At 68.7% G+C, this 57,671-nt stretch carries 51 protein-coding genes and 1 tRNA gene (1 of these 52 running past the window's edge); 41 read left to right on the top strand and 11 right to left on the bottom strand.

Annotation, left to right across the window (positions count from 1 at the left end; genetic code table 11):
• The 9 genes from hisB to ABZ717_RS16515 form a co-directional block, all read left to right on the top strand.
• On the top strand, positions 1–437 hold the 3' portion of the coding sequence (hisB, locus tag ABZ717_RS16555) for an imidazoleglycerol-phosphate dehydratase HisB (RefSeq protein ID WP_358510799.1). Its footprint begins 157 nt before the window's first position; 437 of the gene's 594 nt are visible here — the last part of the coding sequence; the start codon falls outside the window, past its left edge; it ends in the stop codon at positions 435–437.
• Positions 438–599 carry a hypothetical protein gene (locus ABZ717_RS16550; RefSeq protein WP_358510796.1) on the top strand — a complete coding sequence of 54 codons (162 nt, stop codon included), beginning with the start codon at positions 438–440 and terminating at the stop codon, positions 597–599. It abuts the gene before it with no gap.
• A gap of 16 nt (positions 600–615) precedes the next feature.
• Complete coding sequence (hisH, locus tag ABZ717_RS16545) at positions 616–1,269, top strand: imidazole glycerol phosphate synthase subunit HisH (RefSeq protein WP_358510793.1); 654 nt, start codon at positions 616–618, stop codon at positions 1,267–1,269.
• A gap of 43 nt (positions 1,270–1,312) precedes the next feature.
• Positions 1,313–2,071 (top strand): bifunctional 1-(5-phosphoribosyl)-5-((5-phosphoribosylamino)methylideneamino)imidazole-4-carboxamide isomerase/phosphoribosylanthranilate isomerase PriA, encoded by a 759-nt coding sequence (gene priA, locus ABZ717_RS16540; protein ID WP_358510832.1) that lies wholly within the window; start codon positions 1,313–1,315, stop codon positions 2,069–2,071.
• Positions 2,068–2,841, top strand: a complete 774-nt coding sequence (gene hisF / locus ABZ717_RS16535) for an imidazole glycerol phosphate synthase subunit HisF (RefSeq protein ID WP_358510790.1) — start codon at positions 2,068–2,070, stop codon at positions 2,839–2,841. Before priA ends, hisF begins: the two co-directional genes overlap by 4 nt.
• A 152-nt stretch (positions 2,842–2,993) precedes the next feature.
• Positions 2,994–3,728, top strand: a complete 735-nt coding sequence (locus ABZ717_RS16530) for a peptidoglycan-binding protein (protein ID WP_358510787.1) — start codon at positions 2,994–2,996, stop codon at positions 3,726–3,728.
• 203 nt (positions 3,729–3,931) lie between these two features.
• Positions 3,932–4,669, top strand: coding sequence for a peptidoglycan-binding protein (locus tag ABZ717_RS16525; RefSeq protein WP_358510784.1), 738 nt, complete (start codon positions 3,932–3,934; stop codon positions 4,667–4,669).
• A gap of 269 nt (positions 4,670–4,938) precedes the next feature.
• Positions 4,939–6,954, top strand: coding sequence for an ABC transporter ATP-binding protein (locus tag ABZ717_RS16520; protein WP_358510781.1), 2,016 nt, complete (start codon positions 4,939–4,941; stop codon positions 6,952–6,954).
• Positions 6,951–8,801: an ABC transporter ATP-binding protein gene (locus ABZ717_RS16515; RefSeq protein WP_358510778.1), complete on the top strand. Its 1,851-nt coding sequence runs from the start codon at positions 6,951–6,953 to the stop codon at positions 8,799–8,801. Before ABZ717_RS16520 ends, ABZ717_RS16515 begins: the two co-directional genes overlap by 4 nt.
• A 26-nt stretch (positions 8,802–8,827) precedes the next feature.
• Here the strand turns inward: ABZ717_RS16515 and ABZ717_RS16510 are convergent, their stop codons facing one another.
• Positions 8,828–9,832: a sugar isomerase gene (locus ABZ717_RS16510; RefSeq protein ID WP_358510776.1), complete on the bottom strand. Its 1,005-nt coding sequence runs from the start codon at positions 9,830–9,832 to the stop codon at positions 8,828–8,830.
• 130 nt (positions 9,833–9,962) lie between these two features.
• On the opposite strand from ABZ717_RS16510, the gene hisI reads away from it, so the two are divergent.
• The 13 genes from hisI to ABZ717_RS16445 all read left to right on the top strand — a co-directional run bounded on the left by hisI (position 9,963) and on the right by ABZ717_RS16445 (position 21,386).
• Positions 9,963–10,307, top strand: coding sequence for a phosphoribosyl-AMP cyclohydrolase (gene hisI / locus ABZ717_RS16505; protein WP_067602948.1), 345 nt, complete (start codon positions 9,963–9,965; stop codon positions 10,305–10,307).
• The gene (locus tag ABZ717_RS16500; protein WP_358510772.1) at positions 10,304–11,032 is read left to right on the top strand and encodes a Trp biosynthesis-associated membrane protein; all 729 of its coding nucleotides are present in this window, start codon (positions 10,304–10,306) and stop codon (positions 11,030–11,032) included. Before hisI ends, ABZ717_RS16500 begins: the two co-directional genes overlap by 4 nt.
• A complete protein-coding gene (locus tag ABZ717_RS16495) occupies positions 11,032–11,319 on the top strand; it encodes an HGxxPAAW family protein (protein ID WP_358510769.1) in 288 nt (95 codons plus the stop codon). The genes ABZ717_RS16500 and ABZ717_RS16495 overlap by 1 nt, the downstream gene beginning before the upstream one ends.
• A 276-nt stretch (positions 11,320–11,595) precedes the next feature.
• Entirely contained in the window at positions 11,596–12,000 is a 405-nt protein-coding gene (locus ABZ717_RS16490) for a CD225/dispanin family protein (protein ID WP_358510766.1), read from the top strand.
• A 91-nt stretch (positions 12,001–12,091) separates the two neighbouring features.
• Positions 12,092–12,592 carry a DUF2752 domain-containing protein gene (locus ABZ717_RS16485; RefSeq protein WP_358510764.1) on the top strand — a complete coding sequence of 167 codons (501 nt, stop codon included), beginning with the start codon at positions 12,092–12,094 and terminating at the stop codon, positions 12,590–12,592.
• Between the two features lie 172 nt (positions 12,593–12,764).
• Positions 12,765–13,571 carry an indole-3-glycerol phosphate synthase TrpC gene (trpC, locus tag ABZ717_RS16480; protein WP_358510761.1) on the top strand — a complete coding sequence of 269 codons (807 nt, stop codon included), beginning with the start codon at positions 12,765–12,767 and terminating at the stop codon, positions 13,569–13,571.
• Between the two features lie 248 nt (positions 13,572–13,819).
• Complete coding sequence (gene trpB, locus ABZ717_RS16475) at positions 13,820–15,037, top strand: tryptophan synthase subunit beta (RefSeq protein ID WP_358510758.1); 1,218 nt, start codon at positions 13,820–13,822, stop codon at positions 15,035–15,037.
• Entirely contained in the window at positions 15,037–15,849 is an 813-nt protein-coding gene (gene trpA, locus ABZ717_RS16470; RefSeq protein WP_358510755.1) for a tryptophan synthase subunit alpha, read from the top strand. The genes trpB and trpA overlap by 1 nt, the downstream gene beginning before the upstream one ends.
• A 347-nt stretch (positions 15,850–16,196) precedes the next feature.
• Positions 16,197–16,700 (top strand): MauE/DoxX family redox-associated membrane protein, encoded by a 504-nt coding sequence (locus tag ABZ717_RS16465; protein WP_358510752.1) that lies wholly within the window; start codon positions 16,197–16,199, stop codon positions 16,698–16,700.
• 57 nt (positions 16,701–16,757) lie between these two features.
• A complete protein-coding gene (locus ABZ717_RS16460; protein WP_358510749.1) occupies positions 16,758–17,735 on the top strand; it encodes a thioredoxin domain-containing protein in 978 nt (325 codons plus the stop codon).
• A 55-nt stretch (positions 17,736–17,790) separates the two neighbouring features.
• Entirely contained in the window at positions 17,791–18,900 is a 1,110-nt protein-coding gene (gene lgt, locus ABZ717_RS16455) for a prolipoprotein diacylglyceryl transferase (protein ID WP_358510747.1), read from the top strand.
• A gap of 102 nt (positions 18,901–19,002) precedes the next feature.
• Positions 19,003–20,175, top strand: coding sequence for a hypothetical protein (locus tag ABZ717_RS16450; protein WP_358510744.1), 1,173 nt, complete (start codon positions 19,003–19,005; stop codon positions 20,173–20,175).
• 176 nt (positions 20,176–20,351) lie between these two features.
• Entirely contained in the window at positions 20,352–21,386 is a 1,035-nt protein-coding gene (locus ABZ717_RS16445; RefSeq protein ID WP_358510741.1) for a hypothetical protein, read from the top strand.
• A 103-nt stretch (positions 21,387–21,489) separates the two neighbouring features.
• Here the strand turns inward: ABZ717_RS16445 and ABZ717_RS16440 are convergent, their stop codons facing one another.
• Positions 21,490–23,259, bottom strand: a complete 1,770-nt coding sequence (locus tag ABZ717_RS16440; RefSeq protein ID WP_358510738.1) for a bis-aminopropyl spermidine synthase family protein — start codon at positions 23,257–23,259, stop codon at positions 21,490–21,492.
• Between the two features lie 530 nt (positions 23,260–23,789).
• Between ABZ717_RS16440 and gltB the strand changes: the two genes are divergently transcribed.
• The 5 genes from gltB (at position 23,790) to pyk (ending at position 33,285) form a co-directional block, all read left to right on the top strand.
• Entirely contained in the window at positions 23,790–28,346 is a 4,557-nt protein-coding gene (gene gltB, locus ABZ717_RS16435; RefSeq protein ID WP_358510735.1) for a glutamate synthase large subunit, read from the top strand.
• Positions 28,347–28,375: 29 nt separating this feature from the next.
• Positions 28,376–29,830, top strand: a complete 1,455-nt coding sequence (locus ABZ717_RS16430) for a glutamate synthase subunit beta (RefSeq protein ID WP_358510732.1) — start codon at positions 28,376–28,378, stop codon at positions 29,828–29,830.
• 72 nt (positions 29,831–29,902) lie between these two features.
• On the top strand, positions 29,903–30,286 hold the full coding sequence (locus ABZ717_RS16425; RefSeq protein ID WP_358510729.1) for a DUF2784 domain-containing protein: 384 nt from the start codon (positions 29,903–29,905) through the stop codon (positions 30,284–30,286).
• A gap of 72 nt (positions 30,287–30,358) precedes the next feature.
• A complete protein-coding gene (locus ABZ717_RS16420) occupies positions 30,359–31,252 on the top strand; it encodes a prenyltransferase (protein ID WP_358510830.1) in 894 nt (297 codons plus the stop codon).
• Positions 31,253–31,851: 599 nt separating this feature from the next.
• Positions 31,852–33,285, top strand: coding sequence for a pyruvate kinase (pyk, locus tag ABZ717_RS16415; RefSeq protein WP_358510726.1), 1,434 nt, complete (start codon positions 31,852–31,854; stop codon positions 33,283–33,285).
• 128 nt (positions 33,286–33,413) lie between these two features.
• Here pyk and ABZ717_RS16410 read toward each other — a convergent pair whose 3' ends face one another.
• A complete protein-coding gene (locus tag ABZ717_RS16410; protein ID WP_358510723.1) occupies positions 33,414–34,361 on the bottom strand; it encodes a DUF1266 domain-containing protein in 948 nt (315 codons plus the stop codon).
• Positions 34,362–34,620: 259 nt separating this feature from the next.
• Positions 34,621–35,553, bottom strand: a complete 933-nt coding sequence (bla, locus tag ABZ717_RS16405) for a class A beta-lactamase (protein WP_358510720.1) — start codon at positions 35,551–35,553, stop codon at positions 34,621–34,623.
• Positions 35,554–35,692: 139 nt separating this feature from the next.
• Here bla and ABZ717_RS16400 point away from each other — a divergent pair, with 139 nt between their 5' ends.
• Both ABZ717_RS16400 and ABZ717_RS16395 read left to right on the top strand, forming a co-directional pair.
• A complete protein-coding gene (locus ABZ717_RS16400; RefSeq protein ID WP_358510717.1) occupies positions 35,693–36,559 on the top strand; it encodes a LysR family transcriptional regulator in 867 nt (288 codons plus the stop codon).
• On the top strand, positions 36,556–37,458 hold the full coding sequence (locus ABZ717_RS16395; protein WP_358510714.1) for a serine hydrolase: 903 nt from the start codon (positions 36,556–36,558) through the stop codon (positions 37,456–37,458). The genes ABZ717_RS16400 and ABZ717_RS16395 overlap by 4 nt, the downstream gene beginning before the upstream one ends.
• Positions 37,459–38,002: 544 nt before the next feature.
• On the opposite strand, the gene ABZ717_RS16390 is transcribed toward ABZ717_RS16395, so the two are convergent.
• Together ABZ717_RS16390 and ABZ717_RS16385 are read right to left on the bottom strand one after the other, a co-directional pair.
• Entirely contained in the window at positions 38,003–38,812 is an 810-nt protein-coding gene (locus tag ABZ717_RS16390; RefSeq protein ID WP_358510712.1) for a transcriptional regulator, read from the bottom strand.
• A gap of 84 nt (positions 38,813–38,896) precedes the next feature.
• Positions 38,897–38,972: transfer RNA gene (locus tag ABZ717_RS16385), tRNA-Leu, on the bottom strand.
• Positions 38,973–39,131: 159 nt separating this feature from the next.
• On the opposite strand from ABZ717_RS16385, the gene ABZ717_RS16380 reads away from it, so the two are divergent.
• The 5 genes from ABZ717_RS16380 to ABZ717_RS16360 all read left to right on the top strand — a co-directional run bounded on the left by ABZ717_RS16380 (position 39,132) and on the right by ABZ717_RS16360 (position 44,352).
• The gene (locus tag ABZ717_RS16380; RefSeq protein ID WP_358510827.1) at positions 39,132–39,701 is read left to right on the top strand and encodes a response regulator; all 570 of its coding nucleotides are present in this window, start codon (positions 39,132–39,134) and stop codon (positions 39,699–39,701) included.
• Between the two features lie 363 nt (positions 39,702–40,064).
• Entirely contained in the window at positions 40,065–41,633 is a 1,569-nt protein-coding gene (locus ABZ717_RS16375) for a branched-chain amino acid ABC transporter permease (RefSeq protein WP_358510709.1), read from the top strand.
• 11 nt (positions 41,634–41,644) lie between these two features.
• A complete protein-coding gene (locus ABZ717_RS16370; RefSeq protein ID WP_358510706.1) occupies positions 41,645–42,634 on the top strand; it encodes a branched-chain amino acid ABC transporter permease in 990 nt (329 codons plus the stop codon).
• Positions 42,624–43,502, top strand: coding sequence for an ABC transporter ATP-binding protein (locus ABZ717_RS16365; protein WP_358510703.1), 879 nt, complete (start codon positions 42,624–42,626; stop codon positions 43,500–43,502). The genes ABZ717_RS16370 and ABZ717_RS16365 overlap by 11 nt, the downstream gene beginning before the upstream one ends.
• Positions 43,495–44,352, top strand: a complete 858-nt coding sequence (locus ABZ717_RS16360) for an ABC transporter ATP-binding protein (protein WP_358510700.1) — start codon at positions 43,495–43,497, stop codon at positions 44,350–44,352. Before ABZ717_RS16365 ends, ABZ717_RS16360 begins: the two co-directional genes overlap by 8 nt.
• Before the next feature lie 81 nt (positions 44,353–44,433).
• Here ABZ717_RS16360 and ABZ717_RS16355 read toward each other — a convergent pair whose 3' ends face one another.
• The 3 genes from ABZ717_RS16355 to ABZ717_RS16345 form a co-directional block, all read right to left on the bottom strand.
• The gene (locus ABZ717_RS16355; protein ID WP_358510697.1) at positions 44,434–45,666 is read right to left on the bottom strand and encodes an ABC transporter substrate-binding protein; all 1,233 of its coding nucleotides are present in this window, start codon (positions 45,664–45,666) and stop codon (positions 44,434–44,436) included.
• A gap of 327 nt (positions 45,667–45,993) precedes the next feature.
• Positions 45,994–47,241 (bottom strand): ABC transporter substrate-binding protein, encoded by a 1,248-nt coding sequence (locus tag ABZ717_RS16350; protein WP_358510694.1) that lies wholly within the window; start codon positions 47,239–47,241, stop codon positions 45,994–45,996.
• Between the two features lie 383 nt (positions 47,242–47,624).
• The gene (locus tag ABZ717_RS16345) at positions 47,625–48,053 is read right to left on the bottom strand and encodes a hotdog fold thioesterase (RefSeq protein ID WP_358510691.1); all 429 of its coding nucleotides are present in this window, start codon (positions 48,051–48,053) and stop codon (positions 47,625–47,627) included.
• A 74-nt stretch (positions 48,054–48,127) separates the two neighbouring features.
• On the opposite strand from ABZ717_RS16345, the gene polA reads away from it, so the two are divergent.
• From polA to coaE, 5 genes are all read left to right on the top strand, one after another.
• A complete protein-coding gene (gene polA, locus ABZ717_RS16340; RefSeq protein ID WP_358510688.1) occupies positions 48,128–50,890 on the top strand; it encodes a DNA polymerase I in 2,763 nt (920 codons plus the stop codon).
• A 26-nt stretch (positions 50,891–50,916) separates the two neighbouring features.
• The gene (gene arfB / locus ABZ717_RS16335; RefSeq protein ID WP_358510685.1) at positions 50,917–51,360 is read left to right on the top strand and encodes an alternative ribosome rescue aminoacyl-tRNA hydrolase ArfB; all 444 of its coding nucleotides are present in this window, start codon (positions 50,917–50,919) and stop codon (positions 51,358–51,360) included.
• A 415-nt stretch (positions 51,361–51,775) separates the two neighbouring features.
• On the top strand, positions 51,776–53,272 hold the full coding sequence (gene rpsA, locus ABZ717_RS16330; protein WP_067603027.1) for a 30S ribosomal protein S1: 1,497 nt from the start codon (positions 51,776–51,778) through the stop codon (positions 53,270–53,272).
• 106 nt (positions 53,273–53,378) lie between these two features.
• Positions 53,379–53,876: a GNAT family N-acetyltransferase gene (locus ABZ717_RS16325; protein WP_358510681.1), complete on the top strand. Its 498-nt coding sequence runs from the start codon at positions 53,379–53,381 to the stop codon at positions 53,874–53,876.
• 33 nt (positions 53,877–53,909) lie between these two features.
• Positions 53,910–54,512 carry a dephospho-CoA kinase gene (gene coaE, locus ABZ717_RS16320; protein WP_358510678.1) on the top strand — a complete coding sequence of 201 codons (603 nt, stop codon included), beginning with the start codon at positions 53,910–53,912 and terminating at the stop codon, positions 54,510–54,512.
• A gap of 92 nt (positions 54,513–54,604) precedes the next feature.
• Here coaE and ABZ717_RS16315 read toward each other — a convergent pair whose 3' ends face one another.
• On the bottom strand, positions 54,605–54,961 hold the full coding sequence (locus tag ABZ717_RS16315; protein WP_358510675.1) for a hypothetical protein: 357 nt from the start codon (positions 54,959–54,961) through the stop codon (positions 54,605–54,607).
• Between the two features lie 143 nt (positions 54,962–55,104).
• Here ABZ717_RS16315 and ABZ717_RS16310 point away from each other — a divergent pair, with 143 nt between their 5' ends.
• Positions 55,105–55,542, top strand: coding sequence for a MarR family winged helix-turn-helix transcriptional regulator (locus ABZ717_RS16310; RefSeq protein WP_358510672.1), 438 nt, complete (start codon positions 55,105–55,107; stop codon positions 55,540–55,542).
• Positions 55,543–55,545: 3 nt separating this feature from the next.
• Here the strand turns inward: ABZ717_RS16310 and ABZ717_RS16305 are convergent, their stop codons facing one another.
• Positions 55,546–56,637 (bottom strand): hypothetical protein, encoded by a 1,092-nt coding sequence (locus ABZ717_RS16305; protein WP_358510669.1) that lies wholly within the window; start codon positions 56,635–56,637, stop codon positions 55,546–55,548.
• Positions 56,638–56,770: 133 nt separating this feature from the next.
• Between ABZ717_RS16305 and ABZ717_RS16300 the strand changes: the two genes are divergently transcribed.
• A partial coding sequence (locus ABZ717_RS16300; RefSeq protein ID WP_358510666.1) for a DEAD/DEAH box helicase family protein occupies positions 56,771–57,671 on the top strand: 901 nt, incomplete at its 3' end.

Here is a 57,671-nt window from a genome sequence, read left to right as displayed (position 1 = left end):
CCGTGCGCACCGAGGGCGACCTGCACATCGACTCGCACCACACCATGGAGGACACCGCCCTGGCCCTGGGCGCCGCCTTCCGCGAGGCCCTCGGCGATCGTGCCGGCATCCGCCGCTTCGCCGACGCCAAGGTGCCCCTCGACGAGGCGCTGGCCGAGGTCACCGTCGACGTGTCCGGCCGCCCCTACCTGGTGCACAGCGAACCCGAGGGCATGGCCCCGACCATCGGCCGCGACTACGACACCACCATGACCCGGCACATCTTCGAGTCCTTCGTCGCCCAGGCCCGCGTGGCCCTGCACATCCACGTGCCCTACGGCCGCAACGCCCACCACATCGTCGAGGCCCAGTTCAAGGCGTTCGCCCGGGCGCTGCGCTTCGCCACCGAGGACGACCCGCGCGTGAACTGGGTGCCCTCCACCAAGGGCGTCCTGTAGATGGACACCGACCTTTGGGGGCTGCTCCTGATCATCCTGGGCGGGTTCCTCGCGGGTGGCGTCTACGCGATGTGGCACAGGAGCCGCTCGGTCGCCATCGGCCTGGCCGTCTGCGTCGTGCTCGCGATCGCCTTCGGCGCGTTGCGGCTCGGCTACCTCTAAGAAAGGCACACACCCGATGTCCTCACGTGTGGTCGTCCTCGACTACGGGTCGGGCAACCTGCGCTCGGCCCAACGCGCCATGGAACGAACCGGAGCCGACGTCACCGTCACCTCCGACCCCCATGTCGCGCTGGAGGCCGACGGGCTGGTCGTGCCCGGAGTCGGGGCCTTCAGCGCCTGCATGGCCAGCCTGAGGGCCGCCGGTGGGGACCGCGTCATCGACCGCCGTGTCGCCGGTGGGCGCCCGGTCCTGGGCATCTGCGTGGGCATGCAGGTCCTCTTCGACCGAGGGATCGAACAGGCCGACGTCAACGCCGCGGACAGCGCCACCGAGGGCTGCGGGGAGTGGCCCGGCACCGTCGAACGCATCAAGGCGCCCGTGGTGCCCCACATGGGGTGGAACACGGTCACCCCACCGGAGGGCACGCGCCTGTTCGCCGGGATCGACCCCGAGGAACGCTTCTACTTCGTGCACTCCTACGGGGTGCGCAACTGGGAGTTCGTCGCGGCCAGTGACCGCATCCCGGCGCCACTGGTGACCTGGTCCGAACACGGGGAGCCGTTCGTGGCCGCCGTGGAGAACGGGCCGCTGAGCGCCACCCAGTTCCACCCGGAGAAGTCCGGTGACGCCGGCGCCCGGGTCCTGGCCAACTGGGTCGAAGGACTCTGAGCAGACATATTTCGTGAACAGAACCGAGAACGAGAAGGCGAGTATGACCGGCGAGCAGATCACGTCCACCCCCGCACTCGAACTGCTGCCGGCGGTGGACGTCTCCGGCGGGCAGGCCGTCCAGCTCGTCCAGGGCAAGGCCGACACCGGCGGTAAGTACGGCGACCCCTACGAGGCCGCCATGGCCTGGCAGAACGCCGGCGCCGAGTGGATCCACCTGGTGGACCTGGACGCGGCCTTCGGGCGTGGGCACAACCGCGACCTGTTGGGCGACATCGTCGGCCGCCTCGACGTCAAGGTCGAGATGTCCGGCGGCATCCGTGACGACGAGTCGTTGGCCGCCGCCCTGGCCACCGGCTGCACCCGGGTGAACATCGGCACCGCCGCCCTGGAACACCCCGAGTGGTGCGCCAGGATCATCGCCGAGCACGGGGACAAGATCGCCATCGGCCTGGACGTGCGCGGCACCACCCTGGCCGCCCGCGGCTGGACCCGCGACGGCGGTGACCTCTTCGCGACCCTGGAGCGGCTGGAGACCGAGGGCTGCGCCCGCTACGTCGTCACCGACGTCAACAAGGACGGCATGCTCAAGGGCCCCAACCTGGACCTGCTGCGCACCGTGTGCGAGCGCACCGAGAAGCCGGTGGTGGCCAGCGGGGGCGTGTCCAGTCTCGCCGACCTGGAGGCCATCGCCGGTCTGGTTCCCGAGGGTGTCGAGGGCGCCATCATGGGCACCGCCCTGTACGAGGGCGCCTTCACCTTGGAGGACGCCCTGGCCCTGGTCGGGGGTGGGCGCCGATGAGCCTCGCGGTACGGGTCATCCCCTGCCTGGACGTGGACGCCGGGCGGGTGGTCAAGGGCGTCAACTTCGAGAACCTGCGCGACGCCGGCGACCCCGTGGAACTGGCGGGGACCTATGACGCGGGCGGTGCCGACGAGCTCACGTTCCTGGACGTGACCGCCTCCAGCGGCAACCGGGAGACCACCTACGACATGGTGCGCCGCACCGCCGACCAGGTGTTCATCCCGCTCACCGTCGGGGGAGGGGTGCGCGCCACCGAGGACGTGGACCGTCTGCTGCGCGCCGGCGCGGACAAGGTGGGGGTCAACACCGCCGCCATCACGCGCCCGGAACTGATCGGGGAGATCGCCGAACGCTTCGGCCGTCAGGTGCTGGTGCTCTCCGCCGACGTGCGCCGCGTCCGGGCCGGTGACGCCCCCACGACCAGCGGGTTCGAGGTCACCACGCACGGTGGGCGCAAGGGCACCGGGATCGATGCCCTGGAGTGGTGCGAGCGCGCCGCCGACCTGGGGGCGGGGGAGATCCTGCTCAACTCGATGGACGCCGACGGCACCAAGGCCGGGTTCGACCTGGAACTGATTCGGGCGGTGCGCGCCCGTGTGGGCGTCCCGCTGATCGCCTCGGGCGGTGCCGGAGCGGTGGAACACTTCGTGCCCGCCGTCGCCGCGGGCGCGGACGCGGTGTTGGCCGCGACGGTGTTCCATTTCGGAGAGTTCACCATCGCGGACGTGAAGAAGAGCCTGCGGGAGGCCGGTTACCCGGTCCGCTAGCACGTGGGTCCCGGGCCGGTCGGTGGATCGTCCCGGGACCCGACAAGAAAAAATTACCAATCGTGGTCAAGGCGTGGCGCTAAGTTAACTCAGTTGTGATTCGTGTGAGCATGAGGCCGTCCCAAGCACACGACACGGGAGTTCGCACCATCATGTCCGATCACTTCAGCGGCGGAGTCATCCGTCGAATCGCGACCCTGGCGACCGCCGGGTTCGTCGCCCTGAGCGGGGCGGCCCTCTTCGCCCCCTCCGCGTCCGCCGACGACCTGGAGCGCACCCCCCGCGAGGTCATCGAGCAGATCGAGGCCCAGAGCTGGCCCAACTACTCGATCGAGAACCCCGGCCCCAGCGTCGACATCCGGTTCGCCCTCTCCTTCCTGAACGACCTCGGGTTCATCACCCCCGACCCCGGTGACGAGTTCACCGAGGACGTCGAGGCGACGATCTCCGAGTTCGACGGTCACTACGACCTCAACGACGACGCCACCCTGGAGTCGCAGACCTGGATCAAGATCCGCAACCTGCACTTCCCGAGTGAGGCCGACGCCTACGAGGTCGGTGACCGCGGCTGGGCCGTCATCGGCATCAAGGCGATCCTCAACGAGAAGTTCGGCGCGGACCTGGACGAGACCAGCGGTCTGTACGACGAGGACACCGCCGCCGCGGTCGAGGCCGCCCAGGAGGAGCTCGGCATCGGCGTCGACGGTGCCTTCGGGTGGCTGAGTTACAAGGGTGTGGTCACCTACGAGGGTGAGGCGGCGGCCGACGCCTCCAGCGATGACGTCGCCGCTGAGGAGGCCCCGGCCGAGGATGCCGAGGGCGCGGAGGGCGCCGAGGCCGGTGTCCTGACCGAGGGTGTCGAGGAGGCCGAGCGCGACCACCACTAGTTCGGCGACTGTTCCTCGCCGTTGCCGCGCCACGCGGGCCCGGACACCCCAGGAGGGGCGTCCGGGCCCCTTTGCTTTCCCGGACACTGCTTGAAACCGGAAAATCTTAATCGTTATTGAAGCGTGGCGCTGCATTGCCTTTTCCGTTATGAGTGTGAGCATGTCCACGTCTCAACCGCACGACAGGGGAGATCACACCCATCATGTCCGAGTACCTCAACAGCGACTTCGCTCGTCGCGTCGTCTCGTTGGCCACCGCCGGCTTCATCGCCTTCGGTGGTGTCGTCATGGTCGCTCCGACCGCTTCCGCCGACGACTACGAGCGCACCCCCGACGAGGTGATCGAGCAGATCGAGGCCCGCTCCTGGCCCGTCTACTCGGTGGACCAGCCCGGCCCGAGCGAGGACATCCGAGCCGTCCAGTACTTCCTGGCCGCCCTCGGGCACAACATCCCGGAAGAGCCGGGGGACGAGTTCGACGAGGAAGTGGAAGCGCTGATCCTCGCGTTCGAGGAGGAAGCGGGGACCATCGAGGAGAACGGGGTCCTGGAGTCCCAGACCTGGGTCAAGCTCAGGAACACGCTCTTCCCCTCTGAGGCCGACGCCTACCAGGTCGGGGACCAGGGCCCGGCCGTCGTCGCCATCAAGATCCTGCTCAACGCCAAGTTCGGCGCCGACCTCGACGAGACCGACGACGTCTACAACGAGGACACCGCGGCGGCCGTTGAGGCGGCCCAGGAGGAATCCGGAATCGGCGTGGACGGCGCCTACGGTCGTATGACCTTCAAGTGCTCCATCACCAAGCCCGAGGCGGGGGCGCCCGGGGAGAAGTGCGTCGACGAAGGGGCCTCGGCCGACGAGGAGTCGGTCGTCGACGAGGAGCTGGAGCCCGTCGAGGAGTCCGACGACGAGAAGACGCCGGCCGGCCACGGCTACCACTAGTACGTCACCGGCGGTTCCCTGACACCGACTCGCCACACGGGCCCGGACACCCTCGAAGGGGATGTCCGGGCCTTCCTCGTGGCAGGCGAACAGAAGTTCGTTTGGACGGAATAGCCCGGATGCGTCCGGCGCTGAAACAATCCGGTGGAGGCTTGTCGGTGCCGCTGGATAGGTTGTGCGGACACCCCACGACCGCACCCGGACACAACCGGGCTCGTCGGGGTGCGAACACACCGGTTCACCGGTCCGGGAACAGAAAGCGGGGGCGCATGGCGCAGGGCACGACTACGGTGGGGCCGGAGGAACGGGAGGACACCCCCGGATCCGATTCCGGGTCCACGTCCACCGGTGACACCTCCGGGCGGGCCCAGTACAAACGGGTCTTCACCCGCGGTCTGCGGGTCCTGTGGGTCGCGGCCCGCACCGAACCCTGGATCTTCCTCCTCGCCGTCGGCGGCGCCATGACGCACGCCGCGGTCACGGTCGCCTCCGCCTCGGTCCTGGGCCACATCACCGACCACACCATCCTGCCCGCCTTCGCCGCGGGCGAGGCCACCCTGGCCGTGCTCACCGGGGCCGCCGGCCTTCTCCTGGCCGTAGGACTCGGCAAGGCCATCGGCCTGGCCATCCGACGCCTGCTCGCCGGCTTCATGCAGTTCCGCATGCAGGCCCGTTACCGACGCTCCGTGGCCCGCAAGTACCTCGAACTACCGCTCTCCTGGCACCACCGTCACCCCACCGGACAGCTGCTCTCCAACGCCAACGCCGACGTCGAGGCCACCTGGCAGCCGCTCGCACCCCTACCGATGGCCGTGGGCAGCGTGTTCATGCTGATCATCGCCGCCGTCGCCATGGTCGTCACCGACCCGGTCCTCGCCCTGGTCGCCTTCGTCGTCTTCCCGGCCCTGGCCATCGCCAACGTCATCTTCCAACGCCGTGTCTCCCCGATGGCCTCCCGCGCCCAGTCGCTGCGTGCCGAGGTCAGCGGGGTCGCCCACGAGTCCTTCGACGGGGCCCTGGTCGTCAAGACCCTCGGCCGTGAGGACACCGAGACCGAACGCTTCGCCGACGCCGCCCACCGCCTGCGCGACGCCCTCATCCAGGTCGGCCGGCTGCGCTCCATGTTCGATCCGTTCATGGAGTCCCTGCCCAACCTCGGCGTCCTCGCCGTCCTGCTCCTGGGCATGTGGCGCCTGTCCACCGGCGCCATCGACCCCGGCGAACTCGTCCAGATCGCCTTCCTGTTCACCCTGCTGGCCCAACCCATCCGCTCCTTCGGTTGGCTCCTGGGCGACCTGCCCCGCAGCGTCGTGGGCTGGGACCGTGTCCAGTCCGTCCTGCGAGCCGGCGGATCCATGGTCTACGGCGACCGGACCCTGGAATCCTCGCCCCGCGGCCTGGCCCTGAGCGCACGCGACGTCACCTTCTCCTACGCCGACTCCTACGACGCCGACGGCGGCGGACGCGACCTCATGGACGACCCCGACGTCCACGAACGCCGCACCATGGTCCTCAACGGTGTCGACCTCGACATCGCCCCCGGGCGCACCGTCGCCATCGTCGGCCCCACCGGATCGGGTAAATCCACCCTCACCACGGTCCTGATGCGCCTGGTCGACCCCGACACCGGAACCGTCGCCTACGACGGCGTCGACCTGCGCGAACTGGCCCGCGACCAGGTACCCCACACCGCCGCGCTCGTCCCACAGAGCACCTTCGTGTTCGAGGACACCGTCCGCGACAACATCACCCTGGGCATCGACGCCGACGACGAACAGGTCTGGGCCGCCCTGCGCCTGGCCCGCGCCGACGGATTCATCGGCGCGCTCGACGGTGGACTCGACGCCGAACTCGGCGAGAAGGGCACCACCCTGTCCGGCGGCCAACGCCAACGCCTGGCCCTGGCCCGCGCCATCGTGCGCCGGCCGCGCCTGCTCATCATGGACGACGCCACCTCGGCGGTCGACCCGCAGATCGAGGCGCAGATCCTCGCCGGCCTGCGCGAACGCGACGACGCCGCCACCGTCGTCCTGGTCGCCTACCGACGCGCCACCATCGAACTCGCCGACGAGGTCCTCTACATGGAGGGCGGTCGCATCCTGGCACGCGGTACCCACGACGAACTCCTCACCACGTCGTCCGGATACAACCGTCTGGTCACCGCCTACGAGCGCGCCTCCGCCGAGAACGAGGCGGAACGCACCCCGATCCCCGAGGAACCGGGACCGGCCGAACCCCACCTTCGAGGACCAGGCACCGACTCCAAGGAGGAGAGCACCCGATGAGCGCACCCACACGGGCCCGTACCGACGACAGGTCGGCCCGGGACACCGAGGGGCCGCGCCCCACGGGTGACCAGGCCCCCGCACTGCACCGCAGCGACGACGGCGCGTTCGGCACGATCAAGCGCGGCCTGCGACTCTCCCCGGAGTTCGCCAAGGGACTGTGGCTCACCCTCGTCTTCGCCGTGGTCGCCACCGCCGGCAAGGTCATCGTGCCCATCGCCGTGCAGCAGATCATCGACAACGGTCTCACCGCCGAGGGCGGCCCCGACCTGGCCTTCGTCACCCGCATGGTCACCGGCTGCGCAGCGCTGCTGGTCGTCACCATGTTCTGCTCCTACCTGATGAACCTGCGCCTGTACCGGGCCACCGAGTCCGGGCTGGCCACCCTGCGCCGCAAGGCCTTCAGACACGTCCACGACCTGTCCGTCCTGACCCAGAACAGCGAGCGCAAGGGCGCTCTGGTCTCCCGAGTCACCGGCGACGTCGACCAGATCAGCCACTTCATGCAGTGGGGCGGGCTCCTCCTGCTGGTCAGCACCGGCCAACTCCTGGTCGCCACCACCCTCATGGCGATCTACTCCTGGCAGCTCACCATCGTGGTGTGGCTCTGCTTCCTGCCGCTGCTGTTCGGGGTCCGTTGGCTCCAAAAGCTCCTGTCCAAGGCCTACCTGAAGGTCCGGGAACGCACCGGTGACATGCTCGGCGCCATCGGCGAGACCGTCATGGGCGCCGCCGTCATCCGCGCCCACGGCACCGAGGAGCGCACCGCCGGCCGCATCGACACCACCGTCCTGGCGACCCGCAAGGCCCAGGTCAGGGCCCAACAGCTCTCCATGGCGGTGTCGCCCTTCGCCGAGATCGTCTCCGCGATCGCCAACGCCGCCGTCGTCATGGTCGGTGTGTGGCTGGGCGTGGGCGGCGACCTCACCGCCGGGCAGCTCATCGCCTTCCTGTTCCTGATGACGCTGTTCGTGCAGCCCATGATGATGGCCACCGAGATCTTCAACGAGGCACAGAACGCCATCGCCGGCTGGCGGCGCGTCCTGGGCGTCCTGGACACCGTCCCCGACATCGCCGACCCCGGCGAGGCCGGCCGCGTCCTTCCCCGCGGCGCCGTCCAGGTCGACTTCGACCACGTCACCTACGCCTACCCCGAGGGTCCCGTCGTCCTGGACGACATCGGCGTGCGCATCACACCGGGCAGCCGGGTGGCGGTCGTCGGCGAGACCGGCTCCGGCAAGACCACCTTCGTCAAGCTGCTCACCCGGCTCATGGACCCCGACGACGGCACCGTCCTCGTGGACGGGGTGGACCTGCGCGAGGTCGCCTTCTCCTCGCTGCGCAGCCGCGTGGTGATGGTGCCGCAGGAGGGCTTCCTGTTCGACAGCTCCCTGGGCGACAACATCCGCTTCGCCCGACCCGAGAGCACCGACGTCGAACTGGAGGCCGCCGTCACCGAACTCGGTCTCGCCGACTGGCTGGGCAGCCTCGCCCACGGCCTGGACACACCGGTCGGCCAGCGAGGCGAGTCCCTGTCGGCGGGGGAGCGCCAACTCGTCGCCCTCGTGCGCGCCTACGTCGCCGACCCCGACCTCCTCGTGCTCGACGAGGCCACCTCGGCCGTGGACCCGCACACCGAGACGCGCATCCAGCGCGCCCTGGACCGGCTCACCCGAGGCCGCACCTCCGTGGCCATCGCCCACCGACTGTCCACAGCCGAGGCCGCCGACCGGGTTCTGGTCTTCGACGACGGCCGCATCGTCCAGAGCGGATCCCACGACGAACTCGTGACCCGCCCGGGCGTGTACGCGGACCTGCACGCCTCCTGGGTCAGCTCTTCGGCCTAGATCGTGTGTGAGCGGGCACCACCCGGTCACCCGCTCGAAGAAGCACGTCCCCACCAGTGGGCGGCCAGCAGTTCGGCCACCACCGGTTCGGTCAACAGGCGCACGTCCGGGTCGCCGTCACCCGGATAGCGCAGGGTCAGCGCCGCCCCCGGCACGCGTTCGCGGTCGGGGGTGGCGCCCACCGCCACGAACGCGCCCCGCAACTGCACCAGGTGCTCGGCGAACCTCTGGTCGTACAGGGAGCCGGCGAACAACAGCGCCCGGTAGTCCGTCACCGCCGCGAGGTGCCGATCGGTGTGCGACCACTCCCCGGTCTCCGCCTCGTACGCGGGACGGACCGGACCACGGCGCAACACCTGGACCCCCTGCCCGGCCGAAGCGATCCGCTCCGCCGGCGCCACCAGGTGCACACCCGTGGGGGAGTCCAGCACCTCCGCGACCCCGGGCACCCAGTCGGGGGCCTTGTCCAGCAACGTCCCCACCGCGTTGGCCACCCGGAGCAACAGGCCGGGGAAGTTACCGCTGCCGCCCACGGGCGCGCCCAACCGATGCCCCAACAACAGCAACAAGGCCAGGGCGTGCTGGTAGGTGCGACATCCCAGCCCCGACGCCTCCGTTCCGGTGTGCAACGGCACCAGAAGGTCCGCGTAGCGCGCCACCACCGTGTCGGAGTCCGGCGCCAGCACCACCACGGGAGAGCGCCCCACGTAGCGGTCCAGGACCGTGCTCAGCTCCCGCTGACCATCGCCCAGGGTCACCGCCACCACGAGGGTCTCCGCGCCCGCGGGCGGTTCCTCCGCCGAGGTCGACGGGTCGGCGCTCGCCCCGATCCCCGCCCGGCGCAACCGCGCCGCGGCCACCTCGCACGCCCGCCGCGCCGGACCCAACGCCAGGAACCGCACCGAGGCGGGTTCGTCGTCCAACAGGGCCGGCAGCGCGGAGTAGGGGTCCCAGCGGGGGAACCTGCGGGCCAGCGCGGCCAGCGCGTCGGGCTTGCCCGCCAGATCGGCGGCCAGGGACTCGGCGGTCAAAGTGGGAACCCTCCAGGTCGTCGAGGCGAGGGGCGCCGTCGCGCACGCTCGCACTCTAGAACGTGTGAGTCCGCACCCGTTGGCCGGTACCCGGTGAACATCGCCGGCCGAGCGCCCATAACCTGGTGGCATGAGCGTCACCAACCTCGACCCGGACATCGCCGCGCGACTGAAGCGGAACCCGGACGGACTCGTCCCCGCCATCGTGCAGCAGCACGACACCGGGGAGGTCCTCATGCTCGCCTGGATGGACGACGAGGCCCTGCACCGCACCCTCACCACCCGCGAGGGCACCTACTGGTCCCGCAGCCGGGGCGAGTACTGGGTCAAGGGCGCGACCTCCGGCCACACCCAGCGTGTGGTGTCGGTCGCACTCGACTGCGACGGCGACACCCTCCTGGTCCGAGTCGACCAGACCGGTGCGGCCTGCCACACCGGAGACCACACCTGCTTCGACGCGGGACGGCTGCTGTGACCTCCACCTCCACATCCACCCGGTCCACGGGCAGCGGACGCGAGTACGGGATCGTCACACTCGCCATGGCCGCCGGCGCCGCCCTCATGCTCGCCGCGTCCGGCCGCGTGTGGGTGACCGGCATGCTCGGTTCACCCGGCCCCGTCGCCCCGGTTCCCGTCGAGGTCATCGGCGGCGACCTCACCGGGGCCCTCAGCGGCCTGGGCTGGGCCGGACTCGCCGGCATCGCCGGACTCTACGCGGCCCGCTCCTGGTCCCGACGCGTGGTGGGCGCCCTCATCGCCGCCTGCGGCGCGTTCGCGCTCACCGCCCTGTGGTCGGCGACCCGGCCCGGCACGCTCACCTCGGCCATCGTCGAGTTCGCCACCGACACCGCGGGCACCGGCGAGGTCGTGGGCGCCCCCGAGATCCACGCCCTGGGCCCCGTGATGGGAGCGGCCGGCGCGGTCCTGCTGATTCTCAGCGGCCTCGTCGCCGTTGTGCGCGCCCCCTCCTGGCCCGGTATGGGAAACCGGTACGATCGGGACGCCGCACCGCGCCCGCAGAAGGCGGAGACGCCCGCCGACCTGTGGAAATCCTTGGACGCCGGTGACGACCCCACACTCGACTCCCCGGGCGACGGCACGCCCGCCCAAGAGCCACGGGCGGACCGAGCCGAACCCGGTGACGACACAGAACCCGTAAAGCCGTCCGACCGGCCGGCCGAACCGAAGGAGAACCACTGATGGCCGACGCGCACCTCGAAGAACACGACGACCACGGCAACACCGTCTCCGCCTGGTTCCTCACCCTCTCCTGGATCGTGGCCTGGACCGTGGCCGCGGTCATCATCATCATGGGCGGCTCCCTGGTCACCTGGACCGTCATCGCCCTGGTCGCCAGCGTCGTGTTCGCCGTGATCGCCGGTGTGATGAAGAAGGCCGGCCTGGGCCGCAAGACACCGCGTCCGGTGCCGCCCACGCGCGAGGAGTGGGAAACGGGTCGTGAGTCCGCGGCCACGAGCGGCAACTAGCGACAGTGCGGGACGGGTCCGGGAAAGCGCAGCTCACAACGGATGAGTAACGTAAAATGGACGTAGGTCCCACCGGGAAGGTACATTTTCAGCACCGGCCCTTCCCGCCGTTTTCGAAGACGGTCGGCGCTGTCTCGCCGATCTGTCATGATTCGAATTCGCCGGCCTGCCGAGTCTGGTGATTTCCAACCTTGTCCCTAGTTGGGAACCACGTGTGCCCAGGCCGCATCACACCAGACAGAACCCCTTGTCCTCTTCCGGAAAGACACTCCACTCATGAGCTATGGTCCCCCGCCTCCCGGCAACCCCGGCCCGCCTCCCGGTGGCTACGGCACCGGTGGGTACGGTCCGCCTCCCGGCGGCTACGGTCCGCCCAGTGGGGGCCAGCCCGGTTTCGGGGGTCAGCCCCCCGTCGGTGCCGAGCCGCCCAAGACGTACCTGTGGATGAACATCGTCGGCATCTTCACCTGCACCGTGGCCGGCATCATCGGCCTCATCTTCGCCCTCCAGGTGAACAGCAAGTGGCAGATGGGCGACTACGCGGGCGCCGAGTCCTCGTCCAACACCGCCAAGATCACCGGCATCATCAGCCTGGTCGGCCTTGGTCTGTGGATCGCCTACTTCATCTTCTGGATCATCATGGTGGTCATCGCCATGAGCACCACGCCGTCGTACTACTAGTCGACCACGCGGCATCCTCCACTCCGCCCCCGGCATCGCCGGGGGCGCAGTCGTTCCACCGGTCCCTCGGGGCCTCGATAGGCTGGATCCCGTGCAGCACGACGACACCCCCACGACGCCCGCCCGCTCCTCCCTGGCCGACCGGGTCGGGGCCCTCGGCGCGCGCGTCCACCCCGGCACCTGGCCGATCGCCCTGGGCGTCCTCGGCCTGATCGGAGCGGCGATCCTGCACACCCTCGACCCCAACGACCCCGGCAACGGCTATCCCGGTTGCCCCTGGCTTGCGCTCACCGGCACCTTCTGCCCGGGCTGTGGCACCACCCGGGCCCTGGCCGCCCTCACCCACCTGGACGTGGTCGGCGCCGCGAGCATGAACCTTCTGCTCATGCTGTGCCTGCCCTACATCGCCTACGCCTACGTGACCTGGCTGACCCGTTCCCTGCGCTCCGCCCCCGGGCCCAGACGCGTCGTCGTGGTCAGACCCTGGCTCGCCTGGGCCATCCTGGGCGCCTTCGTCGCCTTCTGGGTGCTGCGCAACCTGCCCTGGTTCTCCTTCCTCGCGCCGGGCACCCCGCTCCTACCCACCTGGTGACCACGAATCCTCCGACCTGCAGGGGGGCGGCGACCCCCACGCGGACCGGGATGGATACCATGACCACCACACGGTGTGACGGCGACGCGTCCCAAAGCCCGCCGAGCCGACCCGCGCCCCAGGAGCCGGATCGGTCACCGTGAACCGATACTTCACGAGGGAGCAAGAACTGGTGAGCGTGCTCGACGAGATCCTCGAGGGAGTACGCGCGGACCTGGCGCAGCGGCAGGAGGCCCTTCCGCTGGACCGCCTCAAGGCCAAGGCCGAGACGGTGCCCGTCCCCGCGGACGCCGAAGCCGCCCTGCGCCGCCCCGGCGTCCACGTGATCGCCGAGGTCAAGCGTGCCAGCCCCTCCAAGGGGCCGCTCGCGACCATCGACGACCCCGCCGACCTGGCCCGCGACTACGAGGCCGGTGGAGCCACGTGGATCAGCGTGCTCACCGAGAAGCGTCGCTTCAACGGCAGCCTTGAGGACCTCCAGAACGTCCGCGCCGCGGTCGACACCCCCTTGCTGCGCAAGGACTTCGTGGTCAGCTCCTACCAGCTGTGGGAGGCCCGCGTCTTCGGCGCCTCGGCCATCCTGCTCATCGTCGCCGCCCTACCCCAGGAAGCCCTGGTCTCCCTGGTCGAACGGGCCCGCTCCCTGGGCCTGACCCCCCTCGTCGAAGTCCACGACGAGGCGGAGGTCGCCCGCGCCCTCGACGCCGGCGCCACCGTCATCGGCGTCAACGCGCGCAACCTCAAGACCCTGGAGGTCGACCGGGACACCTTCGCCCGGTTGGCCCCGCTCATCCCCGCGGACCGCGTCAGAATCGCCGAGTCCGGGGTTCGAGGCCCGCATGACCTGCTGGCCTACGCCGGAGCCGGAGCCGGAGCGGTCCTGGTCGGAGAGAGCCTGGTGCGCGGACGCAATCCGCGCGAGGCCGTCGCCGACCTGGTCACCGCGGGAGCCCACCCCGCTCTGCGCGACCGGAACTGACAGGGAACCACGACCGATGGGAACGACGACCACGCACGCGGAGCGGCACACGCACACGCTCCCGCGCAGATGGCGATGGCTCTAGGGAGCCCGTGGACACACCTGTCCGCGGGTTCCCGCCGCCGCGTTGACCCCTGACCATCCCGCCGCCGGAGCCGGCGGCGCACACCGGTCGACGCGCGGCACCTCCGCGGCGCGGACGCCGGCGGGGGAACGCCGCGGTCGGCCTCCTTCCAGGAGAACTTCCCATGAGCCACGCTCTACCGGTGCCCGACGACGGCGGACACTACGGCCGTTTCGGTGGCCGTTTCGCGCCCGAGTCCCTCATCGCGGCCCTCGACGAGGTCGAGGCCCAGTGGGCCAAGGTCAAGGACGACGCCGACTTCCAGGCCGAACTCGACCACCTGCTCAAGTCCTACGCCGGACGACCCAGCCTGCTCACCGAGGCGCACAACTTCTCCGAGCACGCCGGCGGCGCCCGCGTCCTGCTCAAGCGCGAGGACCTCAACCACACCGGCTCGCACAAGATCAACAACGTGCTCGGCCAGGCCCTGCTCGCCAAGCGCATGGGCAAGACCCGCATCATCGCCGAGACCGGGGCCGGACAGCACGGCGTGGCCACCGCCACCGCCTGCGCCCTGCTGGGTCTGGACTGCCGCATCTACATGGGCGAGCAGGACACCGAACGCCAGGCGCTCAACGTCGCCCGCATGAACATGCTCGGTGCCGAGGTCGTCCCCGTCACCATCGGCAGTCGCACCCTCAAGGACGCCATCAACGAGACGTTCCGCGACTGGGTCGCCAACGTCGACCACACGCACTACCTGTTCGGCACGGCCGCCGGCCCGCACCCCTTCCCGAAACTGGTGCGGGACCTGCACTTCGTCGTGGGCGCCGAGGCCCGTGAACAGGTCCTCGAACTCGTCGGGAGGCTGCCCGACGCCGTCGCCGCCTGCGTGGGCGGCGGATCCAACGCCATCGCGATCTTCGCCGCGTTCATCCCCGACGAGGGCGTCGCGCTGTACGGCTTCGAGGCCGGGGGAGAGGGCGCCGACACCGACCGGACCGCCGCCTCCATCACAGCGGGCAGCCCCGGCGTCTTCCACGGCGCCCGAACCTTCGTCCTGCAGGACGAGTACGGCCAGACCCTGCCCAGCCACTCCATCTCCGCCGGACTCGACTACCCGGCCGTGGGCCCCGAACACGCCCACCTGGCCGCGACCGGTCGCGCCAAGTACGAGCCGGTCACCGACGCCGAGGCCATGGAGGCCTTCCGGCTTCTGTGCCGCACCGAGGGCATCATCCCCGCCATCGAGAGCGCCCACGCCCTGGCCGGCGCGCTGCGCCTGGGCAAGGAACTGGGCCCCGACTCCGTCATCCTGGTGAACCTCTCCGGGCGCGGGGACAAGGACGTCAACACCGCCGCCGACTACTTCGGCCTCGTCGACTCGGAGGGACAGGCGTGATGCCGACCACCACACTGCAGAGCAAGCTGGCCCAGGCCCGAGAGGCCGACCGCGCCGCGCTCATCGGCTACCTGCCCGCCGGGTTCCCCGACGTGGAGTCCTCCATCCGGGTGGTCCAGGCCATGGTCGAGGGCGGCTGCGACGTCGTCGAGGTCGGTCTGCCCTACTCCGACCCCATGATGGACGGCCCCACCATCCAGCGCGCCGCCGGCCGGGCCCTGGACGCCGGCACCACCACCGACGACGTGTTCCGGGTCGTGGAGGCCACCGCGGCCACCGGCGCCGCCGCCCTGGTCATGTCCTACTGGAACCCGATCGAACGCTACGGCGTGGAGCGCTTCGCCACCGAACTGGCCAAGGTCGGGGGAGCCGGGGTCATCACCCCCGACCTCATCCCCGAGGAGGCCGACGAGTGGGTCGCCGCCTCCGACAAGGCCGGGATCGACCGCGTCTTCCTGGTCGCGCCCTCCTCCTCGGACCGTCGTCTGGCGCTGACCACCGAGGCCTGCGGCGGCTTCGTGTACGCGGCGTCCCTCATGGGCGTCACCGGCACCCGCACCCAGGTCTCCGACACCGCCGAGGTCCTGGTCCGCCGCACCCGCGAGGTCACCCGTGATTCGGGACTGCCGATCTGTGTGGGACTGGGCATCTCCAACGGGGCCCAGGCCGCGGAGGTCGCCGCCTACGCGGACGGGGTCATCGTGGGTGCCGGGTTCTGCCAGCGGATCCTGGACGCACCCGACCTGGAGACCGGTCTGGTCGCCGTCCGCTCCTTCGCCGAGGAACTGGCCGAGGGCGTTCGGTCCCGTTAGGAAGGCCCTTCCGAGGTCATCCAGGGACCCGGGTCCCTTGTGATGGGCCGCACCGTCATGGTGCGGCCCATCTTTTCTCTCGCCCGGTCAAGGCCCGGGTTAAGAGGGTGAGAATCGGGTGAGAAGAGGCCCCGAAAGAACGTGAACCCGCCCCATGGCGGCGGATTCGATGGTGGGATGACGGGAGCCCCGAGTATCCGGAGCGCCCTTCTGGCACCCGGATGCCACAGCCCTGTGTCACGCGTGAACTACAGACAGTAGGATCTGTTTCGACGTGAAGAGCGGCCGGACGCGGAACCCGCGCCAGGCTCGCGGTAGACCGACCCCCTCCCTTCCGAAGGCGCCAGATGACGGACACACTCGACGACACCCCGAAGGCACCCACGCGGTGGGAGAACATCCAACCCTGGGTCAGCCTCGCCTGCCGCCTCGGCCTGGCCGCCGTCCTCATCACCGCCGCCGTCACCAAGTACCCACCGGCCCTGTCGATCCAGGCCGTGGAGGCCTACGACCTCTTCCCGACCGAGGTAGCCCGACTCATCGGCTACACCCTCCCGCTCTTCGAACTCGCGCTGGCGCTGCTGCTCCTGCTCGGCCTGGCCACCCGCTACGCCGGGGCGATCGGCGCGATCCTCATGGTCGCCTTCATCGCCGGGATCGTCTCCGCCATGGCCAGGGGCCTGTCCATCGACTGCGGCTGCTTCGGCGGTGGCGGCCAGGTCGACCCGGGGGAGACCACCTACGGGCTCTCCATCGCCCGCGACATCGCCTTCGGCGCCATGGGGGCCTTCATCGCGATCTGGCCCCGTTCACCCTTCGCCCTCGACCGCGTCCTCGGCCTGTACCGGTGACCCCGACGAGCACCGAGACGACGATCGACCACCCGAAAGTCAGAAACAGAGGAAAGCATGGGGAGTGAAGCGCGCAAGCGCTCCCGCGAGAAGCTCAAGGAACAGCGGGAGAAGGAGAAGCGGGCCGCCCGACGCAAGAAGAACCTCCTCGTCGTCGGTATCGCCGCCGCCGTGGTCCTGCTCATCGTGGGGATCGGCTACGCCGTCATGACCTCGGGCGAGGACGAGGGCTACGACGGCGAACTGGCCGCCCAGGTCCTCCAGGAGGACGGCAGCGTCGTCATGGCGAACGAGGGCGTCTCCGCGCCCGTCGTCGAGGTCTACGCCGACTACCAGTGCCCCGCCTGCCGCCAGTTCGAACTCCTCAACGGAGACCTCCTCAAGGAACGCGCCGCGAGCGGCGAGGCCATCGTCCACTTCCGGCCGGTCAGCATCTTCGCCCAACAGCCGACCCCCATCAGCAGCAACTCGCTGCGTGGTGGTGTCGCCGCTCGGGCCGCGGCCGACCACGGAGTCTTCGTCGAGTACAACGACCTGCTCTTCGAGAACCAGCCGGCCGAGGGCCGCGAGGGCTTCACCGTCGACGAACTCAAGGAATGGTTCCGCCAGACCGACGCCGACGAGGCCCAGGCGAGCGAGTTCGACGAACGCGTCGACGCCGAGGCCGAGGTCGTCACCGAGTTCACCGAGGAGTTCCTGCCGGCCCTGACCGCGGACGCCACCGAACAGATCGGTGAGGAGACCCTTGGAACCATGGTCCTGACCGACCTGCTCGCCTGGGGAGCCGACAACGGACACGACCCCGCCTTCCTCGACGGGACGTACACGGGCGAGATCATCGACGCCACCGGAACGGCTTACACTCGCTACAGCGGAGACAACATGTTCCGCGGCACCCCTGCCGTCTACATCAATGGCGAGTTGCTCGACAACAACTCCGCCATGACGGCACGCGGTCTCTCCGAGGCGATCGCCTCCGCCGGCGCGGGCGAAGTCGAGACCGAGCCGGCGGGCGATGGGGGTGACACGGAGTAGAACCCCTGAACAGACTCCCCGCACGCGGGGCGGATCCGAGAGCAGAGCAGTGACATTGTCGTCGACAGCTTCGGAGGGCGCGGCCGAGTACGGCCGCGCCCTCGCGGCCATTCCCAGCCCTCAGGTCAACTCGATCCCGATCGGGCCCCTGGAGATCCACTTCTACGCCCTGTGCATCCTCGCCGGTGTCATCGTCGCCGTCTTCTGGAGCGAGCGCCGCTGGAAGGCCATGGGCGGTGAGCCCGGCACCATCATGGACATGGCGGTCTGGGCGGTCGTCCTCGGGCTCATCGGTGGCCGTCTCTACCACGTGATCAGCGACGCGCAGCTGTACTTCGGTCCGGGCAAGGAACCCATTCGAGCCCTCTTCATCTGGGAGGGCGGGCTCGGTATCTGGGGAGCCGTTCCCCTCGGCGCGGTCGGTGTTTGGCTGGTCGCCCGCAAGCGCGGACTGTCGATGTCCAAGCTCTCCTTCGCCATCGCCCCCACCATCCCCCTCGCCCAGGCCATCGGCCGCTGGGGCAACTACTTCAACCAGGAGCTGTTCGGTCGCCCCACCGACCTGCCCTGGGCCGTGGAGATCAACCTCACCCCCGAGGGTTACCTGCGCGCCGGCATGGAACCCGGCGTGACCACCTACCACCCCACCTTCCTGTACGAATCCCTGTGGTGCCTGGGTCTGGCCGTCCTCCTGGCCTACCTGGGCCGACGCTTCGAGAGCTCCCTCCAGGGCGGGCGCCTGTTCGCCCTCTACGTCATGGGCTACTGCGCGGGTCGCTTCTGGATCGAGTACCTGCGCGTGGACCCGGCCAACGACTTCTTCGGTCTGCGCCTGAACAACTGGACCTCCATCGTCGTGTTCCTGGGCGCCCTGGTCTTCTTCGTGTGGGCCGGTACCCGTATCGACCGCTTCTCCACCGCCGTGGTTCCGCACGGCCAGGACGCGGGCACCCAGGTCTTCGGTGACACCGGCGCCAGGACCGAGGAGGAGGGCACCGTCTACAGCGCGGTCGACACCGAGGGATCTGCGTTCGACCAGGACAGTGGCCTGTCCAACGAAGCCGGTACGGAATACCACCCGAGCCCTGAGCGATCTAGTAGCGAGGGCTCGACGGAGGACGACGCCAAGGGCGCGGGAGACGACTCCGGGTCGAAGCCCGAGTAACGCGGGACGCCGAATTTCGGCGCCGCGGCCCGTGGCCGCAGGCGCCGCGGGCCATTTCCGCACCAGTCGAGCAGACCACGGGTTGATGATTTGAGAAAGACCGTGAGCAGAGCCGAGTCCGGTTTCGGACGCAAGAAGCGGCGCGGCGGTTCCCGTCGCGCCGCCGGCACCCACACCGAAGAGCACGCCGACTACGGGCGTGACGACGACGGGTACGACCAGGATTACGACCCGGAGGAGGACTTCTCCGCCGAGTACGGACACACCCAGGACCGGTCGGGTGACCAGGACTCCTACGAGGAGTACGACTACGACGACGCCGACTACGACGACCGCGACGGGGACGACCCCCAGGCGGACGGAACGGTGGGAGGTCGTCGGGGTGGACGACGCAGGAGCAAGGAGAAGCGCGGCGTGGGCCGCGTCTCCGCCTTCTCCGCGTCCGCGATCAAGAAGGTGTCGGTCCTGGGGGACCGGCCCAACCAGATCGTCTACACCCTGGCCGAACAGAGCAAACGCAAGCGTGGCACCGCCGTGCTGGGCATGCTCCTGGGCGCCTTCGGTATCGCCCTGGTCGCACTCCTGGGGGTGCTGGCCTACCAGCTCGTCAGCGGGGGCGGCGGAACCAGCGGAGGCGACCAGAGCGTGGTCGCCCCACCCGATGGCCACAGCACCCTCACCCCGGAGCAGTACCGCTTCCAGGAGAACGACCCGGAGGTGTTCGGTCCCATCGACGAACGTCCCGCCGAGGCCGAGCTCATGACGGAGGAGGCGGTCTTCGGTTCCGTGGGCGAACTGGAACTCGGGGACATGCAGCTGGAGCTGCGCGACTCCGCCGTCACCGACTCCTGCACCTCCATGGTGTGGGGCGACGAGCTCGGACAGAGCCTGATCGACGGTGACTGCGTCAACGCGGCCTCCGGCGTCTACACCGACTCCGACAACGAGTACGTCGCCCAGGTGACGCTGTTCGACCTGGCCGACAGCGAGGCCGCCACCGACGCCGCGGCGGCCCTGGACCCGACCAACTCCGAGACCGACCTCGGCTTCCTGCTGAGCCAGACCGGCGGGGACATCGAAGGGTTGCAGGAGGGCTACAGCCAGGCCAGCACCCAGGTCATGGGCCACTACCTGGCCGTGTTCTGGACGGCCAAGGCCGACGGCTCCGAACCCGGAGACGACTCGGACCTGGCGACCCTGGACGTGGCCTCCATGAGCGCGTTCTCCTTCGTCTACGACGAGGTCGTCGCCTACCGGGGCGAGGAGGGCGAGTAGCGCGAGCCGAACCTCGGGCCTGTCCGGCCCTGTCGGACGTCCCGATAGGATCTCGGACAGATCGACCCGCCCGCCGGGGTCGTGTCCGAGGTGGAAGCTCCCTCCTCTCGTAACCCGAGCGCAAGCGGGCCGGTCACCACAGGTGACCGGCCCGAACCCACGGAAAGGTCCTTTGGGTGTCCTCTTCTGAACCCTCGACGCCTGGCAGGCCGGGCCGCCGGAGGAAGAACAACGAACCCGACGAACAGCAGACCCCCGCCCCCTCCCAGGAGGGTGGGCGCCGACGAAGCGGTGGACGACGCAAGAAGGAACCCCGACGCTTCGGTCGGACACTGGTCATCCTCGTCGGGACGCTGGTCGTCGCCCTCATCGCCTTGGGCGTGGTCCTGTTCTTCCAGCTGTCGGGGGACGAGGGGAGCGACGCGGCCGCCCCGCAGACCCGCCCGGCCGACTACAAGGTCCGCGACGCCGGGAACATGAACGAGGTCCTGGCCTCCCGCGAGATCGACGGCCGTGTCCTCAACGAGGGTGAGCTGTTCGAACGTCGCAACGCCGAGATCTCCAGCCAGAGCATCGACTTCACCCTGGAGGAGTCGGATCTGACCGACGACTGCTCCAGCGCGGTGTGGGGCGAGCAGGCCACCCAGGCCCTCGCCGACGCCGACTGCAGCCAGGCCGGACGCGCCGCCTACCTCTCCGACAACTACTTCGGTGTGGCCACCGTGTTCAACCTGGCCGACGTCGAGGGCAGCCGCGCGGTGGCCGAGGCCCTGAACCTGCCCGAACCCGAGGGAGGCGATCCCGAGGAGGAGGTCGTCGACCCCGGGTTCGTGCTGCCGCCCTCCGGCGCCGAGCCCTTCGATCGCCTCGGTTCGGGCTACAGCGCCGCCGACGCCATCGTCAGCGGCCACTACCTGGTCGTGGTCTGGGTCCAGCCCACCGGCTCCGACTCGGTCGACGAACGCGTCACCCTGTCCACCCCGCTGGTGGCCCTGGCCAATTTCCGTGACCCGCTCTTCCGTCGCATGATCGAGTACGACGACGATGAGAGCACGGGAACCGAGGGAGCCGAAGGCACCGAGGAGACCGGCGGCGAGCCCGGAACGGAACCCGGTACCGAGCCCGGCACCGAAGAGGTCCCCGGCGAGGTCCCCGGTCAACAGGAGGGGTTGCCCGGCGAGGGTGAGGTCCCGGTGGCGCCCGGGGAGTAGGACCGGGGTCACACACCCACCGAACGTGCGGCGGGCCCACGGAGAGTCGTTCTCCGTGGGCCCGCCGTCCTACTCGGGAGCCGTCCTGCTCGGGAGGGGGACGTCAGCCGGCCCTGACCTCCTCCACCCTGGCCAACAGCTCGGAGGACAGGACCCGCAGATCCGAGAACCGGTGCTCGGGCAGGTCCAACAGGGTGTGCCCGGGCAACCACGCCGGGGCCGAGGCCACCGCCTGCCGGGCCGTGCGCTTGTTCACCGGCCGCCCGCCCCAGGCCGTCACCTCCATCAGACCGGTCCGCAGCGTCGTGGTGAGCGACCCGTGCGCACGCCCCTGGACATGGGCCAACAACCGGCCCGAACTCCCGCCCGGTTCGGGGTCGCGCTCCAGCCGGATCGCCGTCAGGTCCGAGGCACCGAACCCGCGCAGGAACCGCACCCGCATCCCCGGCTCCACCATCGACCGGAACGCCCGCTGCCCGGCCTCGTCGCGCACCCACTTGGACGACGACGGCACCAGGACGTAGGCGTTGTCCGCGGTCGTGGCCAACGCCACCCGCGCCGCGATCCGGTCCCAACCACCGGTCAGGTCGATCACCGCGCACGGACCCACCGCGGTGGGGGAGTCCATCCAGGTGGACAGACGTACCCGGACCTCCTTGCACACCTCGCGAGGCCAGTCGCCCACCAATGCCGGAGAGCTCCCGAGCTCCTCGTGACCCCGCCCGGCGCCGTCCTCGGTGACCCGATCCAGCACCGCTCGGGCCCGCTCCACGTCCGTTCCGCCCCGCGCCTCCTTGGCGTTGACGCCCTGGCTGTACACCCGGGCGCTTTCACCGGCGGGGGCGGGCAACGTCTTCGACAACGGCCGGAGCACGTACAGGTCGCTGGCGGCACCGATCGACTCCCCGCCCAGGTAACGATTGAAGTCCGGCAACACCGCCTCCATGAGCAGCCCCATCCGCACCAACCGCGTCTGGACGGCGGCCGCCAGCTTCGGGGTGGTCTCACTGGCCCCGTAGGCCACCAACACCCGGCCCTTGCGCGGGTCAGCCAACCCCTCCACGCCCCGGCGCACGAACAACTCCACGCCGTCCGGGGTGTAGGGCGGGTCGGTGAAGACCACGTCGGCGCGCTCGCGCAACCTCTCGGGCAGCCCCAACCGCAGGTCGGCGCTGTGCGTGTGGATGGTCACACCCAGGCGCTCGGCCACCGTGTCGATGTGCTCCAGGACCCGCTCGTCCAGGTCCACGACCCCCACCTTCGCCCCGGGCAGTACCAGCGCCAAGGCCAGCGACGTCAGGTCGTGGTCGCCCACGCACAACAGGGTGCGCCGGGTCAGGTCGAAACGGGTGGTCAGGAACAGGGCGCGGCGCAGGGCCGTCTCCGCCGTCGCCGCCACGTGGTCCAGGTTCAGGTCGGAGGCCGGTCCCTCGGCCACCGCCCGCACCAGCTCCGTGGCGGCCCGCGGGTGCTCGGGCAACATGTGCGCCACCGGGTCGGCGAGCATCGGCGCCGTCGCACCCTGGTAGTGGGAGGGACGCAGCAACCGGTAGCGGTCTCCGTCCCTGGCCACCTCGTCGGCCTCGTCGAGGACCCGCAGTAGCGAACGCACCACGGAGTGGGCGATGCCACCGGCCCGCACCAGGTCGTTGGTGCTCCACCAACGTCCGTCGGAGAGCAACGCCAGGATGAGGCGCGGGCGTGGGGCGTCGATCCCGTACTCGGTGAGGAACGTCTCCGCCACTTCGGGCAGAGGAGGGCCCGAACCGGCGCCGGGCGCCGCCAGACCGTCCAGGACCGGGGTACCCGGTGCACGTTCGGGGTCGATTGAGGTCCCGGAATCCGGGCCGGGGGAAGTCGGGTGTCCTGCCATTCGGCGATCCTCCCACGGTGTGCGGACCACACCGGTGACGCAGGTCAGGGTGGTTCGTCACCGATGAGGGAGATATCACTCCCTGGTCATGTTCATCCCCCCTTGGGAAACGCGTTAACAGCGACATAACCTGGGATCACGCCGGTGGGCGCCGCCCCGCCACGGTGAAAATCGGACCATGGTCCGGTCTTCACCGCGCCCGGGAAGGTTTAGCGGGGTTCGCGCGTGGAACAACGGGCAAGGCCGGCCGTCATCGGAAAAAGCGCGATCGCGCGGACCCGAGAGGGACACGAGCGGGAAACGCCGGACACACGACGATTCGCATCGTCACCGGGCCGGCGTGTATAAGAGAACCTGCCCGAAACCGGGCGACCCGAACACCACCGGCGTCACGAGGACGTGAACGCGACACGGCGGGTGCCCCGGGGCGCCCACAACGGCGGGCCACAACTCCATCACGTACGCAGCAGGGCCAATGTCGTCCCGAATGCGCTTTTCACAAAGCCGACTTCAAGACGACAGGAGGGTAGATGCCTGCTGGAAACGTGCGGCGTTCGTCCGTCCGAACGAACCCCGAAGCCACACCCCAGGGCCTGTACGACCCCGCCCACGAACACGACGCCTGTGGTGTCGGGTTCGTGGCCGACCTCACCGGCCGCCGCAGCCACGACATCGTGGACAAGGCGCTGACCGTCCTTCGCAACCTCGACCACCGAGGCGCCTCCGGGGCCGACCCCGACGACGGCGACGGCGCGGGCATCCTGACCCAGGTCCCCCACGAGCTCTACGCCGAGGTCTGCGACTTCGACCTTCCCGAGGCGGGCGCCTACGCCACCGGCATCGGTTTCCTCCCCGCCGACGCGGCCGCACGAGCCGCCGCCGTGGAGCGGATCGACGCCATCGTCGCCGAAGAGGGCCTCACCCTCCTCGGCTGGCGCGAGGTCCCCTTCGAGCCCCGCTACAGCGGTCCCGCCGCCCGCGAGGTCATGCCCTACTTCGGGCAACTGTTCATCACCGGCCGCGAGGGCGGCCCCACCGAGGGCCTGACCGGTATCGACCTGGAGCGCCACGCCTACTGCGTCCGCAAGCGCGCCGAACACGAGACCGACGTCTACTTCCCGAGCCTGTCCCCGCGCACCATCGCCTACAAGGGCATGCTCACCACGCCCCAACTGGAGCCGTTCTTCCCGGACCTGTCCGACCGGCGTTACACCTCCGGCCTGGCCCTGGTCCACTCCCGGTTCTCCACCAACACCTTCCCGTCCTGGCCGCTGGCCCACCCGTTCCGCTACGTCGCCCACAACGGTGAGATCAACACCGTCAAGGGCAACCGGAACATGATGCGCTCACGCGAGGCCAAGCTCGCCACCGACCTCATCCCCGGTGACCTGGACCGCGTCTTCCCCATCGTCGACCCCGACGACTCCGACACCGCGTCCTTCGACGACGCCCTGGAACTCATCCACCTCGGCGGCCGCTCCCTGCCGCACGCCGTCCTGATGATGATCCCGGAGCCCTGGGAGAACCACACCGAGATGGACCCGGCCGTCCGGGCCTTCTACGAGTACCACTCGACCCTCATGGAGCCCTGGGACGGACCGGCCTCGGTGTCCTTCACCGACGGCACCCTCGTCGGCTCCGTACTGGACCGCAACGGTCTGCGCCCCGGGCGCTACTGGGTCACCGAGGACGGCCTCGTCGTCCTGGCCTCCGAAGCCGGCGTCCTGGACATCGACCCCGCCACCGTCGTGCGCAAGGGCCGCCTACAGCCGGGCCGTATCTTCGTGGTCGACACCGCCCAAGGGCGCATCATCGAGGACGAGGAGATCAAGGCCGACCTCGCCGCCGAACACCCCTACCAGGAGTGGATCGACGCCGGAGTCCTGCGCCTGAACGACCTCCCCGCAGCCGAACCCACCCCGGTCACCGAACCGGACCTCGCCCAGAGGGTGTTCGGCTACACCGAGGAGGAACTGCGGATCATCCTCACCCCGATGGCCCGCACCGGCGCCGAACCCATCGGCTCCATGGGCACCGACACCCCGGTGGCGGCCCTGTCCGACCGCCCGCGCCAACTCTTCGACTACTTCTCACAGAACTTCGCGCAGGTCACCAACCCGCCACTGGACGCCATCCGCGAGGAGATGGTCACCAGCCTGTCCACGCTCCTGGGCGCCGAACACAACATCCTGGGCGCCGGCCCCGGCGACAACCGGCGCCTCGTCCTGCCCACCCCGGTCGTCGACGAAGCCGAACTGGCCGCCATCGTCGCCGCGGGACAGACCGACCCCGCGCTGAAGACCTTCACCGTCGACGGCACCTACCCCGTCGACGGCGGCGGTGACGCCCTCTCCGCCCGCCTGGCCGAGATCGAAACCGAGGTCTCCGCGGCCATCGCCGACGGCGCCCACATCCTGGTCCTCAGCGACCGCCGCGCCGACGCCACCCGCGCACCCATCCCGTCACTGCTGCTGACCGGGTCCGTCCACCACCACCTGATCCGCGAGAAGACCCGTACCGAGGTCGGACTCGTCATCGAGGCCGGCGACGTCCGCGAATGCCACCACGTCGCCCTCCTGCTGGGCTACGGCGCCTCCGCGGTCAACCCGTACCTGGCCCTGGAGACCGTCCGCGACCTGGTCCGGCGCGGCACCCTCGCCGACGTCGACGCCGACACCGCCGTGCGCAACACCCTCAAGGCCTACGCCAAGGGTGTCCTCAAGGTCATGTCCAAGATCGGTGTCTCCACCGTCAGCTCCTACACCGGCGCCCAGATCTTCGAGGCCCTGGGCCTGGGCCAGGAGGTCATCGACCGCTGCTTCACCGGCACCACCTCCCGTCTGGGCGGCGTCGGATTCGACGTCCTCGCCGAAGAGGTCGCCATCCGTCACCGCCGCGCCCACACCGCCAACCCCAACGCCCACCGGCGCCTGGAGGTGGGCGGTGAGTACCAGTGGCGCCGCGAGGGCGAACCCCACCTGTTCAACCCCGAGACGGTCTTCAAGCTCCAGCACTCCACCCGGAGCCGCAAGTACGAGATCTTCAAGGAGTACACGAACAGGATCGACGACCAGGCCGAGAAGCTCATGACCCTGCGTGGGCTCTTCCGACTCAAGGAAGGCGTGCGCGAACCCATCTCCATCGACGAGGTCGAACCCGTCTCGGAGATCGTCAAGCGCTTCTCCACCGGAGCCATGTCCTACGGCTCCATCTCCGCGGAGGCACACCAGACCCTCGCCATCGCGATGAACCGCCTCGGTGGCAAGTCCAACACCGGAGAGGGCGGCGAGGACCCCGACCGCTTCACCCGCGACCCCAACGGGGACCTGCGACGCAGCGCCATCAAGCAGGTCGCCTCCGGTCGCTTCGGCGTCACCTCGCACTACCTCAGCAACGCCGACGACATCCAGATCAAGATGGCCCAGGGCGCCAAGCCCGGCGAGGGCGGACAACTGCCCGGCCACAAGGTCTACCCGTGGGTGGCCGACACCAGGCACTCCACCCCCGGCGTCGGCCTCATCTCGCCGCCGCCCCACCACGACATCTACTCCATCGAGGACCTCGCCCAGCTCATCCACGACCTCAAGAACGCGAACCCGTCCGCACGGGTCCACGTCAAACTGGTCTCCGAAGCGGGAGTGGGCACCGTCGCCACCGGCGTGTCCAAGGCGCACGCCGACGTCGTCCTCATCTCCGGCCACGACGGAGGAACCGGCGCCTCGCCGCTGACCTCCCTCAAGCACGCCGGTACCCCCTGGGAGCTCGGCCTCGCCGAAACCCAGCAGACCCTGCTGCTCAACGGACTGCGCGACCGCATCGTCGTCCAGGCCGACGGCCAGATGAAGACCGGCCGCGACGTCGTCATCGCCGCCCTGCTCGGCGCCGAGGAGTACGGCTTCGCCACCGCACCCCTGGTCGTCTCCGGCTGCGTCATGATGCGCGTGTGCCACCTCGACACCTGCCCGGTCGGCGTCGCCACCCAGAACCCGCTCCTGCGGGAACGGTTCTCCGGCAAGGCCGAGTACGTGGTGAACTTCTTCGAGTTCATCGCCCAAGAGGTCCGCGAATACCTCGCCCGGCTCGGCTTCCGCAGCCTCGACGAGGCCATCGGCTCCGTCGACCTGCTCGACACCGCCGACGCCGTCGACCACTGGAAGGCACAAGGCCTGGACCTGTCGCCCATCCTGCACGAGGTCGAACCCATCGCCGGCGACCACCGCTCCCGGCGGCGCGACCAGGACCACGGCCTGGAAAAGGCCCTGGACAACACCCTCGTCCAACTCAGCGAGGGCGCCCTGGACTTCGGCCGGCCCGTCGCGCTCCAACTGCCGGTCCGCAACGTCAACCGCACCGTCGGCACCATGCTCGGCCACGAGGTCACCAAGCGCTACGGGGCCGAGGGCCTGCCCACCGACACCATCGACGTCACCTTCACCGGATCCGCCGGACAGTCCTTCGGTGCCTTCATCCCCAAGGGCGTGACCCTGCGCCTCCAAGGCGACGCCAACGACTACGTCGGCAAGGGTCTCTCCGGCGGACGCGTCATCGTCCGCCCCGACGAGAACTCACGCCTGGTGGCCGAGGACCACATCATCGCCGGCAACGTCATCGCCTACGGCGCCACCTCCGGCGAGATCCACCTGCGCGGCATCGTCGGCGAACGCTTCTGCGTCCGCAACTCCGGAGCCACCGCCGTCGTCGAGGGCGTCGGCGACCACGGCTGCGAGTACATGACCGGCGGTCGCGCCGTCGTCCTGGGCCGCACCGGCCGCAACTTCGCCGCCGGCATGTCCGGAGGCGTCGCCTACGTCCTCGACCTGGACCCCGAACGCGTCAACGGAGAAATGGTCGAGATCGAGGAACTCACCGACGACGACCGCGACTTCCTCACCGGAGTCCTCGCCCGACACCACGCCGAGACCGGATCCACCGTCGCCGAACGCCTCCTGGTCGCCGGACACCAGGGCCTGGACCGCATCGCCAAGGTCATGCCGCGCGACTACAAGCGAGTCCTGCTCGCCAAGGCCGAGGCCGAACGCGAAGGACGCGACGTCGACGAGGCCGTCATGGCCTCCGCGCAGTCCTGAAAACCCGGTCCACGAAAGGAGGAAGAACCATGGCAGACCCCAAGGGTTTCCTGAAGATCACCGAGCGAGAGCTCCCCGCGCACCGGCCCGTCGACGTGCGCATCCAGGACTGGCGCGAGGTCCACGAGGACTTCGACCGAGGAACCGTCACCAAGCAGGCCTCACGCTGCATGGACTGCGGCATCCCCTTCTGCCACAACGGATGCCCGCTCGGAAACCTCATCCCCGAGTGGAACAACCTCGTCCACACCCACGACTGGGCCGAGGCGATCGAACGACTCCACGCCACCAACAACTTCCCCGAGTTCACCGGCCGCCTCTGCCCCGCACCCTGTGAATCGGCCTGCGTGCTCGGTATCGACCAGCCCGCCGTCACCATCAAGAACGTCGAGGTCTCCATCATCGACCGTGCGTGGGAGGAAGGCTGGGTCAAGCCCCTGCCGCCCACCCACCGCACCGGCAAGAAGGTCGCCATCGTCGGCTCCGGCCCCGCTGGCCTGGCCGCCGCACAGCAACTCACCCGCGCCGGACACGACGTCACCGTCTACGAACGGGCCGACCGCATCGGCGGCCTGCTCCGCTACGGCATCCCCGAGTTCAAGATGGAGAAGCGGCACATCGACCGCCGCATCGCCCAGATGACCGCCGAAGGCACCACCTTCCGCACCGGCGTGAACATCGGCGTCGACCTCACCGTCGAACGACTCAAGAGCGACAACGACGCCGTCGTCCTCACCGGCGGCGCCACCCGGTGGCGCGACCTGCCCGCCACCGGCCGCGAACTCGACGGTATCCACCAGGCCATGGAGTACCTGCCCCTGGCCAACAAGGTGCAGGAGGGCGACCTCGACCGCGCACCCATCCACGCCCAGGGCAAACACGTCATCGTCATCGGCGGCGGTGACACCGGCGCGGACTGCGTCGGCACCGCACACCGCCAGGGCGCCGCGTCGGTCACCCAGCTGGAGATCATGCCCAAGCCCCCGACCACGCGCCCCGACCACCAGCCCTGGCCCACCATGCCCATGCTGTACAAGGTCACCAGCGCGCACGAAGAGGGCGGCAAGCGGATCTACTCCGTCAACACCCTGGAGTTCCTCGGCGACGAGAACGGGCACGTCCGCGCCCTGAGACTCGTCGACGTCGAACGCGGCCCGAACGGCTTCGAACCCGTCGAGGGCACCGAACGCGAGATCCCCGCGGACCTGGTCACCCTCGCCATGGGCTTCGTCGGCCCCGAGACCAAGGGCATGATCGAGGACCTGGGGGTCGAACTCGACGGCCGCGGCAACGTCGTCCGCGACAGCGACTACAGGACCACCGTCGACGGCGTCTTCTGCGCCGGCGACATGGGCCGTGGACAATCCCTCATCGTGTGGGCCATCGCCGAGGGCCGCTCCGCAGCCGCCGCCGTGGACCACCACCTCACCGAGGACGGGACCCTGCCGGTCGCCATCGCGCCCACCGAGCGCCCGCTCGTCTGACCGAGAGGCCCCAGAATCCGCCCGGGCGCGGGGGCTACCCCTCGCGCCCGGCACGTCTCTAGGCTCAAGGACATGATCTACCGACTGATCGGTGAAGGCGCGATGGCCCTGCACATGGCCTTCCTCGTCTACGTCGCCGTCGGCGGATTCCTCGCCTGGAAGTGGCCACGCGCCTTCTGGCCCCACCTGGCCTGCGCCCTCTACGGTCTCGGCATCACCTTCATCGGATGGGACTGTCCCCTGACCCACGTCGAGAACTGGGGACGAGAACGAGCCGGGCAGGAGGGCCTCTCGGACACGGGGTTCGTCGACCACTACCTCACCGGGGTCGTCTATCCCGCCGAACACCTGACCGGCATCCGACTCCTCACCGCCCTCATCGTCGCGGTCTCCTGGGCCGGGCTCCTCGTCATCCACCTACGTCGTCGACGAAGACCATCCTCGGACACGGCGTAAAGATCGCGAATGGATCCCGCGCACGTCCTTCACCCGCAGGTCACACGGGTCTACGGTCGAGACATGACCGTTATGACCTGGGACTCGTACCGCGCAGCCGACCACTTCATCATGCGCAGCGCCCGGCTCATCGACCGGCACCGCTTCGCCTTCCACTTCCAGTCAGCGTCCGCACAACCCGTATACGCGTCACTGGCCGCCCACCGAAACCTCGACGGCGGCTACGGCAACAGCCTCGACCCCGACCTTCGGGGGCACGGCAGCCAACCCGTCGCCACCGAGACCGCCCTGCGCTACCTCGACGAACTCGGAGCCATCCCCGAGGACGTCGGACAGGGCATCTGCCTCTTCCTCGCCGGCAACGCCAACGACGACGGCGGAGTACCCGCCGTGCTGCCCACCGTCCGCCACACCGAAGCCGCGCCCTGGTACCGGGAGACCCGCGACTTCTCCAGCCGCCTCGACGTCACCGCGATGATCATCGGGCTGCTCCACAAGAACAACGTCGCCCACCCGTGGCGTGACCGGGCCACGGCCTACTGCTGGAAGACCATCAACGGGCTCCACTGGACCGACCCGCACGAGGCCATCGGCATCTGCACCTTCCTGCAGTACGTGCCCGACCGGCCCCGAGCCGTGGCCACCATGAACCACCTGGCCACCATGATCCGCGCCGTCATCGACGTCCGACCGAGGGCCACCGGCCACGTGCACACGCCACTCGACCTGGCCTGCCACCCCGCCCACATCGCCCGACCGCTCTTCACCGACGCCGAGATCACCCGCAACCTCGAAGCCTTCGAGGAGGAGCAACGCCCCGACGGTGGTTGGGACGCCTGCTGGGAGCACTGGGACACCACCGCCACCCTCGAACGCCAAGGCATGCGCACCATCCAACGCATGCGCATCCTGCGCGCCTACGGTCGCCTGGTACCCGACCTGCCCCGCCCACGCCGGTCCCTCTGACGGCCCGCGCACCTGGCGCCCCGTACCGCACGCGGGGCGCCACACGATGACGTGGCCTCACCCCAACGCCAGGACCCGCACCCCCGCGCCCGACCCGCGCTGAAGCGCCGTCGACCCGGGTCCGGTTCACCTCCGGCGAGAAACGCACTCGCGGCGAGTAATACCCGGCCGCCGGCACCAGAGCGGCGGCCGGATCCGCCGTGCCCCCGTCCAGGGCCACCGATACCTGGTGCAACGAGCCCACCGTGTGCACCGACAACGCCGTCACGTCCCACGGCACGCACCGTGTCGCCTTCACCACATCCGACTCCGACAATCCCAGCAGCACCTCCTCCAAGGCCGCCACCTCGTCCACCAGAGCCGCCATCACCACGCCACGCCCGAACAACCACGCCCACCCTTCACCGACGGCGAAACGCCCACACGACAACGACCCGGAGAAACCCGCGCCGGCCCACCGACCCCACCCTCGACCACCCGATCACCCCACGAAAACGGTCACCGAGGGTGACCGAATTCGCTCCCACTCCACCTCGCATACGTCCGTTCGCAACCTGGTTTAGACCACTCCATCCCCCAGACGCTCTAAAGTGATACATGTGACACGTCGAGCAAAGATCGTTGCGACCCTTGGCCCCGCCACCTCGAGCCCGGAGACCCTCCGGCAACTCGTGGATGCGGGCTTGGACGTCGCCCGCCTCAATCTCAGCCACGGAACCCATGACGACCACTACGCGAGCCTGACCAACCTCCGGCAGGCCGCACAGGACGCCAACCGCGCGGTCGGCGTCCTCGCCGACCTCCAAGGGCCCAAGATCCGCGTCGGAACCTTCCCCGACGGGCCCATCGAACTCGAAGCCGGTGACGAGTTCACCGTCACCATCGAGGACGTCCCCGGCGACCGGAACAGGGTCTCCACCACCTACAAGGGACTCCCCGGCGACGTTCGCCCCGGCGACCGCGTCCTCATCGACGACGGCCGCGTCGTGCTGGAATGCACCAAGACCACCAGCACCGACGTACAGACCCGCGTCATCTTCGGCGGCACCGTCTCCAACCACAAGGGACTCAACCTCCCCGGAGTCTCCGTCAGCGTCCCCGCCCTCACCCAGAAGGACGAGGACGACCTGCGCTGGGCCCTGCGACACAACGTCGACATGGTCGCCCTCTCCTTCGTCCGCAGCCCCGCGGACGCCGAGGAGTGCCACCGCATCATGGACGAAGAGGGCCTCACCGTCCCCCTCATCGCCAAGATCGAGAAGCCACAGGCGGTCGAGCGCCTCCAGGACATCATCGAGGTCTTCGACGGAGTCATGGTCGCCCGCGGCGACCTCGGCGTCGAACTGCCCCTTGAGAACGTCCCCATGGTGCAAAAGCGCGCCGTGGAACGCTGTCGCGACAAGGCCAAGCCGGTCATCGTCGCCACACAGATGCTCGAATCCATGATCAGCGCGCCCCGGCCCACCCGCGCCGAGGCCTCCGACGTCGCCAACGCCGTCCTCGACGGGGCCGACGCCGTCATGCTCTCCGGTGAGACCAGCGTCGGCCAGTACCCCATCGAGACCGTCGAGACCATGGCGCGCATCGTGGGGGCGGCCGAGCAGGAGTCCCTGCGCGCCTCGCACATCCTCAACCGGGTGCCCGAGACCACGGGTGGCGCCATCGCCCGTGCCGCCGCCGAGATCGGCGCGACCGTCGGCGCCAAGGCCCTGGTCGCCTTCACCATGTCCGGTGAGACCGCCCGGCGCCTGGCCCGCTACCGCTCGCCCATCCCGCTGCTGGCCTTCACCACCGAGGAGAGCACACGCGGCCACCTCTCCCTCACCTGGGGAGTCGAGAGCAACCTGGTGCCCTGGGTCGACAACACCGACGACATGGTCCGCCAGGTCGAGAGCGAGCTCCTGGGACTCGGCGACTACCACAAGGGCGACAAGGTCGTCATCGTCGCCGGTAGCCCGCCCGGAACCACCGGTTCCACCAACTTCCTGCGCGTGCACCGAATCGGTGACGCCGTCGCCTTGAACAACAACTGACGCGGGGCGCCCACGGCGCCCGCACCCACGGGCCGCATCAGGTCCGGCCCGGAGCCCGGCGGAATGAGTCACGCCGGAGCGTTCCGGGCCGACCGGTGCGGCGGGGGAGTGGACGGGCCGGCCTCGGCTCAGTCCTGGTTCGAGGAAGCGCCTTCGAACGGAACCCGCTCCAACGGCATGTCCCACGGCAACAGGTTCCACGGGCTGCCCGAGTCGTCGTCCAACAGACCCAGCGCCACCCACAGCCGGTCCTCGTCCCCGTGGTCGCCGCCCACGCCCTTGTCGGGCCACAGCAGATAGCCCGCGTGGAAGGCCGACGACAGCTGTCCCCACGACGAGTACCGCCGCTGTAGGTCCGAGGCCACCCGCCGCAGGAGGGTCTGCGTCTCCACCGGGCTCAACCAGTCCAGCGACGCCCCACCGCACACCAGTCGGATGACGTGCACCGACTTCCACCACTGGTAGGCGCCGATCATCACCGTCTCGTCGCCCTCGGCGACCCCGGTGACCGACCGCAACCGCGTCACCTGTTCGTCGGACAACCGCACCATCGCGCCGGTGTCCTCACCGCCGTCGGGCAGGCGCGAACGCGCGATCCCCGACCGCAGGTCCACCGCCAGGTCCAGACTCGGGCCGGAGTGCAGCTCCTCCAGCAGACGCTCGACCGCGGCCAACAAGGACTCGCGGTCCACCACCGACCACTGCTGCTCCAGCATCCTTCGGTAGCGGCGTCGCAGACTGGGCCGGGCCACCACGTCCCAGGGTTCGGCCAACGCGACCCGGAACGGGGCCGCGACCGCCGCGGCCCATCGTTCGGTGCTCAACGGGGCGTCAGGCGACTTGGTCCGGATCGTCGGTTGTTCACGCGAGCCCACCACCAATTCGGCGAAGGAACCGGTGGCCAGCGCGAGCGTCGGCACGAACGACCAGCCGGGAAGATCCAGGGCCACCAGCACGACCGCGAGCAACGCCACCGGAGTCCACAGCCACGGCTGGCGACGGCGGGATCCCCAGGCCACCACGACCCAGGCCCCGATCACCAGCGCGCCGATCACCCCGGCCAACGCGGTCAACACCCGATGCCCCTCTCCTCGCGCCAAGCCCGTTCGGGCAGGGCTACACGACATCAAGGATCAGGGACGGCGGAGCTCCACCGCGACCGAACCCACGGGTTGTGCTCAGGTTGTGGCCGTGATGTGACCGGTTCAGCGTGCCTGTGCCCCCAGAAAGTGACAAAAGACCTATTTGGGGTCTAAATGGTCGGGTAGTTACGGAGGTTCTGGCCAGTCTGTCCCACAAAGGCCAGAACCCCCGAAAAACCACCCGGGACGCAGGTCAGCCCAGTGCGTCCACCACTACTTCGGAGGCCTGCGCGATCAACGCGTCGTCGTGCTCGGCGCCCTCGACATCCATGCTCGACATCACCGCCAGCACGATCGGCTCACCCTCCTCGGGCCACAGCACCGCGATGTCGTTCCGGGTCCCGTAACCACCGTTGCCGGTCTTGTCACCCACGACCCAGCCCTCCGGCACACCCGCCCGGATCAGGTCGTCCCCCGTCACGTTGCGAACCATCATGTCCGTCAGAACCTCACGGCGGTCGTCCGGCAGGACGTCCCCCAGAATGAACGCCTCCAGGCTCCCCGCCATCGCCTTCGGAGTACTCGTGTCCCGCACCTCACCCGGGACCGCGTCACTCATCTCCACCTCGTACCGCTCCAACACCGTCACATCGTCACCGGTCAGCTCACCCAGCGACTCCGTGAACCCCGCCGGACCCCCGATCTCGTCCAGCAACAGGTTCGCCGCCGCGTTGTCACTGAACCGCGTCGTCGCGTCACACAATTCCAGCAACGACATCCCCGAATCCAGGTTCTCCTCCACCACCGGCGAATGCGGCTGCAGCACCCCCTCGTCGAAGGTCACCACCCGCTCCATCTCCTCCAACGAGTTCTCCGACAACACCACCCCCGCCAGCAGCGCCTTGAACGTCGAAGCGAACGCGAACCGGTCGTCCGCCTGGAACGCCACCTCCTCACCCGACCCCGTGTCCAAGGCGTACACACCCAGCCGCGCGTCGAACTCCTCCTCCAACGCCTCGAATTCCGCCGCGTAGTCCACCACCGCGGCCGACTCCGTCGCCGACAGTGAAGACGCCCCCGAAGGACCCCCCGCGCCCTCCGAGGCCCCACAACCCACCAACGGCACCAACAACGCCGCCGCCACGAACCCGCGCACCCCGAAACCCCACACCCTGGACCCCGACATCACGACCCCCATCGAAAACTCCCGACACTCGACGAACACGAACCAGGACCGGCCCGCTCCCGCAGTCTCGCCGGCCCCCACCCATGCTGTCCAAGACGAAAACGACCAATCCCATGCCAGAAGCGCATAACCTCAGGTCATGGACCTCGTAGGAGCCTGCAACGCCTTCGTCCACGTCAGCGACAGAGGCAGCTTCACCCACGGAGCCGCAGCCGCACACATCCCCCAACCCGTCGCCAGCCGACGCATCGCCGCCCTCGAAAAACACCTCGGCGCACCCCTCCTCGACCGCACCGGACGCCACCCCACCCTCACCCAGTTCGGCCACGCCGTCCTCCCCACCGCCCGACGCCTCGTCGACCTCGCCCACACCCTCGAACACGACGCCGCCACCGCCCGCCTCACCCCACTCCGCATCGCCGTCCCCACCACCTGCACCACCCACGACCTCGCCCACCTCACCGCCCGAGCCCGCCACCACGACCTCAACCTCGACCCCCACCCCGCACCACCCGCACAGCGCACCCACCTCCTCCACACCCACCAGGTCCGCGCCGCCCTCACCGCCGTCGCACCCGACCAGGCCACCTGGACCGCACCCCTGGGCCTGGCCACCCACCACCCGCCCACCGCGCACACCCACTACCTCGAAACCCTCAGGGCCGGACGCGCCCCCACCACCCCACGCCGACGCGTCTGGATCCAACCCGAGGACGACACACCCCACATCCGCGACCCCCTCACCCGTACCGGCCACGCCCTGGGACTCCACCCCACCCAGATCACCGTCGCCACCAGCCTCACCACCGCCACCGCCGAAGTCCTCACCACCCACGACCTCCTCCTCTGCACCCCGCACCAGGCCGAACGACTCGACCTCCACTGGCGTCCCATCGGAGAAATCCACCCCACCCGCGACCACACCGCCACAGGAGAACAAGCCGAAACCCTCCGCACCCACCTGCACGCACACATCGCCCGCTGCCTCGGAGCCACCCACCCGTGATCACCCACCGCCTGCGCGCCGAACTCCACGAAGCCGGACTCCACGGCTCCTTCCTCGTCCGCGACCTCCACACCGGTCACGAGATCGGCATCGAACCCGACACCGAATACGCCACCGCGTCCCTGGTCAAAGTCCCCCTCGCCCTGGCCACCCTCCACCGCATCCACCAAGGCGAACTCGACGGCGCCACCCCCATCCACCTCACCCCCACCCACATCGACGCCGGACCACCCGGCACCGGCCCCTTCGGCATCAGCAAGTTCCGCCACCCCGTCACCATCGCCATCGACGACCTCCTCCACCTCAGCACCTGCCTCAGCGACAACATCGCCGCCGACGCCCTCTTCGACCTCACCCCGCCCACCCACGTCAACCGACTCCTCCACGAGCACCGGATCCAGGGCCTCACCGTCCGCCACGGCATCGGCACCCTCAACGCCACCCCCGCGGAACGGCTGGCCCCCGACGAGACCCACCTCGCCCACACCCTCGCCATCCAGGCCGGCACCGACGGACGCGGCCACCACATCCCCCAACTCGACGTCACCATCGCCAACTCCGGCTCCGCCCGCGCCCACGTCGACCTGCTCCACGCCCTCTGGCGGCCCACCCACATCCACCCCGACGTCGCCCACGGCGTCCGCGCGCTCATGGCCGACAACATGATCCGCCACCGTCTCGCCCCCGACTTCACCAGCGACGCCGCCACCTGGGCGTCCAAGACCGGCACCGTCCTCAACCACCGCCACGAGATCGGCGTCGTCGAACACACCAACGGTGAGGCCTACGCCATCGCGGCCCTCACCGCGTCACAGGTCCCCGCCCGCCACCAACCCGAGGCCGAAGCCCTCATGGGCCGCGTCGCCCGCGCCCTCCGTGACCACCTGCGCTCCACCTGAACGCATCACAAGTCGGGGCGTTCCGGGCGGTTACCGGCGCCGATTCAAAACCCGCATCGCACAGAATCCCTGTTTCCCCCACACGAGGGCCTCCGATCCCATAAGAATGTTGGTGAAGGAACCCCCTCATCTCCTCCTGAGGGTGGCTCCTGGACCGAGCCCACGGGATCCCCTCCCCGAGGCTCGGTCACACGTGGCGCGGAACTCGACCCCATCGCGATTCGCGCCGCCACAGGGCCGTCCCGGCCGGTGCCCCCACCGGGACGGCCCCTTCCGTTGCTCGTGCCGGGACCGACGAAAGTCCTTCGGGATTCTGGTTCTGCTCACATGAGCGCCCTGTATCCGCTAGAAATGGCGGTGAAGGAACCCCCGCCCCTCCTCCTACGGGGGTTTCTGAGTCGGTCGTGCCCGGATATCCCCCTTTCCGGGGTCCGGCCGTGTGTGCCTGACGCGAAGTCCCCACACGCTTCGGGCGCCACTCGCCCTTCGGGGCTCCGGGGCCGTTCCGGTGAGCACGTTTCGTCCACCGGAACGGCCCCGCACATCAGTGCTTGGGCCCCACGAAGGCGTCCAACCTGGCCACGGCCTCCCTCCGGGAGACCGAGACGACGTGCGTGTCCCTGCGCCGTGGTTCGGACGGCTTCCTCACCTGTGCCTTCCAAGCCACATCCAGATGGTCGAGGGTGGTGGTGAGCAGCCCGACGATGTCCGTCGAGACGTTGGTGAATTGGTAGCGGGGGTATTCGTAGGACTTCACCTCGCCGTCCGGACGCTTCTTGCGTATCCGGTTGATGAGCCGGCACCCGTCGGAGTGGATCAACCCGCGAACGAAGGCCTTCGGTTCCGCGTCCACGATCTCCTGCTGCCACCTCTCCAAGAGGATGCGCCGGTCATGCTTCTTACCGGGGCCGTGCTGGGGGAAGACGCACGGCCAGTGCTTCCAATCGCCGTGCACCTCGGTACAGCCCTGGGAGGGAACCCGGGACACCTTGTGGTGGGGGCGGATCGAGGACAGGGCCAGGACACACTCGTCGATGAGCCCCGGCCAGTCGTCGCCGCACATGATGCGGAGCCGCCACACGCCCTTGGTCGGGTCACCTGCCGGGGTGATGCAGCCGTCGCCGAGATAGAGACCCAGGAGATAGGCGTAGGAACGCCCATCGGTGGGCGGTCGGGGGATGGGTTCGCAGCGCGGACAGAGGTCGGTGTCCTCGTACTTGTCCACCAGGGATCGGTCGGTCATCCAAGTACGAAGAGTGGACCGGTTGATCCCGGTGCGCTGAGCGACCTCCGAGTAGGAGATCCCCGAGTCGAGAAGGGAGGTGGCTTGACGCCTGACATGCGGTGAGTACATGCAGTGCATGTTCGCTCACGCTTCGGACATTCTCGGGTCGCGTGGTCCTGGGCAGCAAGAAAGCCACCCGATTGGATGGCTTTTTGGTGTCCTGGGTGGGATTCGAACCCACACTGGATGGTGTTTGAGACCATTGCCTCTGCCGTTGGGCTACCAGGACGGGTTCACTTTGTCAAGTGATTTTCCGGGGCCTTCAATAGTCGGTTAGGCGATGCTCGGTCAACAGTGGTGTCACGATTGACCGGCATTGCCGGGGCCAACGCACAGCATACTAGCGGATCTCTGTAACCTCGTGTACGTGACGAGGACGCAGAGCCGTGTGGTGATCGCGGAAGACGAGGCCCTGATCCGCCTGGATCTCAAGGAGATGCTGGAGGAGGACGGCTATGCCGTCGTGGGTGAGGCCGGTGACGGCGAAGCCGCCATCAGGCTCGCCCGCGAGCTCAAGCCGGATCTGGTGATCACCGACATCAAGATGCCCGTGCTCGACGGCCTCACGGCCGCCGAGCGTATCGCGGGGGAGCGCATCGCCCCCGTGGTGATCCTGACCGCCTTCTCTCAGCGAGAGTTGGTCGAACGGGCCCGGGAGGCCGGGGCCATGGCCTACCTGGTCAAACCCTTCAGCAAGTCGGATCTGGTGCCGGCGATCGAGATGGCGACCTCCCGGTACGCCGAGCTGTCGGCGTTGGAGGCGGAGGTCGGTGACCTCCAGGACCGGTTGGAGACGCGCAAGCTGGTGGAGCAGGCCAAGGGGCTGTTGCAGAGCCGGCACGGCATGAGTGAGCCGGAGGCGTTCCGCTGGATCCAGAAGAACTCGATGGATCGCCGTTTGACCATGCGCAAGGTCGCCGAGACCGTGGTCGAGACCCTCGGTGGACAGCAGGGCTGATCTTTCCCGCTTAGGAGAACTGAACAATCGACGTAAGGGGCCGCGCCCAAGGGGGCGGCCCCTTTGTCGTGTCTGGAATCGGGTCTCAAGTGTGGTCATCCGGTCACTACAGGTAGGACCAAGTGACAGATCGGCTGGGGTGTGGGCGGAAAACCTGGACGCCTGTACAGATTCAACTCGCATCTCATACCGGTTTGATCTCGGTTGCGCACAATGGGGTGACGGTTGTGTCACGTGGCTTTAGCTGTGCTGAATGACCACCATAAACCGGGCTAAACTCGGCGCACCGAACAGCTAAAGGACAGTGGTGCCCGAATGCTCACATCCGGGTGTCACGTGACCTCAGATGCGCAAGGAGCGCGCGTGCGCACACGTCTCGTGACCGTGTTGCTCGCCCTGATCACCGCATTCCTGGTGATCCCCGGGGCGGCGGCGACGGCAGACGAACAGGGCGGTGAGGCGCTGCACGGTCAGATCACTCAGCCCGATGATCGGGATCTCGGTGTGGAAGGCATCGAGATCACGGTCTTCGAGGGTGACGACGAGATCGAAGCGGCGGCGACCGACTCTGATGGAAATTGGGAAGTGGTGTTGCCCGGACCGGGCGACTACCGCGCAGTGGTGGATCAGGAGTCCATCCCCAGCGAGTACGAGGTCCGCGAGACGGTTCTCCTCGTCGGTGGTGAGGCCGAGGTCACGGTCGAGGCCGATGAGCGGCGACCGCTGATCGTCGCCTTGGACGAGGCCGGTACGGCCGCGGAGGAGCCGGAGGAATCGGAGAGCCCCGCGGAGGGTGACGGCGCCGCGGAGGAGGACGAGGAGGCCGCCGCCGACGACGAGGCCCTGGAGGTCGAGGGGGTCAGTGGTGGCTTCGGTGATCGCTTCGCCCAGCTGACCGCGGCCGGTCTTCTCTTCGGCCTGGTCATCGCGGTTTCCGCGATCGGTCTGTCGTTGATCTTCGGGACGACGCAGATCATCAACTTCTCGCACGGTGACATGGTCACCTTCGGTGCGATGATGGCGCTCCTCTTCAGCACCGGCGCGGCCGGGATGGGCAACTCCCTGCTGGCGATCTTCGCCGGTCTGGGCGTGGCGATCCTGTTGGGCGCGTTCATGGAGAACAGGCTCGGCCGGACCCTGTTGATCGTTCTCCAGTGGACGGCGATCTTCGGTGGTATCGCCCTGGCGACCCTGTTGGGTGTGCTCGGTGACGCCTTCGAGTGGCAGGTGCCGCTATGGGCGGCGGCCGCGATCGCGGTGGTCATGGGCGCGGTGCTGGGCGGCACGATGGAGCGCTACCTGTGGCGTCCGTTGCGCAAGCGCAACGTGGCCCTGATCCAGATGTTCATCGTGTCGATCGGTGTGGCGCTGGTGCTGCGGCACGTGCTCCTGGTGCTGTTCGGCGCGAACCGGACGCGGTACGCGGGCTTCCAGGTGCAGGAGTTGGTGCACCTGGGTCCGGTGTCGATGCCGCCTCGCGACCTGGTGATCATCGCCGTGGCCATCGTGATCCTGGTGTTGGTGGCGTGCCTGCTGCAGTTCACCCGTATCGGCAAGGCGATGCGCGCGGTCTCGGACAACCGGGACCTGGCGGAGTCGTCGGGTATCGACGTGGACCGCGTGACGATGTACGTGTGGCTGCTCGGTGGTGGTCTGGCCTCGCTGGGCGGTGTGCTCTTCGGCCTGAACCAGGTCGTGGACTACGAGATGGGCTTCCGTCTGCTGCTGCTGATGTTCGCCGCGGTGATCCTCGGTGGTCTGGGCACGGCCTACGGCGCGATGGTCGGCGGTCTGGCCGTCGGTCTGGTGGCGATGTTGTCCACCCTGTGGTTCCCCGCACAGCTCATGAACGCGTGGGCTCTGGCCCTGATGATCCTCATGCTGCTGATCAGGCCCCAGGGTCTGCTCGGTTCGCGTGAGCGGGTCGGCTAGGAGAGGTAACGATGGATATTCTCATGATCCTCGCCGAGGCCGCTCGATCCGCGGTCGGCCCGGTCGCGGCGATCTACGCGTTGGCCGCCGTGGGGTTGAACCTGCACTTCGGTTACACGGGTCTGCTGAACTTCGGTCAGGTCGGCTTCATGCTGGTGGGCGCCTATGGCGTGGGAATCAGCGTGGCGGTGTTCGACCTGCCGGTGCTGGTCGGTTTCCTCGTCGGCCTGGGTTGTGCGCTGGTGTTGGCGTTGCTGCTCGGTATCCCGACTCTGCGGTTGCGGGCCGACTATCTGGCGATCACGACGATCGCGGCGGCGGAGGTGCTGCGCCTGGTGTATCGGGCGGGGTTCGCCGAGCCGGTGACCAATGGTGTCTACGGCCTGCAGAACCTGTCCTCGGGCTTTCGTGAGGTGAACCCGTTCGACGCGGGTGGGCGTTACGGGGTCGGGGCGATGACGTTCACCGGTAACCAGATGTGGTTGATGACGGTGACGTGGGGCCTGGTCGCGGTGTTCGCCGTGTTCACGTGGATGTTGATCCACAGCCCCTGGGGCCGGGTGATCAAGGGCGTTCGCGAGGACGAGGACGCGGTGCGCAGCCTCGGCAAGAACGTGTTCGCCTACAAGATGCAGGCGTTGGTGCTGGGCGGCCTGATCGGTGCGTTGGCGGGCGCGATGCTCGCGGTGCACCAGGGGGCGATCCAGCCGGACCAGTTCAAGCCGCAGGTGACCTTCTTCCTGTGGGTGATCCTGCTGTTGGGCGGTGCGGGCCGTGTGTTCGGTCCGATCATCGGTTCGATGGCGTTCTGGTTCCTGATGAACTTCACGGACGGGTTCTTGAAGGGCTTGGGCCGTGAGGGGTTGTTGCCCTTCCTGGAGGGGCCCGACTACGGCGCGATCCAGTTGGCCTTCGTGGGGCTGTTGCTGGTGCTGTTGATCGTCTTCCGGCCGCAGGGGCTCATCGGTGACCGCAAGGAGATGCTGATCAATGTCAAGTGATGAGGTGGACACCTCCGCGGCGGTCGAGGTCGACCGGATGGCGGACGCGGTGGCCGAGCCCGGGTCGCCGAAGTCGGACCCGATCCTGGTGGCCGACAGCGTGAAGCGTTCCTTCGGTGGTCTGACCGCGGTGGACGTGAACCACTTGGAGGTGCAGCGGGGGACGATCACTGCGCTGATCGGTCCGAACGGTGCGGGCAAGTCGACGTTCTTCAACCTGTTGACCGGGTTCGACCGGGTGGACAAGGGCCGGTGGACGTTCGAGGGTAAGCCGATCAACGGTCGTCGTGGCCACCAGGTGGCGCGGGCCGGCATGGTGCGGACGTTCCAGTTGACCAAGGCCCTGACCCGCATGACGGTGCTCGACAACATGTTGTTGGGTGCTCAGGGCCAGTTGGGCGAGCGGATGGTCGGCGCGTTCCTGCGGCCGATGTGGCGTTCGCAGGAGAAGGCCAACACCGAGCGCGCCATGGAGTTGTTGGAGCGGTTCAAGCTCGTCGACAAGCGTCAGGACATGGCGGGTTCGTTGTCGGGTGGTCAGCGCAAGCTGTTGGAGATGGCGCGCGCGTTGATGACCGATCCGAGCATGATCATGTTGGACGAGCCGATGGCGGGTGTGAACCCCGCTCTGGTGCAGTCGCTGTTGCAGCACATCACGTCGTTGCGGGACGAGGGCAAGACGGTCCTGTTCGTCGAGCACGACATGGACGTGATCATGGGCATCAGCGACTGGATCGTGGTGTTGGCGCAGGGCGGGGTGATCGCGGAGGGTCGTCCTTCGGACATCCGGTCCGACCAGCAGGTGATCGACGCCTACCTGGGAGCCCAGGAGGTCGAGGGCGAGTCCGGGGAGAGTGGCGATGAGTGAGGAGAACGGCGGGTCGCGCCCTGAGCCGGAGGAGGTTCCGGTGGAGGCCGAGGAGGCCGCCGCGGTCCAGGAACACCGTGAGGAGGTCTTGGAGCACGCCGGTGTGGCCTTGGAGGTGGGTGGTCCGGAGGACTATCTGCTGTTGGCCCAGGACATGGTGGCCGGTTACGTGCCGGGGGTGAACATCCTGAACGGGTGCACCCTGACCCTCTCCGAGGGTGAGGTCGTGGCGATCATCGGTCCGAACGGCGCGGGCAAGTCGACGTTGATCAAGACGATCTTCGGGCTGATCCCGGTACGCGAGGGTTCCTTGACGTTGCGGGGTTCGAGTATCGCGGGTCTGCCGGCGCACGGTCTGGTGGAGCGTGGTGTGGGGTACGTGCCGCAGACGCGGAACGTGTTCCCTTCCCTGACGATCGAGGAGAACCTCCAGATGGGGGCGTTCCTGCGGCCGAAGTCGTTCGCGGAGCGGTTCTCGGTGGTCTCGGACCTGTTCCCGTTGTTGGGGAAGCGGCGCCGGGCCAAGGCGGGTTCGCTGTCGGGCGGTGAGCGTCAGATGGTGGCGATGGGTCGGGCCTTGATGATGGACCCGTCGGTGCTGTTGTTGGACGAGCCGACCGCGGGGTTGTCGCCGATCTACCAGGAGGAGGTCTTCCAGCGGGTCAAGGAGGTCAACTCCACGGGTGTCTCGGTGATCATGGTGGAGCAGAACGCGCGACGTTGTCTGCAGATCTGTGACCGCGGGTACGTGTTGGACCAGGGCCGGAACGCGTACACGGGTACGGGTCGGGACCTGTTGAACGATCCGAACGTGATCGAGTTGTATTTGGGGACGCTCGCCAAGGCGTGAGCGGTGGGTCTTGGGACCCGGGCGAAGAGGGGGTGGGGCCGCGCGGCCCCACCCCCTCCGTCGTGTTCGTGGTGTGCGGGGTCAGCCCTGGAGCGAGTACTCGGTGTAGCCGAGGATCTCGTAGCCGTCGTCTCCGAAGTGGAAGAGTTCGAAGGTGGCGGAGGTGGGGTCGCCGTTGTCGTCGAAGTCGATGTCGCCGCTGGTGCCCTGGTAGTCGATGCTCTCGCCCTGGTCGAGGAGGTCGCGGCATTCCTCGAAGGAGTTGCACTCGGTGCCTTGGGGACGGCTGATCTCGGGCAGGTGTTCGACGTAGACGGTCGGGTCGGGTGACTCGGCGGATTCGGCGGCCAGGGCGATGGCGGTGACGCAGTCGAAGATCTGGGGCGCGAATTGGAAGGCTTCGAGTTCGGGGTCGAACTCGCGCAGTCCTTCGTTGAACTCGGGGTTGTCGGCGCTGGGGGCGACCCCGGTGGTGCCGAGGACGGCCTCGGGCCGATTGTCCGCGACGGTTTCGGCCAGGCCGGGGTCGTTGAGGCCGTCGGTGAGGTAGAAGGTGCTGCGGACCTCGCTTTCGATGAGGGCGGCCATGAGCTGTGTGCCCTCTTCGAAGGAGATGAGGGCGATGGCGTCGGCGTCGGCTCGGAAGACCCCGTCGATGACGGCGCCGAAGTTGGTGCTGTCGGGGTCGTAGGTCTCGCTGACGAGGACGTCGACGCCGAGGGAGTTCAGTTCGTCCTCGACGGCCGTGAGATAGCCGGTGCCGTAGTCGTCGGCGCGGGCGACGATGGCGGCGGAGGTGTGGCCGTCCTCGACGATCTGTTGGGCGAGGACGGGGCCCGCCATGAGGTCGCTGGGGGCGGTGCGGAAGAAGTAGCCGTCGTCGTTGATCTCGGAGAGTTCGGGGGCGGTGTTGGAGCCCGAGCACTGGACGATCTGGGAGCCGGTGATGGTGTCGTAGGTGGCCTGGGTCATGGCGGAGGCGGCGGCGCCGATGACGGCGTTGACGTTGTCGTTGACGAGGGTGTTGGCGGCTTCGTTGGCCTGGGCGTTGTCGCCGGCCTCGTCGGCCTGGACGGGTGGTGGTACCTGTTCGCCGAGGATGCCGCCGGCGTCGTTGATCTGGGATATGGCGTATTCGACGGCGGAGAGCTGGGGCGGGCCGAGGAAGGCCAGGGATCCGGTCTGTGGGTAGAGCAGGCCGTAGGTGAAGGCGCTGTCGTCGGCTTCGGAGGCGTCGGAGCAGGCGCTGAGGGTGAGTACGGCGGCGAGCGCGGTGGCGGTGAGCGCCAGGGCCGGGCGCGTGTCGGTGGTCATCGGGTCGGTCCGTTCGGGGGTCGGGGGGCGGTGTGGGCTCGGCGCGCGTGTGGGTGGGCGCCGGCCCGGCGTGCGTGGGGTCGGCCGTCGTGGGCGGCGGGTGCGAGGACCATCGCGGTGGTCGTGGCGGTCGGGCCGAGTGCTTTGGTTCGTGCCACGGACTCGGTCATTTTGTACGGATATGACGAGGCACGGCGCGCGGGTGGCGGCCGTGCCGGTCGGAGGAATGGCGCCGGGGGTGCGGGGCGCGGGCCCCGCACCCCCGGCGCGGTGTTGCGTGTGCGTCGATGAGTCCGCTACTTCGGGACGTGGCGTCCGGTGTGGGGACTACTCGTCGGTGGAGTACTCCTCGTAGCCCCGGACCTCATGGGTGTCGCCGTCGAAGCCGAAGACCTCGAAGGTGGCGGAGGTGGGGTCACCGTTGTCGTCGAAGTCGATGTTGCCGCTGGTGCCCTGGTAGTCGATGTCCTCGTCCTCGTTGAGCAGGTCGCGGCATTCCTCGAAGGAGTTGCACTCGGTGCCTTCGGGGCGGCTGATCTCGGGCAGGTGTTCGACGTAGACGCTCGGGTCGACGGAGCCGGCGGACTCGGCGGCCAGGGCGATGGCGGTGACGCAGTCGAAGACCTGCGGGGCGAACTGGAACACGTCCAGTTCCGTGTCGAACTCACGGATCCCGTCGTTGAACTCGGGGTTGTCGGCTCCGGGCGCGATGCCGGTGATGCCGTCGACGATGGACGGGTCGTCCTCGTTGACGGTGGTGCCCAGCTCGGGGCTGTTGAGGCCGTCGGTGATGTAGAGCTGGTCGCCCTCGACGCCGCTTTCGAGGAGTTCGGCGATGACCTGGGCGCCCTCTTCGAAGGAGATGAGGGCGACGGCGTCGGGTTCCTCGTTGGCGACGGAGTTGACGACACTGTCGAAGTTGGTGGCGTCGGGGTCGTAGGTCTCGGTGAGCGCGACCTCCGCGCCGAGGGCCTCGAGTTCGTTCTGGACGGCTTCGAGGTAGCCGTTGCCGTAGTCGTCGGCGCGGGCGACGATGGCGACACTGGTCTGGTTGTTGTTGACGATCTCGCGGGCCATGACGGGGCCGGACATCAGGTCGCTGGGCGCGGTACGGAAGAAGTAGCCGCCGTCGTTGATGTCGCTGAGGTCGGGCGCGGTGTTGGAGCCCGAGCACTGGACGATTTCGGCGCCGGTGACGGTGTCGTAGATCGCCTGGGTCATACCGGACGCGGCGGCGCCGATGACGGCGTTGACGTCGCTGTTGACGAGGCTGTTGGCGGCCTCGTTGGCCTGGGCGCCGTCGGCGGCCTCGTCACCTTCGACGACCTCGGGGACCTCGGTGCCGAGGATGCCGCCGGCGGCGTTGATCTCGGAGACCGCGTACTGGGTCGCGGTGATCTGCGGTGGGCCGAGGAAGGCGAGGGCACCGGTCTGGGGGTAGATGATGCCGTAGGTGAATTCCTCGCCCGCGGAGTCTCCGCCGCTTCCGCCGTCGTCACCGTTGCCACACGCGGTCAGCCCCAGCACTAGGGCCGCGGTCGCGGCAGTGAGTCCTAGGACCTTCTTGCTTGCCATGATCGTGGTCACTCCGTTCAACCGGCGGTGCACGTACTGCGTGGCGCAGCCGTGCCGATGATGCATATGCGTCCTGAAGTCCGCGATGTGTGGCATGACTTAATCAGGAGCGTTAGTGGAGCTTAATCATGGAAGTTCCGTTACGTGAAGCTGGAGGGGACGGTTGCGTCCGACTCGCTTTCATGCCGTTATGAACCTGTGGTCAAGGTGAGGGCCATTGGGCCTGGTTCCTGGACGAATGTGACTGATAAAGGTCGGTCGGCTGCAATCTGTCATGACGGCGGGGCATGGCACGGGCCGACCGTCAACGTGTGACGGCCGGCCCGTGTAGTGCGCCTATGTTCGCCCGTGAAGGTGGGCTTGTCGTTCGGGTCCGGTCCCGCTCAGTTCTGGGGCGCCTCACGGAGCATGCAGGTCAGACGGGAGGTGCACACCTTGCGACCGGCGTCGTCGGTGATGGTGATGTCCCAGGTGGTGAGGGTGCGTCCCAGGTGGACCGGGGTCGCGACACCGGTGACGTGGCCCTCGGTGGCGGAGCGGTGGTGGGTCGCGTTGATCTCGATGCCCACGGCGATGCGTCCGAATCGGCGCGCGTGGATGGTGGAGCCGATGGAGCCGAGGGATTCGGCCAGGACGCAGGAGGCTCCGCCGTGCAGCAGTCCGAAGGGTTGGCGGTTGCCCTCGACGGGCATGCGACCCACGACGCGTTCGGGTGAAGCCTCGGTGACCTCGATGCCCATGGTGTCGCCCAGGCCGCCGGTGAGTGTTCCGGAGTCCAACATTTCCTTGAGTTCCCGGGCCTGCGTGCTCATGGTGGTGCCTTCCGATCCGCTGTTCCCGTGGTGATGGCCACGGAGTGTCCCCAGCGCATCCTAAGATTTCCCTTGTGGTGACCAAGCGAGAGACCCCCGAACAGACAGCCCCGGCCGATGGCGGGCGCCCCCGACTGCTTCTTCTGGACGGCCACTCGATGGCCTTCCGCGCGTTCTTCGCGTTGCCGGTGGAGAACTTCGGTACCAGTACCGGGCAGTCGACCAACGCCGTGTACGGGTTCGCCTCCATGTTGGTGAAGTTGTTGCGTGATGAGGAGCCCACGCATGTGGCGGTGGCGTGGGACCTGTCCGGCCCCACGTTCCGGGACGAGGAGTACGACGGTTACAAGGGCGGCCGTTCGGAGACCCCGCCGGAATTCCCGTCCCAGGTGCCGTTGACCCAGGACCTGATGCGGTTGATCGGCGTGACCAACCTGTCCGCGCCCGGTTTCGAGGCCGACGACGTGATCGCCACGCTCGCCCACCAGGGTGGCGAGGCGGGTATGGAGGTGCTGATCGCCTCCGGTGACCGGGACGCCTTCCAGCTGGTCACCGAGAATTGCACGGTGCTGTACCCGGGCAAGAGCCTGTCGGATCTGCGGCGGATGGATCCGGCGGCGGTGGAGGACAAGTACGGGGTCTCGCCCGAGCGTTATCGGGACTTGGCCGCGTTGGTGGGGGAGAAGGCCGACAACCTGCCCGGTGTGCCCGGGGTGGGGCCCAAGACCGCCGCGAAGTGGATCGCCAGGTTCGGGTCCCTGGAGGCCCTGGTGGAGCGCGCCGACGAGGTCACCGGTAAGGCCGGGCAGAACTTCCGCGACCATCTGGCCGACGTGCTGCGCAACCAGCGTCTCAACAAGCTGGTCACCGACGTGCCACTGGACGCCGAGGTGGGTGCGCTGGGTCTGGGCGAGACGGACCGGGCCGGGGTGGACGCGCTCTTCGACAACCTGGAGTTCGCCTCCAGCCTGCGTGAGCGCCTGTACACGGTGGTGCGCACCGCGGACCAGGGTGAGGGCGAGGGCGTCGACGGCTCCGGTGAGGGTTTCGAGGTGGACGTGACCGTCGCCGGCACCGGCGATGTGGCGGCCTGGCTCACCGAACACGCCTCCATCGACGGTGTGACCACCGAGGCTCCGGCCGGACTGGCCCTGGAAGGTGCCTGGGGGCGGGGGACCGGTCGGGTGGACGCGCTGGCGGTGACCGTCGCCGGCGGTGCCTCCCTTTACCTGGACCCCACTCTGCTGGACGTCGCCGACACCGATGCGCTCGCGGCCTTCCTCGCCGACGCCGATCGTCCCAAGGTGGTGCACGAGTACAAGGGCGCCCTGCTGGCCCTGGGCGCGCACGGGTGGTCCCTGGGCGGCGTGGTGAGCGACACCGCGCTGGCCGCCTACCTGGCCCAGCCCGGGCAGCGCCGGTTCGATCTGGTCGACCTGACCCGCAAGTACCTGGGTCGGGAACTGGAGGAGGACACCGACGGCGATCAGTTGGCCCTGGACCTGGGCTCGGAGGGCGAAGGGGGCGGGCGCGGCCGTGTGCTGTCGGTGCGCGCCGCGGCCACCCGGGACCTGGCGGTCGTGCTCGCCGCGGAGTTGGGCAAGCGTGGTGGGTCGCACCTGCTGCGCGAGGTGGAGCTGCCGCTGGTGGACGTGTTGGCGCGGATGGAGCGGGCCGGGATCGCCGCGGACCGCCCCTATCTGGAGGAGTTGCAGGCGGAGTTCGCCTCGGCGGGACGCGCCGCGGTGGAGCGGGCGCACGAGATCGTGGGCCGTGAGTTCAACCTGGGTTCGCCCAAGCAGTTGCAGCAGGTGCTGTTCGAGGACCTGGAGCTGCCGAAGACGAAGAAGATCAAGACCGGGTACACCACCGACGCCGACGCGCTGGCGTGGCTGGCGGGGCAGACCGTCAACGAGCTGCCGGGGGTGCTGTTGCACCACCGGGACCAGACCAAGCTGCGCACCACGGTCGAGGGTCTGATCAAGACCGTCGCCGACGACGACCGCATCCACACCACGTTCAACCAGATGGTGGCGGCGACCGGGCGGCTCAGCTCCACCGAACCCAACCTGCAGAACATTCCGGTGCGCACGGACGTGGGTCGGCGGATTCGGCGGGCGTTCGTGGTCGGTGCGGGCTACGACGAGCTGTTGACCGCCGACTACAGCCAGATCGAGCTGCGGATCATGGCGCACCTGTCCGGCGAGCAGGCGCTGATCGACGCGTTCAACAGCGGTTACGACTTCCACGCGCAGATGGCGGCGCGGGTGTTCGACATCGCGGTGGAAGAAGTCGACGGCGAGGCGCGTTCCAAGATCAAGGCGATGAGCTACGGGTTGGCCTACGGGTTGAGCGCCTATGGGCTGTCGCAGCAGTTGGGGATCGCTCCGGACGAGGCCAAGCGGCTGATGGAGGACTACTTCGCCAGCTTCGGCGGGGTGCGCGACTACCTGAACGCGGTGGTGGAGCAGGCCCGCAAGGTCGGCTACACCGAGACGATCCTGGGCCGACGCCGCTACCTGCCGGATCTGACCAGCGACAACCGGCAGCGCCGGGAGATGGCCGAGCGGATGGCGTTGAACGCGCCGATCCAGGGTTCGGCGGCCGACATCATCAAGGTCGCGATGTTGCAGGTGGACGCGGCGCTCACCGAGGGCGGACACGACTCCCGTGTCCTGCTGCAGGTGCACGACGAACTCGTGGTGGAGATCGCCCCGGGTGAGCGCGAGGCGGTGGAAAACCTCGTGACGCACGAGATGGGCTCGGCCTATGATCTGCGTGTTCCGCTGGGCGTTTCGGTCGGCAGCGGACAGAACTGGCACGACGCCGCGCACTAGCGCGGAAGATCGAGAGGGTGGGAACGGTGGCGGGGCAGGACGAGACCACGAAAGGTCTGGCCGTGGGGCCCGTGACCGTTCCCGCGGACGCTTTGACGTGGCGGTTCTCCCGGTCCTCGGGGCCGGGAGGGCAGCACGTCAACACCTCCGACACCCGGGTGTCGTTGTCGCTGGACGTGGCGTCCTGTCGGGCACTGGGAGAGACTCGCCGGGCCCGGGCGTTGGAACGTCTGCGGGGGCGCCTGGTGGAGGGTGTGCTGACGGTGTCGGCGCAGACCCACCGGTCGCAGGTGCGCAACCGGCTGGAGGCCCGGGAGAAGCTGGCGTCGGTCCTGGCGGAGGCGATCGAGCCCCCGCCGCCGGAACGGCGCGAACGCAAGCCCTCCAAGAACGCCAAGCGGCGTCGGTTGGACGCCAAACGGCGCCGGAGCGAGGTCAAACGGGCACGTTCGCGGCCTTCGATGGAGTGATCTTCGGCTCCTTCGGGGACGGTTCGGGCCCGTGGGAAGGCCATGAGGTTACGGGTGGGTAAGCACCGTCGGACATGCGACGTCGTCCAGTTGATCTTGACCGTCCCGCTCGGGTAGGTTGCGGCCAATATGCCCTTCGTCGGGTTGGCGGTCCTGGGTTCCGATTGACCAGGACGCCCTTGTCTCATATTCTGGCCAGAGCGTTGTGGGTTTCGTGCGTGCCGTCTGTCGTCCCCGTAGGGGGCGAAGGGTTGCACCGCATCGGTCACCACTCTGGACTCAGGTAGTCGGCGGTCACGGACGGCTCGTTCCGTACATGTGCCCCTGCTCCTCACATCTGGACGACGGATCGAACAGCCCGAGCCCGCGGCGTGCCCATTTCCTGAACCTGTCCGTATCCGGAGTCCACCCACAAATGACGAGCAGCACCGAGGCCACCTCGACACCCCAGGTAGCGGTCAACGACATCGGGTCCGAGGAAGCCTTCCTCGCGGCGATCGACGAGACCATCAAGTACTTCAACGACGGTGACATTGTCGAGGGCACCATCGTGAAGGTCGATCGAGATGAGGTCTTGCTCGACATCGGCTACAAGACCGAGGGTGTCATCCCCTCTCGGGAACTGTCGATCAAGCATGACGTCGACCCCGGTGAAGTGGTTGCCGTCGGCGACCAGGTCGAAGCCCTCGTTCTCCAGAAGGAGGACAAGGAAGGCCGTCTGATCCTGTCCAAGAAGCGCGCTCAGTACGAGCGGGCCTGGGGCACGATCGAGAAGATCAAGGAAGAGGACGGCGTCGTCACCGGCACCGTCATCGAGGTCGTCAAGGGTGGTCTCATCCTCGACATCGGCCTCCGCGGCTTCCTGCCGGCCTCCCTGGTCGAGATGCGCCGCGTCCGCGACCTCCAGCCCTACGTGGGCCGCGAGCTCGAAGCCAAGATCATCGAGCTGGACAAGAACCGCAACAACGTGGTCCTGTCCCGCCGTGCCTGGCTCGAGCAGACCCAGTCCGAGGTTCGCCAGACGTTCCTCAACACCCTCCAGAAGGGTCAGATCCGCAAGGGCGTCGTCTCCTCGATCGTCAACTTCGGTGCCTTCGTGGACCTGGGTGGCGTCGACGGTCTGGTGCACGTCTCGGAGCTGTCCTGGAAGCACATCGACCACCCGAGCGAGGTCGTCGAGGTCGGCCAGGAGGTCACCGTCGAGGTTCTCGACGTGGACATGGAGCGTGAGCGTGTCTCCCTGTCGCTCAAGGCGACCCAGGAAGACCCGTGGCAGCAGTTCGCCCGGACCCACCAGATCGGCCAGGTCGTTCCCGGCAAGGTCACCAAGCTGGTTCCGTTCGGTGCGTTCGTGCGCGTCGAAGAGGGCATCGAGGGCCTGGTCCACATCTCCGAGCTGGCCGAGCGCCACGTCGAGGTGCCCGAGCAGGTCGTCCAGGTCGGCACCGAGATCTTCGTGAAGATCATCGACATCGACCTTGAGCGTCGTCGCATCAGCCTCTCGCTGAAGCAGGCCAACGAGGCCGTCTCGCCCGACCAGGTGGACTTCGACCCCACCCTGTACGGCATGGCCGCGGACTACGACGAGCAGGGCAACTACAAGTACCCCGAGGGCTTCGACCCCGAGTCCGGCGAGTGGCTCGAGGGCTTCGAGGCTCAGCGGGACGAGTGGGAGCGCAGCTACGCCGAGGCGCAGGCTCGCTTCGAGGCTCACCGCAAGCAGGTCGAGGAGGCGCGCGCGGCCGAGGCCGACGCCGCCAACGCTCCTGCTCCGGAGGAAGAGGAAGAGTACACCGGCGGCGGTGCCCAGAGCACCGGTTCCACCGGCACCTCCGACTCCGGCAGTGGCGCCCTGGCCTCCGACGAGGCCCTGGCCGCTCTGCGCGAGAAGCTCGCGGGCGGCGAGGCTTAAGCCTCTGGTCGTTCGAGGGGCCGTTCCCACTTCGGTGGGGGCGGCCCCTCGCCGTGTGTCAGGCTCTAGGTTGAAGCCCGTGAAGGGGAGCGCACCAGGAGGCGACGTGTTCGAGATCCACCCGGCCACCGTGGCGGACGCGGGGGAGCTGTTCACCCTCCAGCGTGCCGCCTACGTCGATGAGGCGCAGACCTACGGGGACCCGTTCATCCTGCCGCTCACCGAGGGGTTGTCCCGGATCGAGGGACTGTTGGCCTCGGGGGACGCGCTGGTGCTCAAGGCGGTGGTGGGTCATCGGCTGGTGGGCGCGGTGCGCGCGGCGACCACCGACACGACCGGGGTGGTGGGTCGCCTGGTCGTGGCCCCCGACGTGCGCGGGCGCGGGATCGCCCGGGCGTTGATGGAGCGGCTGGAGGAGGACCTGCGGCGCCGTCGCCCGGAGCTTGCGGCGTTGACCCTGTTCTCGGGGGCGCAGAACACCACCGAACAGCGCCTCTACCGTCGGCTGGGCTACGCCGAGACACACCGGGAGCGCGTCGCCGACCACCTGGTGATGGTGCACATGCGCAAGGAACTGGGGCGGGTGACGGCGGGGTCGGTGTGACGATCGCGCACTCCGACCTCTAGGGTTTGGCGCATGCTGAAAGTGGGACTCACCGGCGGGATCGGTTCGGGCAAGAGCGCGGTCTCGGCCGCGTTGGCCTCCTATGGGGCGGTGGTCATCGACGCCGACGCCATCGCCCGCGAGGTGGTGGAGCCGGGGACCCCCGGGCTGGCCGAGGTCGTCGCCGAGTTCGGGGAAGGGGTGCTCACCCCCGAGGGTCGGCTGGACCGGCCCAGGCTGGGTGAGCTGGTGTTCGCCGACGAGACCCGGTTGGCTCGGCTCAACGCCATCGTCCACCCCAGGGTGGGCGAGCGTAGCGGCCGGCTGATGGAGGAGGCGTTGGAATCCGGCGCCAAGGTCGTGGTCTACGACGTCCCGTTGCTGGTGGAGAACGGTCTGGAGTCCCTCTACGACGTGGTGGTCGTGGTCGACGCCCCCGACGAGGTACGGGTGGAACGCGTCTCCCGTGACCGCGGCATGCCGCGTGAACAGGTATGGGCCCGCATAGCCGCCCAGGCCGATCGCGAGACGCGCCTGGCCGCCGCCGACTTCGTGGTGGACAACTCCGGTACCCGTGAGGAGCTGGCCGAACGCGCCGCCGAACTGTGGAGTGAGCTCCTGGACCGCGCCGGCTAGGCGGTGTTCCCCGGGCCCGAACCGACGACCTCCCGTGGTTCACCGAACAGGACACCGGTGCCCGGTGCCTTCGGGTAGGGGCTCGTGCCCGATCACTGCCAGAGCGCGGCGACCAGCACGTTCACGGTCGCCAGCCCTCCCGCGGTGTGGAACATGGGTTTGACCCTGCCTTCGCGACTCTGAGCGCGTGCGGCCAGGAGGGCCGTGACGAGCACGGTGACCCCGATACCGAGCTTCACGGCGATCTTGGCGTGGTTCACGTCGGCGCCCGTCGCGTAGCCGACGCCGACCAACGCCATGCCGGTGGCGACCTGGACGACCGCCCCTCCGAGCATGAGACCGGTGGCGAAGCCCGTGCTCCGACGCATCTGCACGAAGAACGTGCCGACGATCGTTGCCATGCCGAACAGGTGAGCGGTCAGGAGAAACGACTGGATGACTTCGAGCATGGACACGAGTTCCGTTCGGATGAGAGGGGCGGGTCGGGAACGGTGGCTCGCGTGTTCGCCACCACCAACCTTCAGGCAAGCTGAAGGATAGCAGCGCGGCTCATCGGAGACGGTCGGGGTTCACCTTGGAGGAGAATGGGGCCATGGTGGACGAAGAAGTGTGGCCGGGCGCCCCTGTGACGAGCACGTCGGTGCTGTTGCTCACGCTGGCCCGGACGATCGAGTCGGAGCTGAGCGATGCCCTCTCGGAAATCGAACTGACGGTGGGTCGGCTCGGGCTGCTCGGGCACATCGCGAGTGTTCCGGGTGCCTCGTTCAGTGACCTGGCCCGGATGTCGAACATCACGGTCCAGAGCACGCACACCGCGGTGAAGGCGCTCAAGGCCGCCGGCCTGGTACGGGACGACACGGCCCGCGCCGGTGCCGCCTCCAGGATCACGCTCACCGGCGAGGGGCGGCGGATCCTGGGCGAGGCGATGCGAGTGGTCGGTACCGTCGACGAACGGCTTTTCGGTGCCGAGGCCGATCCGATCCAACGGCGGATCGGCGAGACCGTACAGGCGGCCTTCCGGGCCGCGTGACCTCTAGGGTTCGGGTTCCTCGTCCAAGGTTTCGGAGAGTGAGGTGCCCGCCGCCACGGCCTCGCGGACCAGGTCCTCTCGCACGCTGAGGGCGGCGCGCACGCTCAACAGACTGGAGTCGAGTTCCTCGGTGGGGGTGGGGTCCTGGCCGGAGGTGAGGGCCAGGTCGGCGTAGTCGGCGGCCCGGTCGGCGATCTCCTGGCACTGTTGCCACTCGTGGTGGGCGAGGACGGCGGCGTGGACGCGTTCGCCGTAGGCGGCGAGTTCGTCGACCCGGCGGGAGAGCGCCCGGTGGGCGCGGGAGACGGCTTCGGACTGCGGGGCCAGGGCACGGGTGACCTGGTCGGAAACGGCGTCCTTGCGGCGTTGGACCAGTTCCCGGCGTAAGGAGCGCAGCCGCAGCAGTTCCTGGGACAGGCGCCATTCCTCCTGGCGTAACAGGGGCAGGGTCTGAGAGGCGTCGAAGGAGTGGCCGAGGACGCGTCGCCCCTCCTCGACCCGGTCGGTGGTCTGTTGCAGGCGTGCGAAGAGGTGCGCCTCGGGTTCCTCGCGGCGGGTGGCGAGGGAGGAGGGACGGCCGAAGTCCTCGGGCAGTACGTATCGGCCGTGGTGTTCGGTGGCCAGGCGTGCGGGCATACCCGGGCGCATGATGGCGGCGCTTCCGGCCGCGCCGGTGACGAGGTAGAGCGCGGCCAGGGCCGGGTCGCCCGGTAGAGCGGTGCCCAGGGCCTCGGAGGCGATCCAGTGCGCGCCCAGGACCCCGGCGAGCGAGGTGGGCAACGCCCAGAACGCGTGCATGATCAGGTCGGGCCAGTCATCGGCGACGCCGCCTCGGCGGGCGACCAGCCCGAGAAGGAGAACGGTCCCTCCCAGACACAACAGGACCGTCAGCGGAACGACGAGGGAGTCGACGAGGAGGGCGAGGGCGGCGGCGGAGGTACTTCCCAGGAGCAGGCCCAGGGCGCTCTCGCGCCAGGTGGGGCGGCGTGGTCGGGCCTTGGTGGCGGGGACGAGCCGGTCGGTGTGGGCGCGCAGCCGTTCGATGGTCCTGGCGGGAAGTGCCGGGTCGAAGGTGGGTCTGGAGGGGTGGGACACAGCGCGTACCTCACTTTTCGGGCACTTTTCGCTTCTTTCGATGGTAACGCCGAGGAGTCGTTCGGCCAGGGATGTCAGAGGCGGTCTGTAGCGTTGGGATGAGGGGACGGTTCGACGGGAGATTTGAGGGCTAGTGAGACCGGTCAGCGACATCAAACGCAGTGAGGCCCCGTTCGAGGTCGTCTCGGAGATGACCCCCGCGGGCGACCAGCCGCGCGCGATCGAGGAGATCAGTGAACGGGTGCGGGACGGGCGCGAGCACACGGTGCTGTTGGGCGCGACCGGTACCGGTAAGACGGCCACGGTGGCGTGGACGGTGGAGCGGCTGCAGCGGCCCACGCTGGTGATGCAGCCGAACAAGACCCTGGCCGCGCAGTTCGCCAACGAGTTGCGGCAGATGATGCCCAATAACGCGATCGAGTACTTCGTCTCGTACTACGACTACTACCAACCCGAGGCCTACGTCCCCCAGAGCGACACCTACATCGAGAAGGACTCGTCGATCAACGACGAGGTGGAGCGTCTGCGGCATTCGGCGACCAACTCGCTGCTCACCCGGCGCGACACCATCGTGGTGGCGTCGGTGTCGTGCATCTACGGTCTGGGCACGCCACAGGAGTACGTGGACCGGATGGCCCGGTTGGCCGTGGGCATGGAGGTCGACCGGGACGACCTGTTGCGCCGGTTGGTGGAGATGCAGTACTCGCGCAACGACACCGCCTTCACCCGTGGCACGTTCCGGGTGCGCGGGGACACCATCGAGATCATCCCGGTCTACGAGGAGCTGGCGATCCGCATCGAGATGTTCGGTGACGAGGTCGAACGGCTGATGACGCTGCACCCGCTCACCGGCGAGGTGCTGGGGGAGAGCGAGGAGATGTTCATCTTCCCCGCGTCGCACTACGTGGCCGGTGAGGAGCGCACCGAGCGCGCCATCGCCACGATCGAGGCGGAGCTGGGGGAACGGCTCACCGAACTGGAGGGGCAGGGCAAGCTGCTGGAGGCGCAGCGGCTGCGGATGCGCACCACCCACG

Origin of the sequence: Nocardiopsis sp. NPDC006832 (assembly GCF_040635885.1) — a bacterium.
Taxonomy (GTDB): domain Bacteria; phylum Actinomycetota; class Actinomycetes; order Streptosporangiales; family Streptosporangiaceae; genus Nocardiopsis.
The sequence above is the reverse complement of the archived record's forward strand: the minus strand, read 5'-3'. Positions and strand labels throughout refer to the sequence as shown.

Coding starts and splice junctions, on each gene's coding strand:
- ABZ717_RS16550 (WP_358510796.1), top strand. CDS start 438: ATGGACACCGACCTTTGGGGGCTGCTCCTGATCATCCTGGGCGGGTTC.
- hisH (WP_358510793.1), top strand. CDS start 616: ATGTCCTCACGTGTGGTCGTCCTCGACTACGGGTCGGGCAACCTGCGC.
- priA (WP_358510832.1), top strand. CDS start 1,313: ATGACCGGCGAGCAGATCACGTCCACCCCCGCACTCGAACTGCTGCCG.
- hisF (WP_358510790.1), top strand. CDS start 2,068: ATGAGCCTCGCGGTACGGGTCATCCCCTGCCTGGACGTGGACGCCGGG.
- ABZ717_RS16530 (WP_358510787.1), top strand. CDS start 2,994: ATGTCCGATCACTTCAGCGGCGGAGTCATCCGTCGAATCGCGACCCTG.
- ABZ717_RS16525 (WP_358510784.1), top strand. CDS start 3,932: ATGTCCGAGTACCTCAACAGCGACTTCGCTCGTCGCGTCGTCTCGTTG.
- ABZ717_RS16520 (WP_358510781.1), top strand. CDS start 4,939: ATGGCGCAGGGCACGACTACGGTGGGGCCGGAGGAACGGGAGGACACC.
- ABZ717_RS16515 (WP_358510778.1), top strand. CDS start 6,951: ATGAGCGCACCCACACGGGCCCGTACCGACGACAGGTCGGCCCGGGAC.
- hisI (WP_067602948.1), top strand. CDS start 9,963: ATGAGCGTCACCAACCTCGACCCGGACATCGCCGCGCGACTGAAGCGG.
- ABZ717_RS16495 (WP_358510769.1), top strand. CDS start 11,032: ATGGCCGACGCGCACCTCGAAGAACACGACGACCACGGCAACACCGTC.
- ABZ717_RS16490 (WP_358510766.1), top strand. CDS start 11,596: ATGAGCTATGGTCCCCCGCCTCCCGGCAACCCCGGCCCGCCTCCCGGT.
- trpB (WP_358510758.1), top strand. CDS start 13,820: ATGAGCCACGCTCTACCGGTGCCCGACGACGGCGGACACTACGGCCGT.
- trpA (WP_358510755.1), top strand. CDS start 15,037: ATGCCGACCACCACACTGCAGAGCAAGCTGGCCCAGGCCCGAGAGGCC.
- ABZ717_RS16465 (WP_358510752.1), top strand. CDS start 16,197: ATGACGGACACACTCGACGACACCCCGAAGGCACCCACGCGGTGGGAG.
- ABZ717_RS16460 (WP_358510749.1), top strand. CDS start 16,758: ATGGGGAGTGAAGCGCGCAAGCGCTCCCGCGAGAAGCTCAAGGAACAG.
- ABZ717_RS16440 (WP_358510738.1), bottom strand. CDS start 23,259: ATGGCAGGACACCCGACTTCCCCCGGCCCGGATTCCGGGACCTCAATC.
- gltB (WP_358510735.1), top strand. CDS start 23,790: ATGCCTGCTGGAAACGTGCGGCGTTCGTCCGTCCGAACGAACCCCGAA.
- ABZ717_RS16430 (WP_358510732.1), top strand. CDS start 28,376: ATGGCAGACCCCAAGGGTTTCCTGAAGATCACCGAGCGAGAGCTCCCC.
- ABZ717_RS16425 (WP_358510729.1), top strand. CDS start 29,903: ATGATCTACCGACTGATCGGTGAAGGCGCGATGGCCCTGCACATGGCC.
- ABZ717_RS16420 (WP_358510830.1), top strand. CDS start 30,359: ATGACCTGGGACTCGTACCGCGCAGCCGACCACTTCATCATGCGCAGC.
- bla (WP_358510720.1), bottom strand. CDS start 35,553: ATGTCGGGGTCCAGGGTGTGGGGTTTCGGGGTGCGCGGGTTCGTGGCG.
- ABZ717_RS16400 (WP_358510717.1), top strand. CDS start 35,693: ATGGACCTCGTAGGAGCCTGCAACGCCTTCGTCCACGTCAGCGACAGA.
- ABZ717_RS16390 (WP_358510712.1), bottom strand. CDS start 38,812: ATGTACTCACCGCATGTCAGGCGTCAAGCCACCTCCCTTCTCGACTCG.
- ABZ717_RS16370 (WP_358510706.1), top strand. CDS start 41,645: ATGGATATTCTCATGATCCTCGCCGAGGCCGCTCGATCCGCGGTCGGC.
- ABZ717_RS16365 (WP_358510703.1), top strand. CDS start 42,624: ATGTCAAGTGATGAGGTGGACACCTCCGCGGCGGTCGAGGTCGACCGG.
- ABZ717_RS16360 (WP_358510700.1), top strand. CDS start 43,495: ATGAGTGAGGAGAACGGCGGGTCGCGCCCTGAGCCGGAGGAGGTTCCG.
- ABZ717_RS16355 (WP_358510697.1), bottom strand. CDS start 45,666: ATGACCACCGACACGCGCCCGGCCCTGGCGCTCACCGCCACCGCGCTC.
- ABZ717_RS16350 (WP_358510694.1), bottom strand. CDS start 47,241: ATGGCAAGCAAGAAGGTCCTAGGACTCACTGCCGCGACCGCGGCCCTA.
- ABZ717_RS16345 (WP_358510691.1), bottom strand. CDS start 48,053: ATGAGCACGCAGGCCCGGGAACTCAAGGAAATGTTGGACTCCGGAACA.
- rpsA (WP_067603027.1), top strand. CDS start 51,776: ATGACGAGCAGCACCGAGGCCACCTCGACACCCCAGGTAGCGGTCAAC.
- coaE (WP_358510678.1), top strand. CDS start 53,910: ATGCTGAAAGTGGGACTCACCGGCGGGATCGGTTCGGGCAAGAGCGCG.
- ABZ717_RS16315 (WP_358510675.1), bottom strand. CDS start 54,961: ATGCTCGAAGTCATCCAGTCGTTTCTCCTGACCGCTCACCTGTTCGGC.
- ABZ717_RS16310 (WP_358510672.1), top strand. CDS start 55,105: ATGGTGGACGAAGAAGTGTGGCCGGGCGCCCCTGTGACGAGCACGTCG.